This is a genomic window from Streptomyces sp. NPDC003038 (assembly GCF_040611115.1).
GTDB lineage: Bacteria > Actinomycetota > Actinomycetes > Streptomycetales > Streptomycetaceae > Streptomyces.
Genome location: NZ_JBEXNN010000037.1, coordinates 1 through 56250, shown reverse-complemented (window position 1 = coordinate 56250; position 56250 = coordinate 1). Strand labels below are relative to the sequence as shown.

Genomic DNA, 56250 nt, shown 5'->3' with positions numbered 1-56250 from the left:
CACACCGAACCCGGAAGGCCCTCACCCGTTCAAGACGCCTCAGCCGAGACCTCCATCACCCGTCCACAACCTCCCGGGGCAATACACCTAGGCCCGGCTGACGTCGTACACGCCGGGCACCTCCCGCATCGCCCGCATCAGCGCGGGCAGCCCCGTCGCGTCGGGCAGCTGCAGCGTGTAGGTGTGCCGGACCCGCTGCTCGACCGGGGGTTCCACGGTCGCGGAGACGACCTCGACCCCCTCCCGGGCGATGGCCTCGGTCAGGTCGGCCAGCAGATGGGGACGGCCGAACGATTCGGCGACCAGTGTGACCCGGCAGTCCGCCGTGGCCCGCCAGTGCACGGCGACGGAGGTACGCCCCACCGCGCGCATCCGGGCCACCGCCTCGCAGTGGACGCGGTGCACGGTGACCGCCCCGCCCCGTACGACGAACCCCGCGACCGCGTCCGGCGGCACGGGCGTGCAGCACCCGGCCAGCCGCACGGTCGCGTTCGGCAGGTCGGCGACCGCGTTGCCCCCGTCGCCCCGGGCCCCGACCACGGACAGCGGCGCCCGGGCGGCGGTGGTGTTGGCCATCGCCCGGTCGGGATGCGACTGGAGCCAGGCGCTGATGGCGATCCGGGCCGCCGGGGTCCGCGCGTGCTCCAGCCACTCGGCTGCGGGCCCCGAGGAGGCGTCGTGCGCGAGCAGCAGCTGCACGGTGTCCCCGTCGGACAGCCGGGAGGCCAGCGAGGTGAGACGGCCGTTGACCCGGGCGCCGATACAGCCGTGGGCCGCCTCGCCGTACTGCGCGTAGGCGGCGTCGATACAGCTGGCCCCGGCCGGGAGGCTGATCGTGCCGGAGGCGCCGCCGTCCTCCCTGAAGACGGTGATCTCGCGGTCCTGCGCCAGCTCCGCGCGCAGGACGCTCCAGAAGGTGTCGGGGTCGGGCGCGGACTGCTGCCAGTCGAGCAGCCGCGACAGCCAGCCGGGCCGCGTCGGGTCGATCCGCTCCTCGTCCGCGTCCCCCGCGGCGGCCTCGGACGTCCCGGTGGCGTACGGGTTGCCGAGCGCGACCACCCCCGCCTCCGCGACCCGGTGCATCTGCCGGGTCCGCACGATGACTTCGGCGACGTACCCCTCGGGCGTGGCGATGGCGGTGTGCAGCGACTGGTAGAGGTTGAACTTCGGGACGGCGATGAAGTCCTTGAACTCCGAGACGACCGGGGTGAAGCAGGTGTGCAGCTCGCCCAGCACTCCGTAGCAGTCGGCGTTCTCCCCGACGAGGACGAGGATGCGGCCGAAGTCGGAGCCGCGCAGCTCGCCGCGCTTGAGGGCGATGCGGTGCACGGAGACGAAGTGCCGCGGCCGGACCTGCACCTCGGCGGCGATGCCGGAGTCGCGCAGGACGGCCCGTACGGAGTCGGCGATGGCCGGCAGCGGGTCGCGTTCCCCCGCGTGGGCGGCGATGAGCGCGCGGGTGCGCTCGTACTCCTCGGGGTGCAGGATCGCGAAGACGAGGTCTTCCAGCTCGGTCTTGAGGGCCTGGACGCCGAGCCGTTCGGCGAGCGGGATGAGGACGTCCCGGGTGACCTTGGCGATGCGGGCCTGTTTCTCGGGACGCATCACGCCGAGGGTGCGCATGTTGTGCAGCCGGTCGGCGAGTTTGATGGACATCACGCGGACGTCGTTGCCCGTGGCGACGAGCATCTTGCGGAAGGTCTCGGGCTCGGCGGCGGCGCCGTAGTCGACCTTCTCCAGCTTGGTCACGCCGTCGACGATGAAGCGGACCTCGTCGCCGAACTCCTCGCGAACCTGATCGAGGGTCACCTCGGTGTCCTCGACGGTGTCGTGGAGGAGCGAGGCCGTCAGGGTCGTGGTCTCGGCGCCGAGTTCGGCGAGGATCAGGGTGACGGCGAGCGGGTGGGTGATGTACGGCTCGCCGCTCTTGCGCGTCTGGCCGCGGTGCGAGGACTCCGCGAGGACGTACGCCCGCCGCAGGATGGACAGATCGGCGTCCGGATGGTGGGCGCGGTGTGCCTCGGCGACGTGGCCGATGGCGTCCGGGAGGCGGTCGCGGGACGTGGGCCCGAGCAGGGCCGCGCGCCCGAGCCTGCGCAGATCGAGCCTGGTCCGTCCCCGTCTGCGGAGCTCAGGGCGCACTTCGGGGTGTGCTTCGGGGTTCGTGGCCTCTGCACTCATGGGCACCTCCGGCGGCTTCGACCGGCGGTGGCGGGCTGGGGTGAGCCCTCAGGGCCGGTGCCTGATGCTACCGACCCCACCACGTGGCGCAGTCCACCTCTCGCTCAGCGTGAAACGGATCACCCATTAGAGGGACGCTTCAGCCGAAGGCCGTTTCGGTGAGCCACGCCGCGTCGAACTCGCCCGTGGCGACGATGACGGCCGGTCCGGTCATGTCGATCTGCCCGTCGGGGTGTTCGGTGACGACCAGCGTCCCGCCGGGGAGGTCGACGGTGTACGTGGCCGGCTCGCCCGTGACGGCAGGGTCCGCGCCGTCGCGGCGGATCGCGGCCACGGCGACGGCGCAGGCGCCGGTGCCGCAGGACCGGGTCTCGCCGGAGCCGCGCTCGTGGACGCGCATGGCGACGTGGCGGGGGCCTCGGTCGACGACGAACTCGACATTGACCCCGGTCGGGTAGGCGGACGCCGGGCTGAAGGGCGGGGCGGTGAACAGATTCCCGGCGTCGTCGAGGCTTTCAACGAACGCCACCGCGTGCGGGTTCCCCATGTTCACGTTCCGCGCGGGCCAGCTGTGGGCACCGACCGTGACGGTGACCTCGCCCTCGGGGAACTCGGCGCGGCCCATCGAGACGGTGACGTCCCCGCGCTTGTCGAGGTGGACCCGCTTGACGCCGCCGCGCGTGGCGATCGCGAGGTCGCCGGGCTCGACGTGTCCGGCGTACTGCAGATAACGCGCGAAGACGCGCACACCGTTGCCGCACATCTCGGCGATCGAACCGTCGCTGTTGCGGTAGTCCATGAACCACTCCGCCTCGTCGGCCAGGTGGGCCGCCTCGGGGTGCGCGGCGGACCGGACGACGTGCAGGACGCCGTCCCCACCGATCCCGGCCCGCCGGTCGCACAGCTTGGCGACGGCGGATGCGGGCAGGTCGACGGCGTTGTCCGGGTCCGGGACGATCACGAAGTCGTTCTCGGTCCCGTGGCCCTTGAGGAAGGGGAGGGTGGTCTGCGTCACCCGTCCATGGTACCGAGCCGCTGGTCAGCGGCTCGGATCGGCCTCGTACGGCGGCGCCTCGGGCGGGACGGTCCGGCTGCGTCCGGGGCGGGGCCTACGGGCGTAGCCGCGCCACGCGGTACACGGCGAGTGTGACGACGGCCAGCGCGATCACGGCGTACAGGGCGGCCAGGCGCCAGTCCGGGCGGCGGCCGCTCCCCCGCGGCGGGAAACCTGGCCACGTGTAGCCCACCCGGCGGGCGGCCATCATCCCCCAGCCTCCTGCGCAGCAGCTGATGAGGAAGCCGAGCATGGCCACCACGGCTCCGCCGTCGCCGAACTCGAAGGCGAGCGGGAAGGCGAACATCAGCGAACCGGCCGCGCCGAGCATGACGATGGGGGCGATCTGCCACAGGCGCAGGCGGCGCTGCGGGCGCAGTTCGACCTCGAACTCGGGTCCGGAGGCGGCTTCGGCCTCCGCGGAGTCCGGTGCGTCCGGGCCGTCGGGGCTCAGCCGTGACGGGTTGGCGGGCAGCCCGAGCCCGTCGGGCCCATCCTGTGCCTCCCGGCCGTCCTGTGCCTCCCGGCCGTCCTGCCTCTCCCGGCCGTGGTGCGCTTCAGGGCTGTGGTGCGTCTCGGGGCCGCGCCGGGCCGCGGGACGGGCATGCCCGTCGGGCCCGTCCACGACAGGCCCGCCGGGACCGCCGATTTGCCCGTCGAGAAGCTTCGGGTCCGCTTCCCGCGGGGAGTCGTCCCGCCCGGTGTCACGAGGGCCGGCCTCCATCGCCACGCGCCCTCCCCACTCGGACTTCGTACGCCGCCGTTCACCGCCGGTGACCGCACCGGCAGGAGTTTGATGATGGCACGCCCCCGACCCCCGGACGGGCGCCCGGGGCGTCCCGATGCCATCACGTGATCAGGCTGTGACCGGTCGTTCGACCAACGACTGTGCGAGTCCCAGGAGTTCCTCCCGGTCGGCGGCGGCCCCGCTGAGCCAGTGCACCCGCGGGTCCCGCCGGAACCAGGAGTCCTGGCGGCGCGCGAACCGCTTGGTCGCCCGGACCGTCTCGGCCCTGGCCTCGTCCTCGGTGCACTCCCCCGCCAGCGCGGCCAGTACCTGCTGGTAGCCGAGCGCCCTGGAGGCCGTGATTCCGTCGCGCAGTCCGCGGGCCTCCAGCGCCCGGACCTCGTCGACCAGTCCGGCTTCCCACATCCGGTCCACGCGCAGCGCGATCCGCTCGTCGAGCTCGGGCCGGCCCACGTCGACGCCGATCTGCACCGTGTCGTAGACCGACTCGTGGCCGGGCAGGTTGGCGGTGAAGGGCCGCCCGGTAATCTCGATGACCTCCAGCGCGCGGACGATGCGGCGGCCGTTGCTGGGCAGGATCGCCTGGGCGGCGGCCGGGTCCGCGGCGGCGAGCCGCGCGTGCATGGCGCCGGGGCCGCGCAGCGTGACCTCTTCCTCCAGCCGGGCGCGGACCTCGGGGTCGGTGCCGGGGAACTCCATGGCGTCCAGGGCTCCACGGACGTACAGCCCGGATCCGCCGACGAGGACCGGCGTACGGCCCTCGGCGAGGAGTCTGTCGATCTCGACGCGTGCCAGGCGCTGGTACTCGGCGACGCTGGCGGTCTCGGTGACGTCCCAGATGTCGAGGAGGTGGTGCTGGACACCGCCGCGTTCCTCGGTCGTCAGCTTGGCGGTGCCGATGTCCATCCCCCGGTACAGCTGCATGGAGTCGGCGTTGACGACTTCGCCGTCGAAACGGCGGGCCAGGGCGACGCCCAGATCGGACTTTCCGGCCGCGGTGGGACCGACGACGGCGATGACCCGCGGGGCGGGGGCTGCTTTCCTCACCGCCTTAGTCTCGCAAACCCCACGGCATGTACCCGATCGAGTTACGTGACGGGGCGGTGGTGCGGTCGTTGCCCTGGCGAGGTTCCGGCCCGGCGCAGGGCCGGCGGTGGCCGGTCCGGCCAAGGCGGAACTTCACTCACACGAGTAACGTTATGGGAGTAGACATGGGCGTTTTTGATCGGTTTTTTCGTCGTAAGGACGAGGCGTCGACCGCGGAGGTCGCAGCCGAGGCACTGACGGCGGAGTCCGGTTCGGCCGAAAAGGCAGAGGCCGAGCCTGTTGTCGCGGAAGCTCCGGCGGCTGAAGCCGTGGAGATTCCCAAGCAGCAGTCGGCCGAGGTGGCCGCGGACAGCGAAGCCGGCGAGGGCGCCCGTACGTAGATTCCGCCAATGGAAGGTGACCCATGGGCCTGCTCGACAATCTGAAGGCCAAGCTCGCGCCGGCGAAGGAGAAGGTCGGCGATCTCGCCCAGCAGCACGAGGGCAGGATCGGCCAGGGTCTGGACAAGGTCGCGAAGGTCGTGGACTCCAAGACCAAGGGCAAGTACAGCGGCCACATCTCGAGCGGCACGGGCAAGGCGAAGGACGCCCTGGGCAAGATCGCGCACAAGGACACTCCCGGCGGTCCGCCGACGACACCGCCGACGACACCGCCGACGACACCGCCGGCGGCAACCTGACGCGGGCCCGGAAGGGGCGCGGGACCAGTTGATCCCGCGCCCCTTCCACGCGTCCTGAGCCGCCTGCGCGGGATCAGGACCAGGCAGCCACGAAATACCCCACGCCGTACGGGGCGTCCTCGTACAGCAGGCGCCCGTCCAGGTCCGCGCCCTCGGCTGCGCCGGCCAGCACCTGCCACGGGGCCCGGCCGGCGGCCTGCAGCTCGTGCGCGAGCTCGGCGTCGAGGGCCGCGAGTGCGGCCACGTCGGCGGCGCCCAGCGCGCGGGCGGCGGCGGCGTCGAAGGCGGCGGCGCGCTCGTCGAGGTATCCGGGCGCCTTGAGGGACCGGCAGGCGCTGCCGTCGCCCATGACGAGCAGGGCGACGCGTGCGGCGCGCGCGGCGAGTTCCCGGCCGGTGTCCAGACACCGCGAGGTGTCCAGCCGCTCATCGGTCCCGAGCCCCTCCACCGGAGCCGCGCCCCACCGTGCGCGCTGGAGCAGCCAGGCGCCCACGGCCAGTGAGGAGGGCAGCGGGCGCGGACCTCCGTCGGGCTTTCCGCCCACCCCTTCCTCCCCCAGCCGTACGTCGGTCTCGACGCCGAATCCGCGGAAGGTGCCGCGGGCGCCCTGCGGGTAGGGCCCGAGGTGGTTCTCGTCGGCGGTCCCGACGACGACCAGGAGGTCGGGCCGGGAGGCGGCGAGCACGGCGAGCGCGTCGGAGCAGGCGGTACGGGCCTGGCCGAGTTCGGCGGCGGCCCCCGCGGCGACCTCCGGCACGAGCAGGGGCGGGGCGGGGCAAACGGCGGCGGCTACGAGCATGATCCGCAGCCTAGCCGCCACCGGCCGCCCCCGAAGGCCCGTGAGCCCCCGGGGCCAGGGGGTAGGACAGCCTGGCAGGACAGCCTGGCAGGACAGACCCCGGAGCGGCGGTCCGGGGCCGTCTGACGCCGTCCTGCGCAGGGGCACGGTCCGGACGGCCGGTACTAGTCGATCGCGCAGCCGGAGGTGGCGGCCGGCAGCGGGGCCGGGACGCCCAGGGTCGGGATGCCGAGCATGACGCCCGCCGGCTGGGCCGGTGCGGCGTTGCGCTTCTCCCAGGCGTCGCCGGCGCGCGTGCGCCGTACGGTCTGGGTCGGCCCCTCGGCCAGCAGGTGGTGCGGGGCCGCATAGGTGATCTCCACGGTGACCACGTCACCCGGCCGGACCTGTGCCTCGGGCTTCGTGAAGTGCACCAGGCGGTTGTCGGGGGCCCGGCCGGAGAGCCGGAGCGTCGCGCCGTCCTTGCGGCCCTCGCCCTCCGCGACCATGACCTCCAGCGTGCGGCCGACCTGCTTCTTGTTCTCCTCCCAGGAGATCTCCTCCTGGAGGGCGACCAGACGCATGTAGCGGTCCTGCACGACCTCCTTGGGGATCTGCCCGTCCATGTCGGCCGCGGGGGTGCCGGGCCGCTTGGAGTACTGGAAGGTGAAGGCGTTCGCGAAGCGGGCCTCGCGCACGGTGTGCATCGTCTGCTGGAAGTCCTCCTCCGTCTCACCGGGGAAGCCCACGATGATGTCGGTGGAGATCGCGGCGTGCGGGATCGCGGCGCGGACCTTCTCGATGATGCCGAGGAACCGCTCCTGCCGGTACGAGCGGCGCATCGCCTTCAGGATCCGGTCCGACCCCGACTGGAGCGGCATGTGCAGCTGCGGCATGACGTTCGGGGTCTCGGCCATCGCCGCGATCACGTCGTCGGTGAAGTCGCGCGGGTGCGGGGAGGTGAAGCGGACCCGCTCCAGGCCCTCGATCTGGCCGCAGGCGCGCAGCAGCTTGCTGAACGCCTCTCGGTCGCCCAGGTCGGAGCCGTACGCGTTCACGTTCTGGCCGAGCAGGGTGATCTCCGAGACGCCCTCGGCGACCAGGGCCTCCACTTCGGCGAGGATGTCGCCGGGGCGGCGGTCCTCCTCCTTGCCGCGCAGCGCGGGCACGATGCAGAAGGTGCAGGTGTTGTTGCAGCCGACCGAGATCGAGACCCAGGCGGCGTACGCGGACTCGCGGCGGGTCGGGAGCGTGGAGGGGAACGCCTCCAGCGACTCGGCGATCTCGACCTGCGCCTCCTCCTGGACGCGGGCGCGCTCCAGCAGCACCGGGAGCTTGCCGATGTTGTGCGTACCGAAGACGACGTCGACCCAGGGGGCCCTCTTGACGATCGTGTCGCGGTCCTTCTGCGCGAGGCAGCCGCCGACGGCGATCTGCATGCCGGGGCGCTTCGTCTTCATCGGAGCCAGTCGGCCGAGGTTGCCGTACAGCTTGTTGTCGGCGTTCTCGCGGACGGCGCAGGTGTTGAAGACGACGACGTCGGCGTCCCCGTCCGAGCCCTCGGGTGCGCGGACGTAGCCCGCGTCCTCCAGCAGACCGGAGAGTCGCTCGGAGTCGTGCACGTTCATCTGGCACCCGTAGGTGCGCACCTCGTATGTTCCCTTAAGGTCCACTGCCGGGCTCCGGTCGCTGCTGCTGGTCATGCGACAAGGGTAGGCGGTACGCGGGATCCCTCCGGTCCCCCGTTCAGCCGGCCCTCTGGCAGGCGGCGGCCGAAGAGGACGAGCAGCAGGTCCTGGGCGCTGCCGTGGACCGGTGTTCCGTCGCCGTGGGACCAGTCGAGGTCGTCGGCGCACAGCCGGATGGAGGTCAGGCCCACACCGAAGAAGCGCAGGCCGCGGGGGTCGACCGCGGCGGCGAGGAGGAGGCGCAGCCGGTCATCGGGGACGCGGCGCGGGTGGCCGGGCGCGACGGGGCGTGAGCGCGCAGGTCAAGCAGCTGGAGCGGGAGCTAGGGCAGCAGTTGCTCGACCGCTCCGGGCGGCGGGTCACGCCGACCGAGGCGGGCGAGGCGGTGCTCTCGTACGCGCGGGCCGCCCTGGCGGCGGTGGAGGGGATCCGGCGGCGGCCGACGAGTTCTCGGGCCTGCCGCGGGGGACCGGACTGCGCGGGGTGCCGGAGCGGGCGTGCGCCGAGGCCGGGCTGAGGGGCCGGGTGGCTCTGGCGTGGCGTGCGGACGGCCGTCGGGCCCGCGGCGCGGAAACTGCTGGGACGGCTGCGCTCGGGCCGTTGAACGGGGCGGGGCGGGGTACGGGCCGGGGCGGTGTACGGGCCGGCCGAACGGGCGCCGGGCGGGGCCTGCGGTCTCCCGGGCGGACCGCGCCGTGACAGGACGGCGGGCGGGTGGCAGGATCGCGGCCATGCCTCCCGTACCGCCCCGGATCAGCAGGCGCCGCGCCCTGCAGGGGCTGGTGGCCGTACTGGCCGTGCTCGGAGTCCTGGTGTGGTGGCTGAAGCCCTTCGGCGAGCGGGAGCTCAAGGGGGAGCTGACCTTCAGTACGGGTGTGCGGACCGGGGTCTACCACCGGTACGGGCAGCTGCTGGAGGGGGCGCTCAAGCGGGACATGCCCGGGGTGAAGGTACGGCTGGAGACCAGCGAGGGCTCGCAGGAGAACCTCGAACGGGTGGCCTCGGGAAAGGCCGACTTCACGATCGCCACGGCGGACGCGGTCGCCAAGTACCGCCTCGACGGGAAGCCCGGCGCGCAGGGGCTGCGCAGCTGTGCTCGGCTGTACGACGACTACGTACAACTGGTGGTGCCGGCCGGGTCCCCGGTGCAGTCGGCGCGCGACCTTCGGGGCAAGCGGGTCGCGGTGGGTCAGGCCGGGTCCGGGGTGCGGCTCGTCTCGGAGCGGCTGCTGACGGCGGCGAAGCTCGACCCGATGCGCGACATCGTCCCCGTGTCCATCGGCATCGACACCATGCCGGCCGAGCTGGAGGCCGGGCGGATCGACGCCTTCTTCTGGTCCGGCGGTCTCCCGACGAACGCGGTGCGCGAGCTGTCGGAGCGGTCCGAGATCCGACTCGTGCAGCTCGGCGACCTGGTGGAGCAGTTGCAGGGAAGCGGGAGCCCGGCACGCTACTACCGGGCGGCGGTGATGCCGCAGGACGCCTACGCGCGGGCGCGCAACACCAGCGCGGTGTCGACGCTGGCCGTCCCGAACCTGCTGGTGACCAAGGAGGGGACGGACCCGGGGCTGACGGAGCAGTTCACGCGGACGGTCATCCTCAGCCGCGACGACATCGGCGGCGAGGTGCACGCGGCGCAGCTGGTCGACCTGCGGACGGCGATCTACACGGACCCGCTGGACCTGCACGAGGGCGCGCGCCGGTATTACCGGTCGGTCAAGCCCTGACGCCCACACCCTGCCGTGCACGCCCCGACGTCACACCCTGACGCGCACGCCCCGATGTCACACCCTGACATCCACACCCTGATGTCACGACTCCGTCGCCACGGCGCCCATCAGGCCTTTACGACGGCAGCAGCATCGTCGCCGCCGCGGCCGCGCCGATCAGGCCCGCGTGGGTGCCGAGGGTCGCCGGCACCACCCGGAGCTCCTTGACGAAGGACAGCGTGGCGTAGGCCGCGAGGTGCCTGCGGATCGGCGTGAAGAGGGTGTCGCCGGAGGCGGCGACGCCACCGCCGATGACCGCGATGTCCGTTTCCACGAGGGTCGCGGTCGCGGCGACGGCCGCGGCCAGCGCACGCCCCGCGCGGTCGAAGGCGCCCAGGGCGATCGGGTCGCCGTCCGCCGCGGCCGCGGCCACGCCCGCCGCCGTGGCGTCCTCACCCGGGGTCCAGCCCTGGGCCAGGGCCCAGCGCGCGATCGCCGTGCCGGAGGCGATCGACTCGACGCAGCCGTGGCCGCCGCACACGCACTTCTCGCCGTCGAAGGCCACGCTGATGTGGCCGATGTGGCCGGCGTTGCCCGTGGGGCCGGGGTGGAGCTGGTTGTTCAGGATGAGGCCCCCGCCGACGCCGGTGGAGACCACCATGCAGAGGGCGTTCGCATGGCCCCGGGCCGCGCCCAGCCAGTGCTCGGCCGCGGTCATCGCCACGCCGTCACCGGCCAGCACCGTCGGGATGTCGGCGCCGCGCGCCGCCAGCTCCGCCGAGACCCGGGCCTGGACCGGGAACTCCCGCCACGCCCCGATGTTGACCGGGCTCACGGTGCCGAGCGAGGCGTCCACCGGGCCGGCGCTGCCGATCCCGCACCGGACCGCCGCCGGCCACAGCGTCGAGCCCGACAGGTCCGCGATGACCTCCGTCACCGCCGCCATGACGGCGTCCGCGTCCGCTCCCCGCGGGGTCGGGCGGCGCGTGGTGGCCGTCATCGTGCCGTCAGCGTGCACCAGGGCGCCGGCGATCTTCGTGCCGCCGATGTCGATCGCCACCGTCAGGCCTGGGGCCGCGGCGCGGGCTCGCGGTGCGGGGAAGGGGGCGGTGGGCGTGATCACGGTGGCGGCTCCAGGGAGGGGTCAGGATTCAGTATGCGCCGGGGGTGGCGCCGTACTCTCGCGAGGCTCCAGCCGGGGCCGCTCGCTCGCGCGGACCCTCGGCGGGCTCCCCGCGAGAACGGCGAGGAGTTCTTCCGCGGCGAGGCGGCCGAAGCCCGCGGTGTCGCGTACGAGGGCCGTGAGGCGGGGGTGGGTGACCCGGCACAGCGCGGAGTCGTCCCAGGCCACGATCGACAGCCGCCCTGGCACCGGAATGCCCAGTTCGGCGGCGACCGCGATACCGGCGACGGCCATCACGTCGTTGTCGTAGACGAGCGCGGTCGGGGGTTCGGGCTCGGCGAGGATCCGGCGGGTGGCCGCCGCGCCCTCGGCGTCGGAGTAGTCGGTGACGGTCGAGCGCACCTGGTCCGGGCCGAGTCCGCGCCGCGCCGCCTCGCTCCGCAGGGACTCGATCCGGCGGGCGGTGTGGGCGAGGCCGGGCAGCCCGGCGATGTGGGCGATACGGCGGTGGCCGAGGGTGTGGAGGTGGTCCAGGACCTGGGCCATGGCTCCGGCGTCGTCGGCCGCCACGGAGGAGAGGGTGGCCGAGGCCCCGTAGGCCGATGAGGGCGCGTCCGACGTACGGGCATCCGACGTACGGGCGTCCGGGATACGGGCATTCACGGCGTGGGCGTCCGGGGCAGGGGAGGCGCAGGGTGCGGCCGCGCCGACCGTCACCGCCGGCAGGCCCAGCTGCCCGAGCAGTGCCGGGCGCGGGTCCCGCGTCCGCGGGTCCACGACCAGGACGCCGTCCACGCGCCGTTCGGCCCACCAGCGGCGGTACACCGCGCATTCCGCGTCGATGTCCTCGACGACCTGGAAGAGCAGGGCGATCCGGGCGGCGGAAAGGACCTCCTGGATACCGGAGACGAGCTGGAGGAAGAAGGACTCCACGCCGAGGGTGTGCGCGGGCCGGGCCAGCACGAGCCCCACCGCGCCGGAGCGTTCGCCGGACAGGGCGCGGGCGGCGCTGTTGGGCTGCCAGCCGAGTTCCTCGGCGACCCGGCGGATCCGGGCGCGCGTGTCCTGGGAGACGCCCGGCCGGTCGTTGAGCGCGAAGGACACGGCGCTCTCCGACACCCCGGCCTGGCGGGCGATGTCCTTGATGGTGGGTCTGCGGGCCATGGCCTGCCTCATCATCCTTCGGGTGCTTCCGCTGCTGCGGGTACGTGGACGGCAATGGCCGGACCGTACGCGATCCTGCCCGGGCAGACCGCCTCGACGGCGGCCCCTCAGTAGCTCCCGGGACCCGTACGAGGCCCCCGCGTGCCGGGGCAACGGTGACCGGCGGGGCGCCTCCCCCACGACCCGGCCGGCACCGCCGGTGCTTCGGGCCGCCGGGTACGGTGCCCACGAGGGTGGCGGCGAGGCCCTGACGAGGTGTTCGCCGGAGTCGGCGGCGGCGGGTGATGCGCGGTGCGCCGGCCCCAAGAGGTCTGCGCAGGGGCTGATGCGGCTCCCGTTCACCCACCCGCTGCGGCATGACCGACTCGGCGGTCAGCCGCGGCGTGGCTTGGGCACAGTCCGCCATGCCGCCGTCGAACGGGCGACGGCGGACTGCACCGGCCCGGCAGGGCGTTCGCGCCGCAGATGCGCCCGGCCACCTTCGTGGCCGTTCCGGACGGTCCCGTGGGGAGGGCCGGAGTGGTGATGGCCACGACCGAAATACCGCTGTCCATTTCCGCCCACTTCCTCGGGTGGAGCCATTGAGCGAGCGCAGCTAAAGCGCATTAGCCCGCCTCAGCTTGAGACTCCGCATCCCTGCTGTCAACGCTACTGAAGCGCATAAGTAGTCCGACCTGTGAAATCGCGAGTTTCACCGCCTCGCATCGGAACATCCGGCAGGGCGGGCCCTGTTGACTTTCCCCTCGGGAACCCGGCAGGTTGTGGGTCATCCGGTGAATTCCTCAGAACTCCAGGATCCCCTTGTGCACGACGAAGCCGCCTCTCGCGCCTCTCGCACCCTCCGCTTCGGCGCCAACTACACGCCGACCCGCGGCTGGTTCCACCACTGGCTGGACTTCGATCTCGACGAGGTCGGAGCCGACCTCGACTCGATCGCCGCGCTCGGCCTGGACCACATCCGCGTCTTCCCGCTGTGGCCGGTGTTCCAGCCGAACCGGACGCTGATCCGGCCGCGCGCCGTCGAGCACCTCGTCGCGCTCGCGGACGCGGCCGCCGAGCGCGGGCTCGACGTCCATGTGGACGGATTGCAGGGGCACTTGTCGAGCTTCGATTTCCTGCCCGCCTGGACCCGCACCTGGCACCGGCGCAACATCTTCAGCGACCCGGAGGTGCTCGCCGCGCAGGAGGAGTACCTGCGCACCCTGGCCGCGGCCCTCGCCGACCGGCCGAACTTCCTCGGCGTGACCGTCGGCAACGAGATCAACCAGTTCTCCGGCGCCCCGCACCCCGACCCCGACCGGATCACCCGGGACCAGGCCGCCCGCTGGCTCGAGCGGATGCTCGCCGCCTGCGAGAAGGGGGCGCCGGGCCGGTTCCACCTCCACGCCGAGTACGACGCCGCCTGGTACCAGGACGGCCATCCGTTCACCGCGGCCCAGGCGGCCCGGCTGGGCGCGGCCACCGCCGTGCACTCGTGGGTGTTCAACGGGACCGCCCAGCGCCACGGCCCGACCGGCACGGCGACCGAGCACCACGCCGCGTACCTGATCGAGCTCTCCAAGGCCTGGGCCCGCGACCCGCACCGCCCCGTGTGGCTCCAGGAGGTCGGCGCGCCGACGCCGCTGATCCGGCCGGAGCAGGCGGCGCGGTTCACCGAAGCCACCGTCGCGAACGCCCTGGACTGCCCGGACCTGTGGGGCGTGACCTGGTGGTGCTCGCACGACGTGTCCCGGGAGCTCGCGGACTTCCCGGAGCTGGAGTACGGCCTCGGGCTGCTCACCACCGAGCGCCGGACCAAGCCTGTCGGAGCCGCCCTCGCCCGGATCACGGCGCAGTGGCGGGGCCGCGCGCACCGCCCGGCCGTACGGTCCACCGCGCTGGCCGTCGACGTCGGCGGGGCGCAGGCGGCGCCGCGCCGCTCGGTGTGCGCGCCCGGCGGCGCGTTCTTCGAGGCCTGGGCGGCACTCACCGCCGAGGGCGTCCGGCCGGCCGTGGTCCTCGCCGAGCGGGCCGAGGACCCCGCGCACCTTTCCGCCCGCGGCATCACCGAGGTGCTGCGCGTCCCCGAGGTCACCTGACGACCCCTGCCCGAGGAGCCCCCGCATGTCCGAGACCGACAACGGCGTCGACCCTCGTACCACCGCCCGCGCTTCCACGGGCCCGGCTGCCCGGCGCCCGTCCCGGCGCGGGGTGCTCGCCGCCGGGACGGGGGCGGGAGCCGCCGCCCTGCTGGGCGCGCCGGGCGCGGGCGCGAGCGCCTCCGCCGCCGGGGTACGGCCGCCGGCCGGCTTGACGACCCCGGCCGACCTGGCCCCGTACGCCTCCTACTGGTTCCCGGACTCGCTTCCCGAGGGCGTCCCCGGCCCGGGGATCACCTGGCGCTCCCTCAAGCAGTGGACCCCCGAGACGGATCCCGACCTCGCCCACAACACCGCGAGCGTGCCGCTCGCGCAGCGGTTCACCCCGGTCCCGCCGCATCCCGGTGCCCGCGCCGGCCAGGCCCGGATCGCCTCCCTCGTCTCCTTCGGGCCCACCGCCGGGAATCCGGCCCAGGGTTCCCCGACCGCCGACTACTACGCCCTCACGCACTGGGCTTACCTCGACGAGCTGGTCTTCTGGGGCGGCTCGTCCGGGGAGGGGATCGTGCTCGCCCCGAACGCGCCCGTGGTCGACGCCGCCCACCGCAACGGCGTCCGGGTGATGGGCAATGTGTTCCTGCCGCCCGTCCCGTACGGCGGTGATCTCCAGTGGACGCGGGACCTGGTCCAGCGCGATTCCCTCGGCCGCTTCCCGATCGCCGAGCAGCTGGTGCGGGTGGCGTCGGCGTACGGCTTCGACGGCTGGTTCGTCAACGCCGAGACGGAGGGCGGCGACAGCGGGCTCGCCGCGCGGATGCGGGACTTCCTGCGGGCCCTGCGGGCGGCGGGCGAGCCGGAGGGGCTGCGGATCACCTGGTACGACGCCATGAACACCACCGGCCGGGTCGGCTGGCAGGGCGCCCTCAACGAGCTCAACCAGGAGTTCTTCGAGGACCGGGCGGGCACGGTCGCGGACACGCTGTTCGTGGACTTTCGCTGGACCCCGCAGAAGCTGGAATCCTCCGGCGCCCTCGCGGACCGGCTCGGGCGCAGCCGCCACGAGCTGTGGGCGGGCGTGGACGTGGAGTCCCGCGGGTGGGACAGCCCTGGGCGTTGGGACGCGATCATCCCGCGCGACCGCGACCACATCGTGAGCTACGGCTTCTACCGGCCCGAGTGGACCCGCAACCACCTCACCGACCGCTCCCCCGGCGCTTTCCACCGCGCCGACGACCGGTTCTGGACGGGCGAGTCCCTGGATCCGGCCCGCCCCGTGCCCGAGGGCGCCTGGCGGGCCCCCGCCACGGCCGTCGCCGACCGCTCTACGGTCGCCGCCCTGCCGTTCGCCTGCGCCTTCAACACCGGGCACGGAGAGCGCTGGTACGAGGAGGGGCGGGTCGCCTCCGACGCCCCCTGGAACCACCTCGGCCTGCAGGACCGGCTCCCGGGCCGCCGCTGGGTCGTGGAGACCACCGGTGAACGGCCCGCCGTCACCCTGGACTTCGCGAGAGCCTGGCGCGGCGGATCCAGCCTGCTCGTCGCGGGCCGGCTGAGCGCCCCGGCCGCCGTCGGGCTGCACTCCACCCGGCTGCCGCTGGGCCGCTCCACCGTCCTGGAGCTGGTCCACGCCACGGAGTCGGGCCCGGTCTCGGTGGAGGCCGGCGTGGCCACCCGCGAGCCGGTGGCTGCGGGCGAATCCGTCCCGTACACCTGGCTGCCCGCCGAAAGCCCCGACGCCGGGCAGAGCTGGCGCACGACCCGGGTCGCGCTCGCGTCCCTGGCGGGCAGGACGGCGTACGGACTGGCTGTACGGATCACCGCGCGCGGGAAGCGACCGGTGGTGTGGCGGCTCGGCGCTCTGTCGGTACGCGACGCCGCCCACCAGCGGCGCCCGGCCCCGCCCACCGCGCTCACCGTGGATGCCTCGGCCCAGCGGGACGGCCGGGTCCGGCTCCGCCTGTCGTGGCGCCGGGCGCCCGGGCCGGTCCGCCACTACGAGCTGTCCCGGGTCCTGCCCGACGGCTCCCGCCGCTTCCTCGGCGGCACCTGCGGCACCGCCCTCTACGTCCCGGACGTGCCCCGCGCCGGCCGGGAGCGGGCGGCCGTATTCGAGGTCCGGGCCGTCGACGAGCTGTACGCGGTGTCGGCCGCGGTGCGCACCGCCCTGCCCTGGTAGGCGCGCGCGGCGACGGTCAGGAGGAGGTGTGGGGGGCGGTGCGCGGGACGGCCACCGTGACCCGCAGCCCGTGCGGCGGGTTCGTCTCGTACGAGAGGGACCCGCCGCCCGCGGTGAGCAGGGCGCGGGAGATCGACAGGCCGAGTCCGGAGCCCTTGACGTTCTGGTGGCGGCCGCTGCGCCAGAACCGGTCCCCGACGCGCAGCAGCTCCTCCTCGGTGAGGCCGGGTCCGCGGTCGGCGACGACGACGAGCACGGAGCGCCCCTCGGAGGAGACCGACACCTCCACCTCCTCACCGGCGGGGGTGAACTTGAGGGCGTTGTCGATGACGGCGTCGAGCGCGCTGGAGAGTGCGATGGGGTCGGCCCAGCCCGTGACGGCGGTCCGGCCCGTCTCGGTGAGCCGTACGCCCTTCTCCTGCGCGTACGGACGCCAGGCGGCCACCCGCTCGGCGGCCAGCGCCCCGACGTCGGTGAGACTGATCTCGGCGGAGGCGTGCTCGGCCAGCGCCAGGTCCAGCAGGTCGTCCAGGACCTGCGTCAGGCGCTTGCCCTCGGTACGCACGGAAGCGATCTCCTCGTTCCCCTCGGGCAGTTCGAGGGCGAGCAGTTCGATCCGCAGGAGCAGCGCGGCGAGCGGGTTGCGCAGTTGGTGGGAGGCGTCGGCGACGAACGCCCGCTGCTGCTCCAGCACCTCTTCGACGTTGTCGGCCATCTCGTTGAACGAGCGGGCCAGGCGTTGGAGTTCCGGGGGTCCGCCCGCGGCGGCGACGCGGGAGTTCATCCGCCCGGTGGCGATGCCGTGGGCCGCCGCGTCCAGCGTCCGCACGGGCTTGAGCACCCAGCTGGTCAGCCGCAGGGCCGCGCCGGAGGCCAGCAGCATGGCGGCGCCGAGCCCGCCCACGATGATCAGCCAGCCCCTGAGAATGCGGCCCCGCATCTGATCGGTGGGCGATTCGGTCGCGACGACGGCGACGACGTCCCCGTCGAGGACGACCGGGGAGGCGACGAGGAGCGTGCCGTCGCTCTGCCAGGGCCACACCTGGGCGGGGTCGTGGCTGCGCCGCCCGGCGAGCGCCTCCTCGAAGGCGCGGCGGTCCTCGCCCGCCTCCGGGAGCTGCCACCAGCCGGGGGCCCGCTCCATGGCGTTGTCGTCGCGGTAGAAGATGCCGACGCGGATGCCGTACAGCTCCTGGTAGCGGGCCAGTTCGAGCCGGAGGGTCTCGCGTCGTTCGTCGGCGCCGGTGGATCCGGAGCCCTCGGCGTCGATGACGAACTGGGCGAGGGCGGCGAAGCGGGCGCTGTCGTCGATCCGGTCGACCACCACGTGCTGCTGCTGCCCGGCGGCCAGGCTCACGGCGAGCGGGAAGCCGAGGGCGAGCAGCACGCCCGCCATCAGGACGACGAGCAGCGGGAGCAGCCGGGCGCGCACGACAGCGGCCCGCTAGGGGGCGGCCGGGGTGACGAGCCGGTAGCCCACCCCGCGGACCGTCTCGATGAGCGCGGGCAGGCCCAGCTTGGAGCGCAGCGAGGCGACGTGGACCTCCAGGGTCCGCCCGGTCCCCTCCCAGCTGGTGCGCCAGACCTCGCTGATGATCTGCTCGCGGCGGAAGACGACGCCGGGCCGCTGCGCGAGCAGGGCCAGCAGGTCGAATTCCTTCCGGGTGAGGGGCACGTCGGCGCCGTCGACGCTGACCCGGCGGGTGGGCAGCTCGATGCTGACCGGCCCGAGGCGGACCACGGCGGGCGCACCGGTCCCGTTGGCGGCGGCCTCCTCGGAGGCGCCGGTGCGGCGGGCGACGGCGTGGATGCGGGCGAGGAGTTCGCCGGTGTCGTAGGGCTTGACGACATAGTCGTCGGCGCCCATGTTCAGGCCGTGGATCCGGGACCGTACGTCGGCCCGCGCTGTCACCATGATGACGGGCGTGGCGGTGCGTTTGCGGATCTTGCCGCACACCTCGTAGCCGTCCTGGTCGGGCAGGCCGAGGTCGAGCAGGATCACCCCGTAGGGAGAGACGTGGGGCTGGGCGCCGGCGGGCAGCAGTGCTTGCAGGGCCTCTTCGCCGTTGCGTGCGTGGGTCACCTGGAAGCCGTGCCGGGCGAGGATCGCGGACAGGGCGGCGGCGACGTGGTCGTCGTCCTCGACGAGCAGCAGCCTCATGGCGCCGTCCCCCTTTCCTCTTCGTCCGCTTCGGTTTCCGTACAGATGATGACCACCCTGCATCCACGCCGATGCGGAGTCCCACGTCAAGGGGGTTCCGGTCCGGCGCGCCTTCCGTTATGCACCCGGTACGAGCACACAGGCACCACGGCCGGTCCGTGCACTGAGCGTATCCGGGCGAGGCCGGATCGTTATGCTCAATTCTCCCTCAGATGTGGTGACGATGTGCGCACTACGTCACTACTGTCCTCCCAACCGAGGAGGACGGAGCAAGAAGCCGATGAGCGGAGTATCAGTGACCAAGGACGTGCAGGACGCGGCCGGTGCCGCGGACGACCTGGTCGTACTGAGCAACGTCAACAAGCACTTCGGCGCGCTGCACGTGCTTCAGGACATCGATCTGAGCATCGCCCGCGGTGAGGTCGTCGTCGTGATCGGTCCTTCGGGATCGGGCAAGTCCACGCTGTGCCGGACCATCAACCGCCTGGAGACGATCGACTCGGGCACCATCACGCTCGACGGGAAGCCGCTGCCGGCCGAGGGCAAGGAGCTGGCCAGGCTGCGCGCCGACGTCGGCATGGTCTTCCAGTCGTTCAACCTCTTCGCGCACAAGACGGTGCTCCAGAACGTCATGCTGGGCCAGCTCAAGGTCCGCAAGATGGACCAGGCCGCCGCCCTGGAGAAGGCGAAGTCGCTGCTGGACCGGGTGGGGGTCGGCTCGCAGGCCGACAAGTACCCGGCGCAGCTCTCCGGCGGCCAGCAGCAGCGTGTGGCGATCGCCCGCGCGCTGGCCATGGACCCGAAGGTGATGCTGTTCGACGAGCCGACCTCGGCGCTCGACCCGGAGATGATCAATGAGGTGCTGGAGGTCATGCAGCAGCTCGCCCGGGAGGGGATGACGATGGTGGTCGTCACGCACGAGATGGGCTTCGCCCGCTCCGCGGCCAACCGGGTCGTCTTCATGGCCGACGGCAAGATCGTCGAAGAGGCCGTGCCGGAGCAGTTCTTCAGCAACCCGCGCAGTGACCGCGCCAAGGACTTCCTGTCGAAGATCCTGCACCACTGACGCTTCGGTCTGGTAGGCATCCGGTGGCGGATACCTGCCGGAACCGGCTCCGTCGGCGGTGCGCTCGTCGCACTCGTCGCTCGTCGTTCAAAACCGTCTCATCCGAGGGAAGTTCACCATGAAGGTTTTCAAGGCCGGTGCGGCCGCGGCCGTCGCCGTCACCCTTGCCCTGACCGCGACCGCCTGTGGCGGCGGCAGCGACAAGGGCGGTGAAGCCGGCGGCAACGACAAGCTCGTCATCGGCATCAAGTTCGACCAGCCGGGTCTGGGCCTGAAGAGCCCCGACGGCAAGGTCTCGGGCTTCGACGTCGACGTCGCCACGTACGTGGCGAAGGAGCTCGGCTACCAGCCGGACCAGATCGAGTGGAAGCAGGCGGTCAGCTCCGAGCGCGAGAATCTGATCTCGAACGGCGACGTCAAGCTGGTCGTCGCGAGCTACACGATCAACGACAAGCGCAAGGAGAAGGTCGACTTCGCCGGCCCGTACTTCCTGGCCCACCAGGACTTGCTGGTCCGCGCCGACGACACCTCGATCACCAAGCCCGAGGACCTGAACAAGAAGAAGCTCTGCTCGGTCGCCGGCTCCACATCCGCGCAGAACATCAAGCAGAAGCTGGCCCCCGACGCCGACCTCCAGCAGGCTCAGGGCTACTCCGAGTGCCTCACCGGCCTGGAGAACAAGGCCCTGGACGCGCTGACCACGGACAACTCGATCCTGGCCGGCTACGCCGCGCAGGAGAAGAACAAGGGCAAGTTCAAGCTGGTCGGCCTGAGCATGAGCAACGAGCCCTACGGCATCGGTCTGAAGAAGGGCGACAAGGAGCTCCAGACCAAGGTCAACGCCGCGCTCAAGAAGATGGTCGCGGACGGCGCCTGGGAGGCCGCCGTGCAGAAGAACTTCGGCCCGGCCGACTACAAGAGCGAGCCTGCTCCGCAGATCACCGAAGGCAGCTGATTCATCGGTGAGGGACGTCGCCGCCCGCCTGCCACGGGCGGCGGCGCACCTCACCGGCCATCCTGGGGAGAGCGCAGGGCATCGTGTTCGATTTTCTTAATTCCGGGCAGTACGACCTGCTCGGAGCCTTCTGGGTGACGGTTCAGCTCACCCTGTACTCGGCGGTCGGATCCCTGATCTGGGGAACCGTCCTGGCCGGGATGCGGGTCAGCCCGGTCCCGCTCCTGCGCGGTTTCGGCACCACCTACGTCAACGTGGTGCGCAACACCCCGCTGACCGTGCTGATCATCGCCTGCTCGCTGGGTCTGAGCCAGACGCTCGGCATCACGCTGGGCGGCGGCACCTTCAAGGAGACCGGTTTCCGGCTCGCGGTCCTCGGACTGATCGCCTACACCGGCACCTTCGTCTGCGAGGCGCTGCGCTCGGGCATCAACACCGTGCCCGTGGGGCAGGCAGAAGCGGCCCGCGCGCTGGGGCTGAGCTTCTTCCAGGTACTCACCCTGATCGTGCTCCCACAGGCCTTCCGGGCGGTCGTCGCGCCGCTCACCAACGTACTGATCGCACTCACCAAGAACACCACGGTGGCGGCGGCCATCGGCGTGGCCGAAGCGGCCCTGCTGATGAAGGAAATGGTCGAGAACGAGGCGGACGCGCTCTTCGCGGTCTTCGGCGTCTTCGCCCTCGGCTTCTGTCTGCTGACCCTGCCCACCGGCCTGCTGCTGGGCTGGGTGGCCAAGCGAGTGGCGGTGAAGCGATGACCTCCGTGCTGTACGACGCCCCGGGCCCCAAGGCCAAGGCGCGCAACTGGATCTACAGCGGGGGCTTCCTCGTCCTGTTCGGCCTCGCCCTGTGGTGGGTGCTGTCCGTCATGGCGGAGAAGAACCAGCTCGACGCCGACAAGTGGACCCCCTTCGTCACCGACGGCCAGATCTGGACGACCTTCCTGATCCCCGGCCTCCTGGAGACCCTCAAGGCCGGCGCGATCGCCATGGTGATCGCGATCCCGCTCGGCGCCCTGTTCGGCATCGGCCGGCTCTCCGACCACGCCTGGGTGCGGGTCCCGGTCGGCGCTGTGGTCGAGTTCTTCCGCGCCATCCCGGTGCTGATGCTGATGCTGTTCGGCTCAGCGTTCTACGTGCAGTTCACCGGCGTCTCCTCCGACATCCGGCCCCTGTACGCGGTGATCACCGGCCTGGTGCTCTACAACGCCGCCGTCATCGCCGAGATCGTCCGGGCGGGCGTGCTGTCCCTGCCCTCGGGCCAGACGGACGCGGCCAAGGCGATCGGCATGCGCAAGGGCCAGACCATGATGTACGTGCTGATCCCGCAGGCCGTCACGGCCATGCTGCCGGCCCTGGTCAGCCAGCTCGTGGTGATCCTCAAGGACACGGCGCTGGGCGGCGCGGTGCTCGGCCTCGCCGAACTGATGTCGATGAACCGGCAGATCTCGGCCAACTACAGCAACACCATCGCGACCCTCGTCGTGATCGCGCTGCTCTTCATCGCGGTGAACTTCGCCCTCACCAGCTTCGCCTCGTGGCTCGAGGGCCGGCTGCGCGCGTCGACGAAGAGCAGCGGCGCGGTGGTCGTCGTCGCCGAGATGGAGGACGTGGCCGGCGCCACGGCGAACCCGCCCGGCGGTCCTGACAAGCATTGACAGTGGCCTGACGTACGGTCAGTCATAGCGCGTAACCCGTGTGGTGCGGCGGAACTCTTCCGCCGCACCACACGGCGTTGTCCGGACCGGCGTCACTTGACGCAGGCACCTCCAGTGGGTTGCATACGTTCTGTGATCACATACCGGACATCGGGAGCCGCATCATGGACCCGGTGATCGTCGTCGGCGCGGGCCCCGTCGGACTGTCCCTGTCCCTCGCGCTGGCCGGCCAGGGCGTGCCCTCCCTCGTGCTCGACGAAGGGCCCGGCAAGGAGGAACCCCGGCCCGCCCGTACGGTCGTCCTGCACGCCGACACCGCGGCCATGGTGCACCGGCTGGGGTGTACGACGCTGCGCGACGAGGGCGCGTACTTCGCCGCCTGGCGCACCATGCGGCGACGGCAGCCCACCCAGCGGATCACCTTCGAGGACCACCCCGCCCCCCTGCACCTGCCGCAGCACGCCCTGACCCGCGGCCTGCGCGAAGCGGCCACCACGCACCCGCTGGTCCAGCTGATCACCGACAGCCGCCTGGACGCCGTCGAGCAGGACGGCCACGGAGTCACCGCCCACACCCGGGGTGCCGAGACCACGTGGTGGCGCGGAAGCCACCTGGTCGGCTGTGACGGCGCCCGCTCCACCGTGCGCAAACTGCTCGGCATCCGCTTCCCCGGCCGCACCGCCGTGGAACGGCACGCCGTGGCCGCGCTGCGCACCGAACTCCCCTGGCCCGGCGAGGCCTTGCTGCACCGCAGCCGGACGGACGGACTCTCCGAGGTCACCGCGCGCCCGCTGCCCGACGGGGTGTGGGGGCTGGACTGGCTGCTGCCGCCGCGCGGGGACCTGGTGACCCCCGACATGATGGTGACCCTCATCCGGGACAGCCTCGCGATGTGGTGCGGGGGCACGACGCCCCCGTACGACCTCCTCGACACCGGCGTCCACACCCTGCACCACCGCCTCGCCCGCCGCTGGCGCGACGGCCGCGCCTTCCTCGCCGGGGACGCCGCCCACCTGCTGGGCGCGGTCGGCACCCAGGGAGTGGAGGAGGGGCTCCGGGACGCCGAGAACCTGGCGTGGAAGCTGTCCCTCGCCTGGCACCAGGGGGCCTCCGAGGCCCTGCTCGACAGCTACGAGAGCGAGCGGCGCACCGCCGTCGCGGCCCGGCTGCGCGCGGCCGACCAGGCCGTGCCCGTGCTGCGCGGCGGGGGCGGGATCCGCGGCTACCTGCCCGGAGCCGGCCGCAGCGGTGAACTCCTGCTCACCGACGGTCACCTGGGGCGGGGACCGCTGGGCGCGGAGCCGACGTACGCCCCGCCGGTGGCCGTACGGGAGGTCCCGACGGCCACGGAGCCGGGCGGTCCGGTGGCGAACGTACCGGTGACCGCGCCCGACGGGTCGACCGTCCCCCTGCGCGACCTGCTGGGGCGCGGCCGGCTGCTGGTGGTCCTGGTCGCTCCCGGCACCGGGGTCTGGGACCGGCGCCACTGGCTCGGCGCCGGGCTGATGCCCCGCCTCGCGGCGGCCGTGAGCGCCCTGCCGGTGCGCACGGATCTCGTGGTCGCGGACGGCTACCCGGGGGCGCCGGCGCACACCGTCCTCCTCGTCCGGCCCGACGGGCACCTCGCGGCGACGTTCGCGGGGGTCCGCCCGGCGGAGCTGTACGAGGCTGCGGACTCGGTCCGCGCGGGCGCGCCGGAGCCGTTCGCGCCGCCGGCCGCCAGGCCCGGAGCGCAGCCCGGAGCGCCGTCCGCCGCGCAGCCCGGGGCGAAACCGTCCACGACACCTACCGCCGTGGTCGATTGACCCCCTCCGCCCGGTCGTGGTTCACTCCGCGCATGACCGGCAACGACGTACGCCTGTGGCGGAGGGTCCATATGGACCTGCTCCGCTACGCGGGCTGCGTGTGTCGCTCTTCCTGCTGATTCGCCTTTCCCCCCGCGCGCCCCGTGCCCTCACCTGCCTGCGCGCGCTTCCGCGAACCCCAGGAACGGTCCTCTCCCATGTCCGCATCCCCGCGCGCCCGTACCTCTGCTGCCGCCGCTCCCCCTGCCCCTGCCGCCGGCGCTGTGGTGGCCGGTGGGCCCAAAGCCGCCGAACTGCTCGACTTCGCCCTCCGGACGGCGGCCGACCCCGACGTCGTCGGCTCGCTGCCGCTCGACCCGCAGGGCCGCACCTGGATCCGGCTGGACGGCCCGGCCGGCGGCGAGGCCTGGCTGATCGGCTGGCCGCCGGGAACCGGCACCGGCTGGCACGACCACGCCGAGTCGCGGGGCGCGTTCGCCACCGCCCGGGGCCGGCTCACCGAGCACTCGCTGTCCGTACGCCTGCCCTCGGAGGGCTGGCAGTCGCTGCGCCTCGCCCCGGCCGTGGACCGCAGGCGCAGCCTGCGTGCGGGCACCGGGCGGGCCTTCGGGCGGCACCATGTGCACGAGGTCGTCAACGAGTCCCCGGTCGCGCACGCGATCTCGGTGCACGCGTACTACCCGCCGCTGCCGCTGATCCGCCGCTACAGCCGCAGCGGTCCCGTGCTCACCCTGGAACACGTCGAGCGTCCGGCGGACTGGCAGTGAGCGCCCGGATCGGCATCGACCAACTGTTGGAGCGGGTCCGCGCGACCTACACCCGCGTCACGCCGCAGGAGGCCTACGCCGCCTCCTCCCACCACGGCGCGCTTCTCGTGGACATCCGCTACCAGGCCCTGCGTGAGCGCGACGGCCTGATCCCGGGCGCGCTGGTGATCGAACGCAACGAACTGGAGTGGCGCATGGACCCCGGGGGAAGTCACCGTGCGCCGGAGGCGACGAGCCACGACCTCCAGGTGGTGGTGATCTGCAACGAGGGCTACGCCTCCACCCTGGCCGCGGCCTCGCTGCACGCCCTGGGCCTTCGCCGGGCGACGGACCTGACCGGCGGCTTCCAGGCCTGGAAGTCGGCGGGCCTGCCCGTTTCCTGAGGGACTGTGTCCGTCGAGGCGGGGGGTGGCCGCGCTCAGGCCGCCCCAGGGTGCGGCCGCCGGCCCCGGGGAGACGGCCGCGGAACGGCGGCCGTCACTCCCCCAGGTACCCCGGAACGCCTGTCCCCTACTGGTCCTCGCCCTCGTACTGGTCCTCGCCCTCGTGCGCGGCCTCCGCCTCCAGCGCGCGGCGGACCACCCTCAGGGCCATGCCCTCCGGGTACCCCTTGCGGGCGAGCATCCCGGCGAGGCGCCGGATCCGCTTGTCCCGGTCCAGGCCCCGGGTGGCGCGGAGCTTGCGCTCCACGAGTTCCCGGGCGGTCTGCTCCTCCTGTTCGGAGTCCAGCAGTTCCAGGGCCTCTTCCACGAGGGTGGCGTGCACCCCCTTGGTCCGCAGCTCCTGCGCGAGCGCCCGGCGGGCCAGGCCCCGGCCGCGGTGCCGGGACTCGACCCAGGCTCCGGCGAAGGCGGCGTCGTCGATCAGGCCCACTTCCTCGTACCGGGAGAGGACCTGCTGCGACACCTCCTCGGGGATGCCCCGCTTGTCCAGGGCGTCCGCGAGCTGGCGACGGGTGCGAGGGCTCCCGGTGAGCAGGCGCAGGCAGATCGCCCGCGCCTGCTCCTCGGGGCTCTGGGGCGGCAGCTCCTGACGGCCTTCGCGACCGCCTCGCTTCTCACCGCCGCCCCTTTCCTGCTCCCGCACGGGTCAGCTCTTGGCCACGGCGGCCTTGGCCGTCGTCTTGGCCTTCGGTGCCGGGGCGGGTACGGCCGCGGCGTCGGCGGGCGCACCCGCCGCGTCGGTGGTGGCCTCTGCGGTGGCGGCGTCCTTGCGGACCCCCACGCCCAGCTTCTCCTTGATCTTCCGCTCGATCTCGTCGGACAGGGCGGGGTTGTCGCAGAGGAACTTCCGCGCGTTCTCCTTGCCCTGGCCGAGCTGGTCGCCCTCGTACGTGTACCAGGCGCCGGCCTTGCGCACGAAGCCGTGCTCGACGCCCATGTCGATCAGGCCGCCCTCACGGCTGATGCCGTGGCCGTAGAGGATGTCGAACTCGGCCTGCTTGAAGGGCGGCGCGACCTTGTTCTTGACCACCTTGACGCGGGTGCGGTTGCCGACCGCGTCCGTGCCGTCCTTGAGGGTCTCGATGCGGCGGATGTCGAGGCGTACGGAGGCGTAGAACTTCAGCGCGCGGCCACCGGTGGTGGTCTCCGGCGAGCCGAACATCACACCGATCTTCTCGCGGAGCTGGTTGATGAAGATCGCGGTGGTCTTGGACTGGCTGAGCGCACCGGTGATCTTCCGGAGCGCCTGGCTCATCAGGCGGGCCTGGAGACCCACGTGGGAGTCGCCCATCTCGCCCTCGATCTCCGCACGCGGCACCAGGGCCGCCACGGAGTCGATGACGATCAGGTCGAGGGCACCGGAGCGGACGAGCATGTCCACGATCTCCAGCGCCTGTTCGCCGGTGTCCGGCTGGGACAGGATGAGGTTGTCGGTGTCGACGCCGAGGGCCTTCGCGTACTCGGGGTCGAGCGCGTGCTCGGCGTCCACGAAGGCAACGGTGCCGCCGGCCTTCTGCGCATTGGCCACGGCGTGGAGGGTCAGGGTCGTCTTACCGGAGGATTCCGGCCCGTACACCTCGATCACACGGCCGCGGGGCAGCCCGCCGACACCGAGGGCGATGTCCAGTGCGGTCGACCCGGTGGGGATGACCTCGATGGGGTCGTTCGGCTTGTCGCCGAGGCGCATGACCGCACCCTTGCCGAATTGCCGTTCAATCTGTGCGAGCGCGGCGTCGAGAGCCTTCTCGCGGTCGGTGCCTGCCATGGGTTCCACCCGGTTTGCTTGAGTCGATCGCTTCACGCCATTGACGCTAATGCCTGCCACTGACAATGCGCCCCACGACCGGTTCGGCTGTGGATAACTCATCAGAATGGATGTTCGATTTTCCTGTCAAGCGCACCACGCCCCACCCCCCGGGCAAGGCGAGTGACAACCCAGGGTTGACACTCTTCCGACTGTCAACCTACGGTTGCATTCATGACGAACCCTTCAGTGGAACCCGTTCGCATGACCAACCCGGTACGCCTCGACGACCTCATCGAGGCCATCAAGAAGGTCCACCCCGACACCCTGGAGCAGCTCAGCGGCGCCGTCGTCGCCGCCGAACACCTCGGTGACGTGGCGGACCACCTCATCGGCCACTTCGTCGACCAGGCCCGTCGTTCCGGCGCCTCCTGGACCGACATCGGCCGGAGCATGGGCGTCACCCGGCAGGCCGCCCAGAAGCGCTTCGTCCCCAAGGCCGACAAGGCCGGCGACAAGGGCGACGGCGCCCTCGACCCCAGCCAGGGCTTCGGCCGGTTCACCCCCCGCGCCCGCAACGTCGTCATGGCCGCGCAGAACGAGGCCCGCGCGGCCGGCGGCACCGAGATCCGCACCGAGCACCTCGCGCTGGGCCTGCTGGCCGAGCCCGAGGGCTTCGCGGCGCTCGCCCTGCGCGCCCAGGGGGTCTCCGCGGAAGGCGTACGCGCCGCCGCCCTCGCGGCCCTGCCCCCGGCGCAGGCCCACGTCCCCGACCTCATCCCCTTCGACGCCTCCGCGAAGAAGGCCCTGGAGCTCACCTTCCGCGAGGCCCTGCGCCTTGGCCACGACTACGTCGGCACCGAGCACGTCCTGCTCGCGCTCCTGGAGCTGGAGAACGGCGAGGGGCTGCTCAGCGGCCTCGGCGTGGAGAAGGCCGGCGTCGAGGCCACCGTCAGCGAAGCCTTGGCATCCGTACTCGGCGTCGCCACGGACGACGGCCGGCCGTAGAAGCGTGCGCGTCCTCCGTCAGCTCGTACCGCTTCACGTACGCGCCGAGGAACGCCTGCAGCGTGGCGACGGCCGGAATCGCGATGAGCGCCCCGACCGCGCCCAGCAGGGCGGTACCCGCGACGACCGAGCCGAAGGCCACCGCCGGATGGATGTCCACGGTCTTCGAGGTCAGCTTGGGCTGGAGGACGTAGTTCTCGAACTGCTGGTAGACCACGACGAATCCCAGTACGTACAGCGCGTACCAGGGGTTGATCGTGAAGGCGATCAGCATCGGCAGCGCGCCCGCGAGGTAGGTGCCGATGGTGGGGATGAACTGGGAGACGAGCCCCACCCACACCGCCAGCGCCGGCGCGTACGGCACGCCGAGGACGGCCAGCAGGATGTAGTGGGCGGCGCCGGAGATCAGCGCCATCAGCCCGCGCGAGTAGAGGTAGCCGCCCGTCTTGACGACGGCGATCTCCCAGGCGCGCAGCACCTCGGACTGCTTCGCGGGCGGCAGTACGGAGCACAGCGCGCGCCGCAGCCGCGGCCCGTCGGCGGCGAAGTAGAAGGAGAACAGCGCGATCGTCAGCAGCTTGAACAGTCCGCCGAGCACGGTGGCGGACACGTCGAGCACGCCCGTCGCGCTGTTCTGTACATAGCTCTGCAGCCAGTCGGAGTGCAGCAGGCTGTCCTGGATCTGCAACCGGGACAGGTCGGTGTTGAAGGTGCGGTTGATGGAGACGATCACCGAGTCGAGGTAGCGCGGGAAACTTCCCACCATGTCGACGATCTGCCCGGCGAGCATCGAGCCGAGCAGGACGACGAAGCCGACGCTCGTGGCGAACACCAAGAGGAACATCAGGAAGGTGGCGAGTCCGCGGCGCATGCCGCGGGCCGCCATCCGGGAGACGGCCGGTTCGATCGCGAGCGCGAGGAAGAACGCGATCAGGATGTTGACCAACAGCCCGATCAGCTGGTGGAAGGCCCAGCTGCCGAGCTGGAAGCAGGCGACGAGGGCCAGTACGAGGACCACCGCACGCGGCAGCCAGCGCGGCATCCGCGCATCGTCCCCCGCCGGGGCGGCGGCGCGGTCGGCGGGTGGGCCGTCCGCGGGCGGTTCGGCGGGTGCGGACGGTGCGGGTTCGGGCCGGTCGGTCGTCTCATCAGTGGCTGCCACGCTGACAAGTCTGGCCCACCGGCCGCCGGTACGGCGAAGCAGCGGCCCGCGGACGCAGCCTCAGCGGAGCGAGGCCGGCACGTCCATGGCGGAACACACCGCGCGCCACACGTCCTTGGCCTCCCAGCCCGCTTCCAGCGCCTGGTGGACGGTCCGCCCGCCCAGGTCCGTCATGACGTGGTCCCGCGCGAAGGAGTCCGCGTAGGCCGCACCGAAGTACTCGGCCATCCGCTCCCAGAAAATCGTCAACCGCATGCCTCCAGTATCCCGCCCCGGAGAGTGCGCTCCTCCAACGCCGGCCGCGGGTGCTACCCGCCCAGGGCTCGTACGCCCGCGGTGACCACCACCGCCGCGGCGACGACCACCAGGAACGGGGCGCGCAGCAGCAGCGCCAGCCCGGCGGCGGCGAGCCCGGCGGCGCGGGCGTCCAGTACCAGCTCGGGCCCGGTGCTGAAGGTCTGCTGCGCGGTGAGCGCGGCGAGCAGCGCGACGGGCAGCAGGGCGGAAAGCTTGCACACCACCGGTCGCTCCAGCGCGCCGGCGGGGACGAGCAGCCCGGCGAGCTTGACGGCGTAGCAGCCGGCGACGGTGAGCCCGATCGCGATCCAGACGTTCACGAGCGGCGTCCCTTCATCCACAGCACGGCGGGCGCGGCGAGCGCGGCGATCAGTACGGGCACTCCGGCGGGCAGCACGGGCAGGAAGCCGAGTCCGAGGACGAGCGCGAGGGCGGCGACCGCCCGCTCGGTGGAGGTCTTCAGCATCGGCGCGAGCAGGGCCAGGAACACGGCGGGCCCGGCGGCGTCCAGGCCCCACGCCGCGGTGTCGCCGATGGCCTCGGCGCCGAGGGCGCCCAGCAGGGTGGTGAGGTTCCACAGCACGTAGAGGCTGAGTCCGGTGACGGCGAAGCCGAGCCGGGCCGCCTTGCGGTCGGGCTGGGCCAGCGCCACGGCGGTCGTCTCGTCGATCACCCAGTGCGCGGCGAAGGGCCGCACCGCGCGCGGCAGCGCGAGCAGCTGGGACAGCCGCAACCCGTAGAAGGCGTTGCGGGTGCCGAGGAAGAAGGCGCCGGCGGCGGCCGTGAAGGGGTTCCCGCCCGCCGCGAGTGCTCCGACCAGGGCGAACTGCGAGGCTCCGGTGAAGACGAGCAGGCTCAGTACGCAGGCCTGCGCCACGCTGATGCCGGAGCCGGCCGCCGTCACCCCGAACGCGAACCCGGACAGCCCGACGGCCACCCCGACCCCGAGCGCGTCCCGCACCACGGCGGCGCGCGGCCGCGCGGCCGGGGTCTGCCGTATGCCGGGTTCTCGTTTCCCTGACGCCGTCACCATCTGTTCTCCCACCCGCCGAAGCTAGGCGGGGCGGGTGGGAGCCGTCTTGTACGTTCTTGCGCGCCCGCGGTCGTCGGGTGGTGCCGGAGGCGTGTCCGTTGCCCGACCGGCGGTCCGTCCGCGCCGGTACGCGCCCGGCGGCACCCCCACGATCCGTGTGAAGTGCCGGTTCAGGTGGGGCTGATCGGTGAAGCCGACGGCGAGGGCCGCCTCCGCCGGCGGGGTGCCCGCGTCCAGCAGGCGGCGCGCCCGCCGGACGCGGGCGTCGGTCAGCCAGGTGTGCGGCGGCATCCCGTACCGCTCGCGAAACGCCCGCAGCAGGGCGAACGGGCTCGTCCCCAGTCCCGCGGCCAGCTGCTCCAGCGACGGCGGGTCGGCCATCCGTTCCTCCAGGACGGCCCGGGCCGCCGCCGCGTCGGCGGCGGCCGCGCCGCGCACCGTACGGGTGGGCAGGGGCCCGGCGTGCCGCTCCAGCATCCGCGCCACCGCACCCCGCAGGAGCGTGTCGGCGGCCAGCGCGTTCCCGGCCTCGGCGGCCCGGTGCACCTCGGTGATCACGTGCGAGGCCTGCGGGTCGGCGACCATGTCGGCGGTGAAGCCGGGGGTTCCGCGCAGCGTGCCGATCTCGGCGGCGACCTCGGTGATCAGCTCCCGTGAGGGATAGAGGGTGGCGTACGCCCAGCCTTCCGGAACTCCGGCGCGGGCGGTGTGCGCGACCTCGGGGTTGATCAGGATGACGCTCCCCGGTCCGGCCCGTACCGTCCCGCCCGGCAGTCCGACCTCCTCGACGCCGCCCGTGACGGCGGCGATGACGTACCCGTCGTGCGCGTGGCGCGGAAAGGTGTGGCGTACGTAGTGGGCGCGCAGCAGGTCCAGCCCGGGCAGTTCCGCGTACCGCCAGTGCCGCGCCCACTCCCGACCGCGCCCGCCGTCCGTCCCCATCCCCCCATTCTGCGCCCCGCCGGACTGGGGTGTTCTCGCAGGTCCGGCCCGTTGTCAGTGCCGGGGTGCACGATGGGGGCATGGCCGGCTCCGCGCTCGAATCGTTCTCCCCCGCGACCCGCTCCTGGTTCACGGGGGCCTTCCGTACGCCCACCTCCGCGCAGGAGGGCGCCTGGGAAGCAATCGGCGAGGGCTCCGACGTGCTCGTGGTGGCGCCCACCGGCTCCGGCAAGACCCTGGCCGCCTTCCTCGCCGCCCTCGACCGGCTGGCGTCGACCCCGCCGCCGGCGGAGCCGAAGAAGCGCTGCCGCGTGCTGTACGTGTCCCCCCTGAAGGCCCTCGCCGTCGACGTGGAGCGCAATCTGCGCAGCCCGCTGACCGGGATCCGGCAGGAGTCCGTCCGCCTCGGGCTGACCGAACCGGAGATCCGGGTCGGGATCCGCTCCGGAGACACCCCGCCCGCCGAGCGGCGCTCGCTCGCCAACCGTCCGCCGGACATCCTCATCACGACCCCCGAATCACTGTTCCTGATGCTGACCTCGGCGGCGCGGGACGCCCTCGCCGGGGTCGAGACGGTGATCTTGGACGAGGTGCACGCGGTCGCCGGGACCAAGCGCGGCGCCCACCTCGCGCTCTCCCTGGAGCGGCTCGACGAGCTGCTGCCGCGCCCGGCGCGCCGGATCGGGCTGTCGGCGACGGTCCGGCCGGTGGACGAGGTGGCCCGGTACCTCGCGCCGCGCGGCAAGGTGACGATCGTCCAGCCGCCGTCGGACAAGGAGTTCGACCTGTCGGTGGTCGTCCCGGTGCAGGACATGGGCGAGTTGGGCGGCTCCCCGGCCACCGAGGGCCGCGAGGGCGGCGACAAGCCGTCGATCTGGCCCCATGTGGAGGAGCGCATCGCGGATCTGGTGCAGGCGCACCGCTCCACGATCGTGTTCGCCAACTCCCGGCGCCTCGCCGAGCGGCTGTGCAACCGGCTCAATGAGATCGCGTACGAGCGCGCCATGGGCGAGAAGCTGCCGGAGGGATCGCCGCCGGCCGAGATCATGGCCCAGTCGGGCGCCGCGCAGGGCGCACCGCCCCTGCTGGCGCGCGCGCACCACGGCTCGGTGTCCAAGGAACAGCGGGCGCTGGTGGAGGAGGACCTGAAGGCGGGCCGGCTGCCCGCCGTGGTCGCCACCTCCAGCCTGGAACTGGGCATCGACATGGGCGCGGTGGACCTGGTGGTGCAGGTGGAGTCCCCGCCCTCGGTGGCCTCCGGGCTCCAGCGGGTGGGCCGGGCCGGGCACCAGGTGGGCGCGGTCTCCACGGGCGTGGTCTTCCCCAAGTACCGCGGTGACCTGGTGCAGGCGGCCGTGGTCACCGAGCGGATGCGGACCGGGTCAATCGAGTCGTTGCGCATCCCGTCGAATCCGCTGGACGTACTGGCGCAGCAGCTGGTCGCGATGGTCTCGATGGACACCTGGCAGCTGGACGACCTGCTGGCCCTGGTGCGGCGGGCGGCGTCCTTCGCGGCGCTGCCGGAGTCCGCGTTCACGGCGGTGCTGGACATGCTGGCGGGCCGCTATCCGTCGGACGCGTTCGCCGAGCTCAGACCGCGTGTCGTCTGGGACCGCGTCGCGGGCACCATCACGGGCCGGCCGGGTGCCCAGCGCCTCGCGGTCACCTCCGGCGGCACCATCCCGGACCGCGGCCTCTTCGGCGTCTTCCTCGCCGGCTCGGACCCGAAGAAGGGCGGCGGCCGCGTCGGCGAGCTCGATGAGGAGATGGTCTACGAATCCCGGGTCGGGGACGTCTTCACCCTCGGCACCAGCTCCTGGCGGATCGTGGACATCACCCGCGACCGCGTCCTGGTCACCCCCGCCCCCGGGGTGCCGGGGCGGCTGCCGTTCTGGAAGGGCGACCAGCTGGGCCGTCCGCTCGAACTGGGCCGCGCCGTCGGCGCGTTCCTCCGCGAGCTGGGCGGCCTCACCGAGGAGGACGCGCGGCTGCGGCTCCTCGCCGCCGGCCTGGACGCGTGGGCCTCGGACAATGTCCTGGCGTACCTCGCGGAGCAGCGGGAGGCCTGCGGCCACGTGCCGGACGACCGGACCATCGTCGTCGAGCGGTTCCGCGACGAGCTCGGCGACTGGCGGGTCGTCGTCCATTCCCCCTTCGGCGCCCAGGTGCACGCCCCGTGGGCCCTCGCCCTCGGAGCCCGCCTCGCCGAGCGGTACGGGATGGACGCGCAGGTGATGCACGCCGACGACGGCATCGTGCTGCGCCTCCCGGACGCCGACCTGCTGAGCATGGACCTGCTCGACCACGCCGCGCCCCGCCAAGACGTCGCGGGGGCGCCGGCGTTCGAGTTCGACGACGAGCAGGCACCCCTGGGCGCGGCCGATGTCGCCTTCGACCACGGCGACATCAGCCAGATCGTCACCGACCAGATCGGCGGCTCGGCCCTCTTCGCCTCCCGGTTCCGCGAGTGCGCGGCCCGCGCCCTGCTGCTGCCGCGCCGCAATCCGGGCAAGCGCACCCCCCTGTGGCAGCAGCGCCAGCGCGCCTCCCAACTCCTCCAGGTGGCTTCGGAGTTCGGTTCCTTCCCGATCGTGCTGGAAGCCGTACGGGAGTGCCTCCAGGACGTCTTCGACGTCCCCGGCCTGACCGAGCTCATGGGCGACATCGAGGCGCGCCGCGTCCGCCTCGTCGAGGTCACCACCCCCGAGCCCTCCCCCTTCGCCCGTTCCCTCCTCTTCGGGTATGTCGCCCAGTTCCTCTACGAGGGCGACTCGCCCCTTGCCGAGCGGAGGGCGGCGGCGCTCTCGCTGGACTCCCGCCTGCTCGCGGAGCTGCTCGGTCAGGCGGAGCTGCGCGAGCTGCTGGACGCGGAGGTACTGGAGGAGCTGGAGCGGGAGCTCCAGTGGCTGACCGAGGACCGCCGGGCCAAGGACACCGAGTCCGCGGCCGACCTGCTGCGCCTGCTGGGCCCGCTGACGGAGGCCCAGCTGGCCGAGCGGGGGGCGGACCCCTCATGGGCGCACGAACTGTCCGCGGCCCGCCGCGCCATCCGGGTCCGGATCGGCGGCGAGGATCACTGGGCGGCGATCGAGGACGCGGGCCGGCTGCGGGACGCGCTGGGCACCGCGCTGCCGGTCGGAGTCCCGGAGGCGTTCACCGAGCCGGTCAAGGACCCGCTGGGCGACCTCCTGGCCCGGTACGCGCGCACGCACGGGCCGTTCACCACGACCGCCGTCGCCGCCCGCTTCGGCCTGGGGACGGCCGTCACCGAGGGCGCCCTGCACCGGCTCGCGGCGGCCGGGCGGGTGGTCCAGGGCGAGTTCCATCCCGCGGGCATCGGCCAGGAGTGGTGTGACGCGGCGGTGCTGCGCAGACTCCGCCGCCGTTCGCTGGCCGCGCTGCGCCAGGAACTGGAACCAGTCCCCCCGGCTTCGCTGGCCACCTTCCTCCCGCAGTGGCAGCACATGGGCGGAGCGCTGCGCGGCATCGACGGCCTGGCCCGCGCGGTCGAGCAGCTCCAAGGCGCCCCGGTCCCGGCTTCGGCGCTGGAGCGCCTGATCCTCCCCTCGCGGGTGGCCGGCTACTCGCCGGGCATGCTGGACGAACTGACGACGACCGGTGAGGTGGTCTGGGCGGGCGCCGGAGCCCTGCCGGGCAAGGACGGCTGGATCTCCCTCTACCTGGCGGACGCCGCCCCGCTGCTCCTGCCCCCGGTACACCCCCTGGAGCTCACCCCCCTCCACCAGGCGCTGCTGGACGCCCTGTCGGGTGGCTACGGCCTGTTCTTCCGCCAGCTCACCCAGTCGGTGCGCGAGCGGTGGCCTGAGGCCACGGACATGGAGCTGTCGGAGGCGGTGTGGGACCTGGCGTGGTCGGGCCGCCTCACGAACGACACCCTCGCCCCGCTGCGGTCCCTGCTGGGCTCGGGCCGCACGGCGGGGGCGACGGCCCACCGGGCGAGGCGTACCGTCCCCCGCGGCCGGTACGGCACGCTGAGCTCCACCGTGTCCCGCACCGGCCCGCCCACGGTCTCCGGTCGTTGGTCACTCCTGCCGGCCCAGGCCCCCGACCCCACCCACCGGGCCCACGCCCTGGCCCGCACCCTGCTGGACCGGCACGGGGTGGTCACCCGGGGCGCGGTCGCGGCGGAGGGGGTGGAGGGCGGTTTCAGCGCGGTCTACCGCGTCCTGTCGGCCTTCGAGGACAGCGGGCAGGCCCGCCGGGGCTATGTGGTCGAGGGGCTGGGCGCGGCCCAGTTCGCGATGGACGGCGCGGTGGACCGGCTCCGGGCGGCGGAGCGGACCCCGCCCCCGCTGGCGGCGGTGGTCCTGGCCGCGGCCGACCCGGCGAACGCGTACGGTGCCGCTCTGCCGTGGCCGGATCCCCCGGCCGGGGCCACCCACAAGCCCGGCCGCAAGGCGGGCTCCCTGGTGGTCTTGGTTGACGGCGAGCTCACTCTGTACCTGGAGCGCGGCGGCAAAACCCTCCTGGCCTGGCCCCCGCCGGAAGACCCTCGCCTCACGGCAGCCACGGCAGCCCTGGCGGCGGCCTCCCGCGCGGGCACACTCCCCTCCCTCACGGTGGAACGGATCAACGCCGCCGCGGCCCTCACCTCCCCCCTCGGCCCGTCCCTCGAATCGGCAGGCTTCCACGCCACCCCCCGCGGCCTCCGCCTCCGCCCGTAGCCCGGCCCGTCCGCGCCCGGCCGCCCGAAGACGCCTGCTCCCCCCCCCCGGCCACGGGGGCCCGGTGCCCCCGTACCACCGCCCCTGCCGGACGGGACTCCCCCGCACCCACGCCCGCCCGACCCGACGCCCGCTCCGAACGCACCCGCCCTATCCCACCCCAACCGATCCCCCCAACCAACACCCGCCTCCCGCCCCACCGCCGCCGCCGAACCAGCACCGCCACCCACCGGCACCCGCCCCGCCCCCACCTCAGCTTCACCACCGCCCACCCCGCACCGCTCCCGCCCGCACCCCGCAGCACCCCGAACCGCTCCCACCCGGCACCCCACCCGGCACCCCACCCCAGCTTCACCACCCCGCACCGCACCCGCCCCACCACCGCCGGCGCCCAAGCCCCCCACGGCCCCCACCACCGCCGGGGGCCGCCCCCCGCCCCCCACCCAGCCCCGCCAGGGCCACCTCCCAGCGGCCCTGGCGGGAGCTTGAGGCGCGGGGTCTGGGGCGCAGCCCCAGGAGGGGTGCAGGTTCAGTGCGAAGCCCGCACCCCTCGGCGGGGCCGGGGCCGCGGGCCCCGGTTTCGGGAAGGGGCAGGGTGGGGGACGGCCCCGCGCAGCGGCCCCCCAGGCCCCCGCGGGAGCGACAATGGCGGTATGCCCGAAGGAGACAGCGTCTGGCGAGCCGCAGCCCGCCTCCACACCGCCCTCGCCGGCAAGCCCCTCATCCGCAGCGACCTCCGCGTCCCCCGCTTCGCCACCGCCGATCTCACCGGCCGCACCACCCTCGACGTCACTCCCCGCGGCAAGCACCTCCTCGCCCGCTTCGAGGGCGGCCTCACCCTGCACAGCCACCTCCGCATGGACGGCGCCTGGCGCGTCTTCGCAGCCGGCCAGAGGTGGCACGGCGGCCCCACCCACGAGATCCGGGTCATCCTGGGCACCGCAGAGCACACGGCCGTCGGCTATCGCCTCCCCGTCCTGGAGCTGCTCCGCACCGCCGACGAGGAGCGGGTCGTGGGCCACCTCGGCCCCGACCTCCTCGGCCCGGACTGGGATCCCGACGTCGCTGCCGCCAACCTCCTCGCCGCCCCGAACCGCCCCCTCGGCGAGGCCCTGCTCGACCAGCGCAACCTCGCCGGGATCGGCAATATCTACAAGGCCGAGCTCTGCTTCCTCGCCCAGGTCACCCCGTGGACCCCGGTCGGCGCGCTCCCGGAGGCGACCCTCCCCCGCCTGGCCGCCGCCGCCCACCGCCTCCTGGCCGCGAACATCGGCGGCCCCATCGGCGGCACCGCCGCCACCGCCGGCGCCCGCGACATCACCCGCGACATCGAGCGCCGCAACACCACCGGCATCCGCCGCCCCGGCCGGAACCTCTTCGTCTACGGCCGCGCCCACCGCCCCTGTCTGCGCTGCGGCACTCCCGTCCGCGAGGCCCCCCAGGACGACCGCCCCACCTACTGGTGCCCGCGCTGCCAGACGGGCCCTACCCCCTGACAGGCACGGCGCAGCGCAGCGCGGCGCGGAGGCCCCACCAATTGACGCCCCGTCAGATTCAGTCGTACCGTCCCCGCATGCCCACCCCCACAGCCTCGTACGACCTCACCGGCCGCACCGCCCTGGTCACCGGCGCCGCGAGCGGCATAGGCCGCGCCACCGCCCTGCTCCTCGCCGAGGCGGGCGCTGCCGTGCACTGCGCGGACCGCGACGAACAAGGCCTCGCCGAGACGGCGGCGCTCGTCACCCAGGCCGGTGGCGCCGCCACCGTCCACCCCCTCGACGTCACCGACCGAGCCGCTCTGCGGGCCGCCGTCCAAGCCGCCGGCCCCCTCAACGTCACCGCCGCCATCGCCGGGATCATGCACACCGGCAGCGTGCTGGAGACCACCGACGAGGACCTCGACCGAGTCCTGGACATCAACTTCAAGGGCGTCCTGCGCACCTGCCAGGAAGCCGCCATCTCCATGATCTCGGCCGGCCGCCCCGGTTCGATCATCACGATGGCCTCCGGCGCCGTGGACGCCGCCCAGCCGGGCCTGCTCTGCTACAGCGCCGCCAAGGCCGCCGTCGTCCAGCTGACCAAGACCCTCGCCACCGAGGCGGGCCCGCACGGCATCCGCGTCAACGCCGTCGCGCCCGGCTGGATCCGGACGCCGATGACCGGCCGCCACGGCGTCGGGGCCCAGGAGCGGACGGAGGCGATGATGGCGCGCATGGCCCCCTTGCGCCGGGTCGGCGAGCCCGAGGACATCGCCCAGGCCGTGCTCTACCTGGCTTCGGACGCCTCGTCCTTCATGACGGGCCAGATTCTTCGCCCGAACGGCGGAGTGGCGATGCCCTGGTAGCCGCCTCAGCCCCCCTGGCCGCGCGGGCGCCGGCGCCGGCCGCGGACCGCCGCGCCCTGCGCACGGGGCCCGGCACGCAGTGCACCGGCAGCAGCCCCAGCCCCCATCCGCCCGCGGCCACAGCGCCCTCCACGGGTCCGGACTCCGCCGGCGCCAGCGCCAGCCGCAGCACGGCCCACCACCACAGCACCCCCACCGCCACGGCAAGGGGTATCAGTAACCGCCGCACGGCTATCTCCCAGGAGGCCGGGACACGGACCGCCCCATCTTCCCGCACCCCTCCCACCCCCGCACCCAGAACGGCCCACCACGAGCCCGCGCAGGAGCCGACGTACGAGAGCCCCCGGCCCAGCACCGGCGCCGCATACGGCACGGAGCCCCGGCCAGTGCTTCACGCACCACCCGGGGCTCCGGCCACACTCACAAGCTCACACGCACAAGCTCACGCACTCATGCTCACGGACTCACTCACGCGGCTACGACATTCACCGCTTCCGCAGGCGCCTTGATGGTCACCCGCTCCGGTCCACCCGCGACCGAAGCCATGGAGACCGAATTGAGCATCGGGCGGACCGGCGCAGGCACCGGTTCCCCGGCCGCGGCCGACTGTGCCAGCTCGGCCAGCGACAGTTCGTCACTGACTTCGCGCATCAGCTCGGACATCCGTACGTCCAACGCGTCGCAGATCGCGGAGAGCAGTTCGGAGGATGCCTCCTTCTGCCCCCGCTCCACCTCGGAGAGATAGCCGAGCGAAACTCGGGCCGACGAGGAGACTTCGCGCAGAGTACGGCCCTGGCGCTGGCGCTGCCGACGCAGCACGTCACCCAGCAGGCGACGGAGCAGAATCATCGGTGGCTCCCTCCTCTGACCGTGTAGCCGCATCCTTCACGCCCCACCGTACCGCCTCGCGCCGCGGCCGTGCGGGGAGCGATGTCGTGTTCACTCAGGGCTGCAAACATCAAATCCCCCCGTTCTGTTCCGTATCCTGCCTCCGCGCATTCTCGCGGAGTTGGCTTGAGAGGAGTTGGAGCACTATCCGTGCACTCTCCCTACGGATTTCCGCACGGGAGCCGTTCAACCTCAGCCGGGCCGTTTTCCTGCCCCCGGGACCGGCCACGGCAATGAAAACCGTGCCCACCGGCTGCCCGTCCTGCGGATCCGGACCGGCCACTCCGGTGGTCGCGATCCCCCAGGAAGCGTCCATCACGCGCCGCACACCGACCGCCATCTGGTCCGCGACCTGCGCGTTCACCGCGCCTTCGGCCGCCAGCAGGCCCGCGTCCACCCCGAGCACCCGGTGCTTGAGCTCCGTCGCGTACGCCGTGACCGAGCCGCGGAAGGACCGGGAGGCGCCGGGAACGGCCGTGAGCTCGGCCGCGACCATGCCGCCGGTCAGCGATTCGGCGACGGCGAGGGTCTGGTCACGCTCCGCGAGCAGGCGCAGCACGTCCCCGGCCGCCGTGGCCACCCCGGTCACGCCTTCGGCACCCGCGGCACCTTGTGCCGCACCGCCGGCCTCCGGAGAATCCCCCACCGCGTATGTCACCTCGCGGTCCGCTCCTCGGCGATTCCCTGGCGGCGCAGCACGACCGCCTGCCGGATGTAGTCCAAACCGGTGATCACGGTCAGCACGACGGCGATCGCCATCACCCAGAAGCGCAAGGTCGCCAGCGGTCCGGTCAGCGCCAGCACGTACATGCCCACGGCCGTGCCCTGGGCCAGGGTCTTCAGCTTGCCGCCGCGGCTGGCCGGAATCACGCCGTAGCGGATCACCCAGAAGCGCAGCAGCGTGATCCCGAGCTCCCGGCCGAGGATCACTCCGGTCACCCACCAGGGCAGGTCTCCGAGCCAGGAGAGGCAGATCAGCGCCGAGCCCATGATCGCCTTGTCGGCGATCGGGTCGGCGATCTTGCCGAAGTCGGTGACCAGGTTGTACGTCCGGGCCAGATGCCCGTCGAAGATGTCCGTGATCATGGCCACGGCGAACGCGGCCCAGGCCCAGGCCCGCCAGGCGGGGTCGTACCCGCCCTCGGCCAGCAGCAGGAGGACGAATCCCGGCACGAGCACGAGCCGGATCATCGTCAGGATGTTGGCGATGTTCCACAGGCTGGCCTGATTGACCGCCGCGGCTCCCAGCTTCGCGCCGGGCGCGGGCCGGCGGCCGGTCCCACCCGCCGCGGATGCCGGGACTCCGCTCATCCGGCCGCCTCCTCAAGATCCATGCCCAGGGGCTCGGCCACCAGGTCCACACCCAGGGTGCCGACCACCTTTGCCGTGACGATACGCCCGGGGACCAGGCCGGTGCTGTCCGTGAAGACGACCTGGCCGTCGGTCTCGGGCGCCTGGTGCGCGGCGCGCCCGTAGGCGCCGGCCTCGTCCTCGTCCCCGCCGACCGCTTCCACGGTCTCGACGAGTACTTCCAGGGTCTCCCCGATCCGCTCCTCCGCGCGCTGCGAGGTGAGCTCCTCGGCGAGCCGCTGCATGTGCGCGAGCCGCTCGGCGATGGTGTCCGCGTCCAGCTTGTTCTCGTAGGTGACGGCCTCGGTGCCGTCCTCGTCGGAGTAGCCGAAGACACCGATGGCGTCGAGGCGCGCGTGGGTGAGGAAACGCTCCAGCTCGGCGAAGTCCGACTCCTTCTCGCCGGGGAAGCCGACGATGAAGTTGGACCGTACGCCGGCCTGCGGGGCCTTGGTGCGGATGGTGTCCAGCAGTTCCAGGAACCGGTCGGTGTCACCGAAGCGGCGCATGGCGCGCAGCACATCGGGGGCCGAGTGCTGGAAGGACAGGTCGAAGTACGGGACGACCTTGGGGGTCGAGGTGAGTACGTCGATCAGCCCGGGCCGCATCTCGGCGGGCTGGAGGTAGCTGACGCGGACGCGCTCGATGCCGTCCACCTCGGCGAGCTCGGGCAGCAGGGTCTCCAGCAGCCGGATGTCGCCGAGGTCCTTGCCGTACGAGGTGTTGTTCTCGGAGACCAGCATGATCTCCTTGACGCCCTGCTCGGCGAGCCAGCGGGTCTCGCCCAGCACGTCGCTGGGGCGGCGGGAGACGAAGGAGCCGCGGAAGGACGGGATGGCGCAGAAGGAGCAGCGCCGGTCACAGCCGGAGGCCAGCTTGACCGAGGCGACGGGGCTCTTGTCCAGGCGGCGGCGCAGCGGGGCGCGCGGCCCCGAGGCGGGCGCGAGCCCATCGGGAAGGTCGGCGGGCGCTTCGGCGACCTCCGGCAGCCCACCGGAGGAGGGCTGGGCGTGGCCGGGAAGTGCGACCCCGGCGCCCTGGCGCGCCGCCGGGCTGACCGGCAGCAGCTTGCGCCGGTCGCGCGGGGTGTGGGAGGCGTGGACGCCGCCGCTCAGGATGGTCTGGAGGCGGTCGGAGATGTCGGCGTAGTCGTCGAAGCCGAGCACACCGTCGGCTTCGGGCAGCGCTTCGGCGAGCTCCTTGCCGTAGCGCTCGGCCATACAGCCGACCGCGACGACGGCCTGGGTCCTGCCGCCCCCCTCACGAGCCGCGGTCTTGAGATCGTTGGCTTCCAGGAGGGCGTCCACGGAGTCTTTTTTGGCGGCTTCGACGAAGCCGCAGGTGTTGACGACGGCTACGTCCGCATCGGCGGCGTCCTCGACGAGCTCCCAGCCATCCGCCGCCAAGCGGCCTGCGAGCTCCTCCGAGTCCACCTCGTTACGGGCGCAGCCAAGAGTGACAAGGGCGACGGTACGGCGTTCGGGCATGGGCTCAAGACTACTTCGTCCCGGCGCCGGCCCCCGCCCCCGTTCCCCGCTACGGGCCCGCACAGCGAGATCCCCGGGGTGCGACGCGGCACCCCGGGGATCCGGAATCACGTGTTCAGCCCTGGGGCCGCCCTGGATCAGCCCGCCTGGGGCTGGTCCTGGAGCGGGTCCTCCTTGGTGTATGTGAGGCGTTCCACCTGTCCCGGCTGGAAGTCGTCCTTGATCTCCTTGCCGTTCACGAAGAGCTTCACGGCGCCGGCGTCGCCGAGCACGAGGTCGACGGACTCCTTGTCCGTGAAGGTCTTGGACTCACCCTGGCTGAGGGTGCCGTCGAAGAGCAGCCGGCCGCTGTGGTCCTTCGCGGAGATCCAGCTCTCGCCGGTGTCGGCCGTCAGGACGACCGTGACGAGGTCCTTGGGCGCGGCGGCGATGGCACTGTCCGAAGGTTCCGGCTTGGGCGCCTTGGGGGTCTGCTGGGGTTGGGCGACGGCCGGATTCCCGCCGCTCTGCTTGGGTGCGGGCTTGGGCGAGGCGGAACCTTGCGCCACCGGCCGCTTGGCATTCTCGTCGCCGCCGCCGAAGGCGGTGAAGCCCACGAAGCCGATGACGGCGACGATGGCGGCGACCATGGCGGCGGTCCAGTTGGGCCGCTGCCGCTCGGGGCGGATGCGCTCTGCTTCGAACATCGGCGCGGCGGGTGTGGGTGCCGGCCGGCCGCCGTGGGCCGCGTCGTAGCTCTCGACCAGGGGGACCGGATCGAGGTGGACGGCGCGGGCGAGCGTACGGATGTGACCGCGGGCGTAGACGTCGCCGCCGCACCGCGTGAAGTCGTCCTCCTCGATCGCGTGCACGATCGGAATGCGCACGCGGGTGGTGGAACTGACCTCGTCGACGGTGAGCCCGGCGGCGATCCGGGCCTTCTTGAGGGCCGTCCCGATGGACGGTCCTTCGACGGGACGTTCGACGATGAGGTCCTCGGACCGGTCGTCGGTCGAAGGCCGCTCTTCTTCGGGGGAGTTGGCGTTGCCGATGGACACGAGGGCGCCTTTCGAGCGTGTAGCCACCTGCTGGATGTCCAGTCTAGGGGGGTGACGAAAGGGTGGAGCAACCGGAGGGTGCACTTCCTACGCCATCCGAATGGCGACGGGAGGTCCGGACCGGTGTGGCGGCCCCGCGCCGTGCGCGCTGCCGCCACCTCCCTCAACTGGACGCACGCCCAAGGGAAACGGTTGCCCGCCCCATCGGGTCGGCGGAACTCGCCTTACGGGTGAGCCTCCCCCCGGATGACGGCGAGCACCGTGTCCAGCTCGTCCGCCTTCAGCAGGACGTCCCGCGCCTTGGAACCCTCACTCGGGCCGACGATTCCCCGGGATTCCATCAGGTCCATGAGCCGGCCGGCCTTGGCGAAGCCCACCCGCAGCTTGCGCTGGAGCATCGAGGTGGAGCCGAACTGTGTGGAGACCACCAGCTCCGCTGCCTGGCACAGCAGGTCCAGGTCGTCGCCGATGTCCTCGTCGATCTCCTTCTTCTGCTTCTGCCCGACGGTGACGTCCTCGCGGAAGACGGGCGCCATCTGGTCCTTGCAGTGCTGGACGATTCCGGCGATCTCGTCCTCGGTGACGAAGGCGCCCTGGAGGCGGACCGGCTTGTTCGCCCCCATGGGCAGGAAGAGTCCGTCTCCCTTGCCGATGAGCTTCTCGGCACCCGGCTGGTCGAGGATGACCCGGCTGTCGGCGAGCGAGGAGGTGGCGAAGGCGAGCCGCGAAGGCACGTTCGCCTTGATCAGGCCGGTGACCACGTCCACCGAGGGCCGCTGGGTGGCGAGCACCAGGTGGATGCCGGCCGCGCGGGCCAGCTGGGTGATGCGGACGATCGAGTCCTCGACGTCGCGCGGCGCCACCATCATCAGGTCGGCCAGCTCGTCGACGATCACCAGCAGGTACGGGTACGGGCTGAGCTCCCGCTCGCTGCCCGGCGGGAGTTTGATCTTGCCGTCCCGGATGGCCTGGTTGAAGTCGTCGATGTGCCGGTAGCCGAAGGCGGCCAGGTCGTCGTAGCGCAGGTCCATCTCGCGCACGACCCACTGGAGGGCCTCGGCGGCCCGCTTGGGGTTGGTGATGATCGGCGTGATCAGGTGCGGGATGCCCTCGTACGCCGTCAGCTCGACCCGCTTGGGGTCGACCAGCACCATCCGCACGTCCTCGGGGGTGGCCCTGACCATCACCGAGGTGATCAGGCAGTTGATGCAGGAGGACTTGCCGGAGCCGGTCGCGCCGGCCACCAGCACGTGGGGCATCTTGGCGAGGTTGGCCATGACGTAGCCGCCCTCGACGTCCTTGCCGAGCGCGACCAGCATCGGATGGTCGTCCTCGGCCGCGTCCGCCAGACGCAGTACGTCGCCAAGGTTGACCATCTCGCGGTCGGTGTTCGGGATCTCGATGCCGACCGCCGACTTGCCCGGGATCGGGCTGATGATCCGGACGTCCGGCGAGGCGACCGCGTAGGCGATGTTCTTCGCCAGGGCCGTGATCCGCTCGACCTTCACCGCCGCGCCGAGCGTCACCTCGTAACGGGTGACCGTCGGGCCCCGGGTGAAGCCGGTGACCGTCGCGTCGACCTTGAACTCCGTGAAGACGTTCGTCAGCGAGGCGACCACCGCGTCGTTGGCGGCGCTGCGCGTCTTGCCGGGGCCGCCGCGCTCCAGCAGGTCCAGCGAGGGCAGGGCGTACGTGATGTCCCCGCGCAGCTGGAGCTGCTCCGCGCGGGGCGGCAGGGGCTGGGCCGGCGGCGGGGTCTTCGTCAGGTCCGGCACCGACAGCGTCCCGGACGCCGCGGAGGTGGTCGCGTGCGGCTTCTCGGCGGGCGGTGCGGGAGCCGTGGGCGGGACGGAAGCCGTGGGCGGTACGGGTCGCTCCTCGCGGGCGGGCGGCACGGGAGCGGTGGCCTGTGCGCCCTCCCGCCCGACGCCGATCCCCTGGGTGAGGTCGGCGACGAGCGGGGAGGGGGGCAGCCCGCCGTACACCACGCCGTCCAGCGCGGCGGCGGCCGCCGCGGCCACGTCGACGGCGTCCATCTCCCGGTCCATGGCCGGGCGGTCCGCGGCCGGCCGGGCCGAAGTGCGCCGCGGCCTGCGCCGCCGGGCGAGCGCCTCCTCCTCGACGGCGTCGGCCGGGTCGTCGGGGCCGGTGCCCGCGCCCGTGCGGCCCCGCCACCGCTCCGGGTCGTGCCGGGCGCCGGCGCCGGCCGCGCCCTCGTACGCGTCATAGCCGTCGGCATCCTCGTTCGGTGCGATGATCCCGAGCCTGATGCCGAGCCGCCGCAGCCGCTGCGGGATCGCGTTGACGGGCGTCGCGGTGACCACGAGCAGCCCGAAGACGGTGAGCAGCAGCAGCATGGGCACGGCCAGCGGCGCGCCCATGGTGAAGATCAGCGGCTTCGAGGCGCCCCAGCCGATGAGCCCGCCCGCGTTCTGCATCGCGGTGGTGCCCTCGTCCCGGCCGGGCGCTCCGCAGCCGATGTGGACCAGGCCGAGGACGCCGATGACGAGTGCGGAGAGCCCGATGCCGATCCGGCCGTTGGCGTCGGTCTGCTCGGGGTGGCGGATGAAACGAACCGCCATGACCCCGAGCAGGATCGGCACGAGCAGATCCAGTCGGCCGAAGGCACCGGTGATCAGCATGGTGACCAGGTCCCCGACGGGACCGCTCGGATTCGACCAGGTTCCGGCGGCGACGATCAGCGCGAGGGCGAGCAGCAGCAGCGCGACGCCGTCCTTGCGGTGGGCGGGGTCGAGGTTCCTGGCTCCGCGGCCCACTCCCCGGAAGACCGCGCCGATGGCGTGCGCGCAGCCGAGCCACAGGGCGCGCACCAGCCGCACCACACCCCCGGTCGGGGAGGGGGCGGGCTTGGCCGCGACTTTCTTGACCGGGGCACGCTTGGCGGCCGCCGCCTTCTTCGCGGGCGGCTTGCGCGCCGGAGCCGCCTTCTTCGCCGGCGCCGTAGTACGGCCGGTGCGGCCCTTCGCGGTGCCCGCGGTGCTCGGGGAACCCTTACCGGACGTACGTGAGGCCATGGGCCCGAGATTACCGGTGCGCACGCCGGTGGACACGCGTGCCCACCCCTTCACCCGTTCGTGTCGCCCGCTCTGTCGGCACTTTGACGCGCCGCCAGACCTGACGCGCTCGCAGGCGCCCACGGCCGGGGCCCCGTCCGCGGACGGGGCCCCGCCTTCAGTTCTGCGCGGGCAGCATCGTCGCTCCGCCGCCGGCCCCGGGCTCCAGCGCGTCGAGTGCCCGGCGCAGTCCGGTGAGCTTTCGCTCCAGATGGGCCGCGGTCGCCACGACGGCGGGATCGGCGGCTTCCTCGCCGAGCTGCTTCGTCAGCGCCTCGGCCTGCTCCTCGACCGCCGCGAGCCGCGCGGAGAGCTCGGCCAGCAGTCCGGCCGTCTCCTTGCTGCCGTCCACGCCGTTCGAGCCGCCGCCCTCCAGCTGGAGCCGCAGCAGCGCCGCCTGCTCCCGGAGCTGGCAGTTCTTCGTGTACAGCTCCACGAAGACCGAGACCTTGGCCCGCAGGACCCACGGGTCGAAGGGCTTGGAGATGTAGTCGACCGCACCGGCCGCGTAGCCGCGGAAGGTGTGGTGCGGACCGTGGTTGATCGCGGTGAGGAAGATGATCGGGATGTCCCGGGTCCGTTCCCGCCGCTTGATGTGCGCGGCCGTCTCGAATCCGTCCATTCCCGGCATCTGCACATCCAGCAGGATGACCGCGAAATCGTCCGTCAGCAGCGCCTTGAGCGCTTCCTCCCCCGACGACGCCCGGACCAGTGTCTGATCGAGCGCGGAGAGGATGGCCTCCAGCGCCAGCAGATTCTCCGGCCGGTCGTCGACCAGGAGGATCTTGGCCTTCTGCACCATGCCCTGTCCTCCTCGCCCCGGCATGGGGCCTCCCCGGCTCCTGGCTCCGGCTTGTGCGCCGGGCCCCGCCCCAGAGGACGGCATCCTTGCGCCGTCCGTCCTTGTGCCGGTCATCGTAGCCCCAGTCCCGAGATCGCCACACCCTGTCACCAAGATGTCACTGTGCACGAAGCAGAAACGTGGCGGGAGAGCAGAAGGTTCCCGGTGTACCGCTCTCCCGCACCGCGGCCGCCACACTGCGTCAGCAATGGGTACCGGTACGTCCGCCAGCCGATCACTTCCCTCGCATCCACTGCTCCATCACCGACAGCAGATAGTCGGGGTCGACCGGCTTGGTGACGTAGTCGGAAGCACCGGAGTCGATGGCCTTCTCCCGGTCCCCCTTCATCGCCTTCGCCGTGAGCGCGATGATCGGCAGCCCCGCGAACTGCGGCATCCGCCGGATCGCCGAGGTCGTCGCGTACCCGTCCATCTCGGGCATCATGATGTCCATCAGGACGACCGTCACGTCGTCGTGCTGCTCCAGGACCTCGATGCCCTCCCGCCCGTTCTCCGCGTACAGCACGGCCAGTCCGTGCTGCTCCAGCACGCTGGTCAGCGCGAAGACGTTGCGGACGTCGTCGTCCACGATGAGGACCTTCTCACCGTGGAAGTCGTACGTCCGGGGCACCACCGGAAGTGCCTCCTCCGGGTTTCCCCACGCGTCCTCGGCCCCCTGGACGTTCGGCTGCCCGGGCACCGCCGTACGCGGTTCCCGGTCGCTCAGCGCCTTGCGCCGCCGCCGGAACAGCGCCGCACCGCCCTGCCCCTGCCCGGCCGGCTCGGCGGCGGGCAGCGCGGCCCGCGCCGGCTGTGCCTGCACCGGCTTCGCCGCCGGTACGGGCGCCGCCGACGAGGGCCGCGCCGCCTCGGCCGGCCTGCGGTACAAGTCGCTCCGGGCGCTGCCGGGCGCGGGGGGCGCGTACCCCTGCGGCGGCAGCTCGCTCGGGTGCAGCGGCAGGTAGAGCGTGAAGGTGGACCCGCGGCCGGGCTCGCTGGCCGCGTGGATCTCGCCGCCCAGCAGCCGGGCGATCTCCCGGCTGATGGACAGGCCCAGACCCGTGCCGCCGTACTTGCGGCTCGTCGTCCCGTCGGCCTGCTTGAACGCCTCGAAGATCACCAGCATCTTGCTCGCCGCGATCCCGATCCCGGTGTCGGTCACCGAGAAGGCGATCAGGTCCCCGTCCGCCTCCCGCAGCGAGCCGGCTTCCAGCAGCTGCTCCCGGATGGCCTGCGGCACATCCGCCCCGGCCGGCCGGATCACCAGCTCCACCGCACCGTTGTCGGTGAACTTCACCGCGTTCGACAGCAGGTTGCGCAGCACCTGGAGCAGCCGCTGCTCGTCGGTGTGCAGGGTGGCGGGCAGCTCCGGGGAGACCCGGACCGAGAAGTCCAGGCCCTTCTCCGCCGTCAGCGGCCGGAAGGTGGCCTCCACGTAGTCGACGAGCTGGACCAGCGCGATCCGGGTCGGCGAGACGTCCATCTTCCCTGCCTCGACCTTCGACAGGTCGAGGATGTCGTTGATCAGCTGGAGCAGGTCCGAACCCGCTCCGTGGATGGTCTCGGCGAACTCCACCTGCTTCGGCGAGAGGTTCTCCTCCGCGTTGTCCGCGAGCAGCTTGGCCAGGATGAGCAGCGAGTTGAGCGGGGTCCGCAGCTCGTGCGACATGTTCGCCAGGAATTCGGACTTGTAGCGCATCGAGACCGCGAGCTGCTCGGCCCGCTCCTCCAGGACCTGCCGGGCCTCCTCGATCTCGGTGTTCTTCACCTCGATGTCCCGGTTCTGCTGGGCCAGCAGCTCGGCCTTCTCCTCCAGTTCCGCGTTCGCCGCCTGGAGGGCCTTCTGCCGGTTCTCCAGCTCGTCGGAGCGCTCGCGCAGCTGCTCGGTCATCTCCTGCGACTGCTTGAGCAGCATCTCCGTCTTGGAGTTGACGCTGATGGTGTTGACGCTCGTACCGATCATCTCGGCGATCTGGCTGAGGAAGTCCTTCTGGATCTGCGTGAAGGGCGTGAAGGAGGCCAGCTCGATGACGCCGAGCACCTTCCCCTCGAAGAGCACCGGCAGCACGATCACATGCGCCGGCGGGGCCTCACCGAGACCGGAGGAGATCTTCAGGTAGCCGGGCGGGGTGTTCTCGACGAGGATGGTCCGCTTCTCCTCGGCGACGGTCCCGATCAGTCCCTCCCCCGGCCGGAAGGAGGTGGGCATCTGACCGCCCCCGTACGCGTAACTGCCGCGCATCCGCAGCTCGTACGAGCCGTCCGCGCCGCCCTCCGTCCCGATCTCGGTGGTACCGCCGGTCGGCAGCGCCAGGAAGAAGGCGCCGTGCTGCGCGGAGACCACCGGGGTCAGCTCGCTCATGATCAGCGAGGCCACGTCGTCCAGCTCGCGGCGGCCCTGCATCAGGGCGGAGATCCGCGCGAGGTTGCCCTTGAGCCAGTCCTGCTCCTTGTTGGCCAAGGTCGTGTCGCGCAGGTTGACGATCATCGTGTTGATGTTGTCCTGGAGGACCTGGATCTCGCCCGCCGCGTCCACGTCGACCTTCAGACTCAGGTCGCCGCGGGTCACCGCGGTGGCCACGGCCGCGATCGCGCGCACCTGCCGGGTGAGGTTGCCGGCCATCTCGTTCACGGACTCGGTGAGGTCCCGCCAGGTGCCGTCGACGTCCCGGACACGGGCCTGGCCGCCCAGGATGCCCTCCGTACCCACCTCGCGGGCGACCCGGGTCACCTGGTCGGCGAAGGAGGACAGCTGGTCCACCATCGTGTTGATCGTGGTCTTGAGCTCCAGGATCTCGCCGCGCGCGTCGATGTCGATCTTCTTGGTCATGTCGCCCTTGGCGATGGCGGTCGTGACCATGGCGATCTGCCGCACCTGACCGGTGAGGTTGGAGGCCATGAAGTTCACCGAGTCGGTGAGGTCCTTCCACGTCCCCGAGACACCCGGCACGTGCGCCTGACCGCCGAGGCGGCCCTCCGTACCCACCTCACGGGCCACTCGCGTGACCTCGTCGGCGAAGGACGACAGGGTCTTCACCATCGTGTTGACGGTGTCGGCGAGCTGCGCGACCTCGCCGCGCGCCTCGACCGTGACCTTCTTCGTCAGGTCGCCGTTGGCGACCGCCGCCGAGACCTGCGCGATCCCGCGCACCTGGGCCGTCAGATTGCCGGCCATGGTGTTGACGTTGTCGCTGAGGTCCTTCCAGATGCCGGTCACCCCTCGCACCCGGGCCTGGCCGCCGAGAATGCCCTCGGTGCCCACCTCGCGGGCGACCCGGGTCACCTGCTCGGCGAACGAGGAGAGCTGGTCCACCATCGTGTTGACGGTGGTGACGAGTTCGAGGATCTCGCCCTTGGCATCGACGGTGATCTTCTTGGAAAGATCGCCCATCGCGACCGCGGTCGTCACCTCGGCGATGTTGCGCACCTGCGACGTCAGGTTGTTCGCCATGAAGTTGACGGACTGGGTGAGGTCCTTCCAGGTGCCGGAGACACCCTTCACCTCCGCCTGTCCGCCGAGAATGCCCTCCGTACCCACCTCACGTGCGACGCGGGTCACCTGCTCCGCGAAGTTCGACAGCTGGTCGACCATCGTGTTGAGGGTGTTCTTCAGCTCCAGGATCTCGCCCCGGGCGTCCACGTCGATCTTCTGCGAGAGATCACCACGCGCCACCGCCGTCGCGACCTGCGCGATGTTGCGGACCTGCGAGGTGAGGTTCCCGGCCATGCCGTTCACGGAATCCGTGAGGTCACGCCATACGCCGGCCACCCCGGGCACCTGCGCCTGGCCGCCGAGCCGGCCCTCCGTACCCACGTCCCGGGCCACCCGCGTCACCTGCTCGGCGAAGGCCGAGAGCTGGTCGACCATCGTGTTGATGGTGTTCTTCAGCTCCAGGATCTCGCCCCGGGCGTCCACGTCGATCTTCTGCGAGAGATCACCACGCGCCACCGCCGTGGTCACCTGGGCGATCTGCCGCACCTGAGAGGTCAGGTTCCCGGCCATGAAGTTGACGGAGTCGGTGAGCTCCTTCCACGTGCCGGACACCCCCTCCACCCGGGCCTGGCCGCCGAGCCGGCCCTCCGTGCCCACGTCCCGGGCCATCCGCGTGACCTGGTCGGCGAAGGAGGACAGCTGGTCCACCATCGTGTTCACGGTGTTCTTCAGCTGGAGCATCTCGCCGGAGACGTCCACCGTGACCTTCTGCGACAGGTCGCCGTTCGCGACGGCCGTCGTCACCTGCGCGATGTTGCGCACCTGCCCGGTGAGGTTGCGGAAGGCGGTGTTCACCGAATCGGTGAGGTCCTTCCAGGTACCGGCTGCCCCCGGCACCTGCGCCTGACCGCCCAGCTCACCCTCGACGCCGACCTCGCGGGCCACCCGCGTCACCTCGGCACCGAAGGACTGGAGCTGGTCCACCATCGTGTTGACGGTGTTCTTCAGCTCCAGCATCTCGCCGGCCACGTCGACGGTGACCTTCTGCGACAGGTCGCCGTTCGCGACGGCCGTCGTCACCTGCGCGATGTCCCGCACCTGCGTGGTGAGATTGCGGAAGACCGTGTTCACCGAATCGGTGAGGTCCTTCCACGTCCCCGCGGCCCCCGGCACCTGCGCCTGACCGCCGAGGAGGCCCTTCGCGCCGACCTCGCTGGCCACGCGGGTGACCTCGTCCGCGAAGGTCCGCAGCGTCTCGGTCATCTGGTTGATCGTTTCGGCCAGCTGCGCCACCTCGCCGCGCGCGCTGACCCGGACCTTCTGCGACAGGTCTCCGTTGGCCACCGCCGTCGTGACCTGCGCGATTCCGCGCACCTGGGCCGTCAGGTTGCCCGCCATGGTGTTGACGGAGTCGGTCAGGTCCTTCCACACACCCGCGACCCCGGGCACCTTCGCCTGGCCGCCCAGCTCGCCCTCCGTACCCACCTCGCGGGCGACTCGCGTCACCTCGGAGGAGAAGGACGACAGCTGGTCCACCATCGTGTTGACGGTGTTCTTCAGCTGGAGCATCTCACCGGCCACGTGGACCGTGACCTTGCGCGACAGATCGCCCTTGGCCACCGCCGTCGTGACGAGTGCGATATCTCGCACCTGAGCGGTGAGCCGGTACGCCATGGTGTTGACCGAGTCGGTCAGATCCTTCCAAGAACCCGACATCCCGCGTACCTGGGCCTGGCCGCCGAGCTTGCCCTCGGTACCCACCTCGAGCGCCACCCGCGTCACCTCGTCGGTGAACGCGGACAGCTGGTCGACCAGATTGTTGACCGTACGCCCGACCTTGAGGAACTCCCCGCGCAGCGGATGCCCGGCCCCGTCGGCCGTCTGCGTCCGCAGGTCCATCCGCTGGTCCAGGTCACCCTCGGCCACCGCGGACAGCACCCGGCCGACCTCGGACACCGGCCGGGCCAGATCGTCCACCAACTGGTTCGAGGCATCGATCGCGGCCGCCCAGGAGCCCTCACAGGCACCCGTTTCCAGCCGTTCGCTGAGCTTCCCCTCACGGCCCACCATCCGCCGGACCCGGGACAGTTCCCCGGTCAGGTGCAGGTTGCGGTCGGCGACCTCGTTGTAGACGGCGGCGATCTCCGCCATCACGCCCTCGCCGGACACCGTCAGCCGCTTGCGGAAATTCCCGTCCCGCATCGACACCAGGGCCGTGAGCAGCCGGTTCAGGGCAGCGGTATCGACCTCCGTCGTACCGCCCCGCCGGGACCGCCCCCCCTTGGGGCGCGTTCCCGTACGCCGCACCGCTGCGCCAGACTCCACCGTGTCCCTCCCGAAAGGGTCGACCGCATTTCCACCGGACACCTGACTCTCACAAGCCGGCTCTACAAGCCTGCCCAGTGTTTCACCCTGGCCGAACCAGGCCATAACACTTCGGCACCATCGCACACCGGCCGTACCCTGCGGGTGGAATCCCCCACGAGGGCACCATGCCGACCGCGAAGGTAAGTAACCTGGCACTCGATGTCCAACCGCGTCGCAAGGAGACTCGTGATCACGGCACGGGCGGCTGCCAGTTTCGACCCCCTCGGGCGTTCGGTCGCCGCCGCTCGCGCGTTCGTCCGCGATACCCTGCACGGCTGGGGGTTCGCGGACATCGTCGACGACGCGGTGGTCCTCACCAGTGAGCTCGTCACCAACGCCGTGGTCCACGCCGGAACCCGGGCCGAGGTCCTGTGCCTGCGCGCCGCCGGCGGCGTACGGGTCGAGGTCGCCGACCGGTATCCGGAGCGCGAGCTGCCGCTCCAGCACCCCGGCGAGCGCCCGTACGCGGACCCCGACCGCGAGAACGGCCGCGGGCTGATGCTCTGCGCCGCCCTCGCCACCCGCTGGGGCGTCGAGTACACCGCCACCCACAAGCACGTGTGGTTCCGCCTGGACCTCCCGGACCGGCCGGTCGGTACCCGCTCGGCAGGCCCCGTCGTCCCCGACCAGCTGCTCCCCCTCGCCGACAGCCGGGTCCGCGTCGCCGTCCTCCAGATCGACTCCGCCGACTCCATCGCCGCGTGGAACGAGGACGCCGAGCACATCTTCGGCTACCCCTCCGAGAAGACCGTCGGCCGCCCGCTCGCCGAGCTCGCCGCCTGGCCGCAGACCCCCGGCACCGGCACCGGCATCGCCGAGGCCCTGCGCCTGTCCCGCTGGGAGGGGAGCTACGGCATCCGCGGCGCCGACGGCCGCGTCATCCCCGTCTACGCCTCCCACCTGCGGGTCCGCGACGCCCACGGCGAGCCGTCCATCGTCTGCCTCCTCGTCCACGACGACGAGCGCGCCCTGCTCCAGACCCCCGTACGCGTCCCCGCCTCCGACAGCGGCCATCTCACCGAGCCCCGTCCCGCGGACCCCTTCGAGGTCTTCATCGGCTCCCCCGCCCCCGACGACCTCGACGGCCTCCTCCAGCGGATCGTCGAACGGGCCCGCGACCTCCTCGACGCCGACGCCGCCTTCCTGCTGCTGGCCACCGACGACGAGACCGAGCTGGAGGTCCGCGCCACCACCGGGCTGCCCTCCACCCGCCAGCGCTTCGCCCGCGTCCCCGTCGAGGCCGGCACCAACCGGTACGGATCCGCCCGCATGCCCGCCGTCCACGACGACCTCGCCGCCGTCCCCGGAGCCGTCCCGCTCCTGGAAGCCACCGGCATGCGCTCCGTGGTCACCGTCCCCCTCAAGGTCGAAGGCCGGCTCACCGGCTCCCTCGGGGTCGCCGCTGAGGTCCCCGGCCGCTATTCCAACGAAGAGGCCCTGCGTCTCCAGTTCGCCGCCGACCGCATCGCCCTCGCCGTCGAATCCGCCCGGCTCGGCGAGCTGGAACGCCTGCGCCGCGGCTCCCTCTCCTTCCTCGTCGAGGCCTCGGACCTGCTGGCCGGTACCCTCGACCGGGACCAGACCCTGGCCCTCATGGCCCAGATGACCGTCCCCACCCTCGCCACCTGGTGCGCCGTCTACACCATCGCCGACCAGACCTCCGACCCGTACCTCTCCTACGTCCTGCACGAGGACGAGGAGCGCATCGACGGCCTGAAGGACCTGCTCTCCCGGGTCAGCCCGCCCGAACCGGTCCGCGAGGCCGGCGCCCGCCCCTGGCCGGAGACCGCCCTCGCGGTCGGCGGCGAGACCGTCGTACTGCCGCTGCTCGCCCGCAACCGCGTGATCGGCCTGCTCACCCTCGGCAAGCCGAGCGAGGAGCACTTCCGCCAGGAGATCCTCGAACTCGCCGAGGACCTCTCCCGCCGAGCCGCCCTCGCCCTGGACAACGCCCGCCTCTACTCCGAGCGCACCGCCATCAGCCGCTCCCTCCAGCGCAGCCTCCTGCCTCCCGGCTCCCCCGCCATCCCCGGCATGGAGGTCGAGGTCATCTACCGGGCGGCCGGCGAGGGCAACGAGGTGGGCGGCGACTTCTACGACGTCTTCCCGATCCGGGAAGGCGTGTACGGCTTCGCCATCGGCGACGTCTGCGGTACGGGACCGGAGGCGGCCGCGGTCACCGGCCTCGCCCGGCACGCCCTGCGCCTCCTGGCCCGGGAAGGCCTCGGCGGCCCGGCGGTCCTGGAACGGCTCAACGCGGCCATCCTCGACGAGGGCGCCCGCAGCCGCTTCCTGACCCTCCTCTACGGCGAGCTCCACCCGCAGCCCGAGGGCGGCGCCCTGATGAAGGTCGTCTGCGCCGGTCACCCGCTCCCTCTGCGCCTGCGCCCGAACGGCGAGGTCACCTCGGCCGCGGACCCGCAGCCCCTGCTGGGCGTGATGGAGGACCTCGAACTCTACGAGCAGAACCTCACCCTGGAGCCGGGCGATGTCCTGCTCTGCGTCACGGACGGCGTGACCGAGCGCCGCGAGGGCACCCGCATGCTCGGCGACGACGGCCTCGCCGAGGTCCTGACCACCTGCACGGGTCTCACCGCCGGCGCGGTCGCCTCCCGCGTCCTGCGCGCGGTGGAGCGCTTCGCCGCCGAACCCGCCTCGGACGACATGGCCATCCTCGCCTTCCGCGTACCGCACCAGCGCGAGGGAGAGTGACGGGGGCCGCTGTGCGGCGCGCGTGAGCCCGATCCGGAGCACGTCCCGCACGTAGTTCTCCAGGAAGCCGGGAGCCACGCCTCTTCCGCCATGTCGCCGAACACCTTCACGAACCGCTCGTCCGGCCCCTCGGTGAGCGAGACGATCCGCCAGGTGTTGGTGGGCCACTCGTCCGTGCCGGCGACGCCGTGCTGCACAACGCAAAAAAGCCCCCGCCATATGGCGGGGGCTTTCTTTGTTGGAGCCCTTTAACGGAATCGAACCGTTGACCTTCTCCTTACCATGGAGACGCTCTACCGACTGAGCTAAAAGGGCGGGTTGTTCGGCGGCGTCCTACTCTCCCACAGGGTCCCCCCTGCAGTACCATCGGCGCTGAAAGGCTTAGCTTCCGGGTTCGGAATGTAACCGGGCGTTTCCCTAACGCTATGACCACCGAAACACTATGAAGATATCAACCGGAAGATGAACACGGTCGTTACTTCAGAACTAACACAGTGGACGCGAGCAACTGAGGACAAGCCCTCGGCCTATTAGTACCAGTCAGCTCCACCCGTTACCGGGCTTCCA

General features: G+C 72.3%; 45 protein-coding genes, 1 tRNA gene, 1 rRNA gene and 1 pseudogene. 20 read left to right on the top strand and 28 right to left on the bottom strand.

Going from position 1 to position 56250, the window contains the following annotated elements; translation table 11 throughout:
* Positions 1 to 87: 87 nt before the first annotated feature.
* From ABZX75_RS30020 to miaA, 4 genes are all read right to left on the bottom strand, one after another.
* Positions 88 to 2181, bottom strand: a complete 2094-nt coding sequence (locus ABZX75_RS30020) for an HD domain-containing protein (RefSeq protein WP_355416008.1) — start codon at positions 2179 to 2181, stop codon at positions 88 to 90.
* Positions 2182 to 2320: 139 nt separating this feature from the next.
* Complete coding sequence (gene dapF, locus ABZX75_RS30015; RefSeq protein ID WP_355416006.1) at positions 2321 to 3196, bottom strand: diaminopimelate epimerase; 876 nt, start codon at positions 3194 to 3196, stop codon at positions 2321 to 2323.
* Positions 3197 to 3290: 94 nt separating this feature from the next.
* A complete protein-coding gene (locus ABZX75_RS30010) occupies positions 3291 to 3959 on the bottom strand; it encodes a hypothetical protein (RefSeq protein WP_355416020.1) in 669 nt (222 codons plus the stop codon).
* A gap of 132 nt (positions 3960 to 4091) precedes the next feature.
* Positions 4092 to 5030, bottom strand: a complete 939-nt coding sequence (gene miaA / locus ABZX75_RS30005; protein WP_355416004.1) for a tRNA (adenosine(37)-N6)-dimethylallyltransferase MiaA — start codon at positions 5028 to 5030, stop codon at positions 4092 to 4094.
* A 164-nt stretch (positions 5031 to 5194) separates the two neighbouring features.
* Between miaA and ABZX75_RS30000 the strand changes: the two genes are divergently transcribed.
* Together ABZX75_RS30000 and ABZX75_RS29995 are read left to right on the top strand one after the other, a co-directional pair.
* Entirely contained in the window at positions 5195 to 5410 is a 216-nt protein-coding gene (locus ABZX75_RS30000) for a gliding motility protein (protein WP_355416002.1), read from the top strand.
* Positions 5411 to 5433: 23 nt separating this feature from the next.
* Positions 5434 to 5709 carry an antitoxin gene (locus ABZX75_RS29995; protein ID WP_355416000.1) on the top strand — a complete coding sequence of 92 codons (276 nt, stop codon included), beginning with the start codon at positions 5434 to 5436 and terminating at the stop codon, positions 5707 to 5709.
* Between the two features lie 73 nt (positions 5710 to 5782).
* Here the strand turns inward: ABZX75_RS29995 and ABZX75_RS29990 are convergent, their stop codons facing one another.
* A complete protein-coding gene (locus tag ABZX75_RS29990; protein ID WP_355415998.1) occupies positions 5783 to 6508 on the bottom strand; it encodes a hypothetical protein in 726 nt (241 codons plus the stop codon).
* 164 nt (positions 6509 to 6672) lie between these two features.
* On the bottom strand, positions 6673 to 8190 hold the full coding sequence (gene miaB / locus ABZX75_RS29985; RefSeq protein WP_355415996.1) for a tRNA (N6-isopentenyl adenosine(37)-C2)-methylthiotransferase MiaB: 1518 nt from the start codon (positions 8188 to 8190) through the stop codon (positions 6673 to 6675).
* Between the two features lie 125 nt (positions 8191 to 8315).
* On the opposite strand from miaB, the gene ABZX75_RS29980 reads away from it, so the two are divergent.
* The 3 genes and pseudogenes from ABZX75_RS29980 to ABZX75_RS29970 all read left to right on the top strand — a co-directional run bounded on the left by ABZX75_RS29980 (position 8316) and on the right by ABZX75_RS29970 (position 9902).
* Positions 8316 to 8468, top strand: a complete 153-nt coding sequence (locus tag ABZX75_RS29980; RefSeq protein WP_355416021.1) for a hypothetical protein — start codon at positions 8316 to 8318, stop codon at positions 8466 to 8468.
* Positions 8453 to 8611: pseudogene (locus tag ABZX75_RS29975) on the top strand (LysR family transcriptional regulator); the annotation flags it as partial. The gene ABZX75_RS29980 and the pseudogene ABZX75_RS29975, both read left to right, overlap by 16 nt.
* A gap of 295 nt (positions 8612 to 8906) precedes the next feature.
* The gene (locus tag ABZX75_RS29970) at positions 8907 to 9902 is read left to right on the top strand and encodes a TAXI family TRAP transporter solute-binding subunit (RefSeq protein ID WP_355415994.1); all 996 of its coding nucleotides are present in this window, start codon (positions 8907 to 8909) and stop codon (positions 9900 to 9902) included.
* Between the two features lie 118 nt (positions 9903 to 10020).
* Here ABZX75_RS29970 and ABZX75_RS29965 read toward each other — a convergent pair whose 3' ends face one another.
* The gene (locus tag ABZX75_RS29965; protein ID WP_355416018.1) at positions 10021 to 10950 is read right to left on the bottom strand and encodes an ROK family protein; all 930 of its coding nucleotides are present in this window, start codon (positions 10948 to 10950) and stop codon (positions 10021 to 10023) included.
* 78 nt (positions 10951 to 11028) lie between these two features.
* Complete coding sequence (locus ABZX75_RS29960) at positions 11029 to 12171, bottom strand: LacI family DNA-binding transcriptional regulator (RefSeq protein ID WP_355415992.1); 1143 nt, start codon at positions 12169 to 12171, stop codon at positions 11029 to 11031.
* A gap of 803 nt (positions 12172 to 12974) precedes the next feature.
* On the opposite strand from ABZX75_RS29960, the gene ABZX75_RS29955 reads away from it, so the two are divergent.
* Together ABZX75_RS29955 and ABZX75_RS29950 are read left to right on the top strand one after the other, a co-directional pair.
* On the top strand, positions 12975 to 14249 hold the full coding sequence (locus ABZX75_RS29955) for a glycosyl hydrolase (protein WP_355415990.1): 1275 nt from the start codon (positions 12975 to 12977) through the stop codon (positions 14247 to 14249).
* Between the two features lie 25 nt (positions 14250 to 14274).
* Positions 14275 to 16425, top strand: a complete 2151-nt coding sequence (locus ABZX75_RS29950; protein WP_355415988.1) for an endo-beta-N-acetylglucosaminidase — start codon at positions 14275 to 14277, stop codon at positions 16423 to 16425.
* A gap of 16 nt (positions 16426 to 16441) precedes the next feature.
* Here the strand turns inward: ABZX75_RS29950 and ABZX75_RS29945 are convergent, their stop codons facing one another.
* Entirely contained in the window at positions 16442 to 17857 is a 1416-nt protein-coding gene (locus ABZX75_RS29945; RefSeq protein ID WP_355415986.1) for a HAMP domain-containing sensor histidine kinase, read from the bottom strand.
* Between the two features lie 12 nt (positions 17858 to 17869).
* Entirely contained in the window at positions 17870 to 18586 is a 717-nt protein-coding gene (locus ABZX75_RS29940) for a response regulator transcription factor (RefSeq protein ID WP_355415984.1), read from the bottom strand.
* Positions 18587 to 18866: 280 nt separating this feature from the next.
* Here ABZX75_RS29940 and ABZX75_RS29935 point away from each other — a divergent pair, with 280 nt between their 5' ends.
* The 8 genes from ABZX75_RS29935 (at position 18867) to ABZX75_RS29900 (ending at position 25219) form a co-directional block, all read left to right on the top strand.
* Positions 18867 to 19652: an amino acid ABC transporter ATP-binding protein gene (locus tag ABZX75_RS29935; protein WP_355415982.1), complete on the top strand. Its 786-nt coding sequence runs from the start codon at positions 18867 to 18869 to the stop codon at positions 19650 to 19652.
* Positions 19653 to 19770: 118 nt separating this feature from the next.
* Positions 19771 to 20607, top strand: coding sequence for a glutamate ABC transporter substrate-binding protein (locus ABZX75_RS29930; protein WP_355415980.1), 837 nt, complete (start codon positions 19771 to 19773; stop codon positions 20605 to 20607).
* Between the two features lie 83 nt (positions 20608 to 20690).
* Positions 20691 to 21365, top strand: a complete 675-nt coding sequence (locus ABZX75_RS29925) for an amino acid ABC transporter permease (RefSeq protein ID WP_355415978.1) — start codon at positions 20691 to 20693, stop codon at positions 21363 to 21365.
* Positions 21362 to 22264, top strand: coding sequence for an amino acid ABC transporter permease (locus ABZX75_RS29920; RefSeq protein ID WP_355415976.1), 903 nt, complete (start codon positions 21362 to 21364; stop codon positions 22262 to 22264). The genes ABZX75_RS29925 and ABZX75_RS29920 overlap by 4 nt, the downstream gene beginning before the upstream one ends.
* 164 nt (positions 22265 to 22428) lie before the next feature.
* Complete coding sequence (locus ABZX75_RS29915) at positions 22429 to 24069, top strand: FAD-dependent monooxygenase (protein WP_355415974.1); 1641 nt, start codon at positions 22429 to 22431, stop codon at positions 24067 to 24069.
* 32 nt (positions 24070 to 24101) lie between these two features.
* Positions 24102 to 24188 (top strand): putative leader peptide, encoded by an 87-nt coding sequence (locus tag ABZX75_RS29910; protein WP_355416016.1) that lies wholly within the window; start codon positions 24102 to 24104, stop codon positions 24186 to 24188.
* Positions 24189 to 24266: 78 nt separating this feature from the next.
* Positions 24267 to 24836, top strand: coding sequence for a cysteine dioxygenase (locus tag ABZX75_RS29905; RefSeq protein ID WP_355415972.1), 570 nt, complete (start codon positions 24267 to 24269; stop codon positions 24834 to 24836).
* On the top strand, positions 24833 to 25219 hold the full coding sequence (locus tag ABZX75_RS29900) for a rhodanese-like domain-containing protein (protein WP_355415970.1): 387 nt from the start codon (positions 24833 to 24835) through the stop codon (positions 25217 to 25219). The genes ABZX75_RS29905 and ABZX75_RS29900 overlap by 4 nt, the downstream gene beginning before the upstream one ends.
* A gap of 127 nt (positions 25220 to 25346) precedes the next feature.
* Here ABZX75_RS29900 and recX read toward each other — a convergent pair whose 3' ends face one another.
* Both recX and recA read right to left on the bottom strand, forming a co-directional pair.
* Positions 25347 to 25922 (bottom strand): recombination regulator RecX, encoded by a 576-nt coding sequence (gene recX / locus ABZX75_RS29895; RefSeq protein ID WP_355415968.1) that lies wholly within the window; start codon positions 25920 to 25922, stop codon positions 25347 to 25349.
* 3 nt (positions 25923 to 25925) lie between these two features.
* Positions 25926 to 27044, bottom strand: a complete 1119-nt coding sequence (recA, locus tag ABZX75_RS29890; protein WP_355415966.1) for a recombinase RecA — start codon at positions 27042 to 27044, stop codon at positions 25926 to 25928.
* A 213-nt stretch (positions 27045 to 27257) separates the two neighbouring features.
* Between recA and ABZX75_RS29885 the strand changes: the two genes are divergently transcribed.
* Complete coding sequence (locus tag ABZX75_RS29885) at positions 27258 to 28031, top strand: Clp protease N-terminal domain-containing protein (protein WP_355415965.1); 774 nt, start codon at positions 27258 to 27260, stop codon at positions 28029 to 28031.
* Here ABZX75_RS29885 and ABZX75_RS29880 read toward each other — a convergent pair.
* The 5 genes from ABZX75_RS29880 to ABZX75_RS29860 form a co-directional block, all read right to left on the bottom strand.
* Entirely contained in the window at positions 27976 to 29073 is a 1098-nt protein-coding gene (locus tag ABZX75_RS29880) for an AI-2E family transporter (protein WP_355416014.1), read from the bottom strand. The two genes, ABZX75_RS29885 and ABZX75_RS29880, sit on opposite strands and share 56 nt — an antisense overlap.
* Positions 29074 to 29253: 180 nt before the next feature.
* Complete coding sequence (locus ABZX75_RS29875) at positions 29254 to 29448, bottom strand: DUF3046 domain-containing protein (RefSeq protein ID WP_355415963.1); 195 nt, start codon at positions 29446 to 29448, stop codon at positions 29254 to 29256.
* A gap of 53 nt (positions 29449 to 29501) precedes the next feature.
* On the bottom strand, positions 29502 to 29810 hold the full coding sequence (locus tag ABZX75_RS29870) for an AzlD domain-containing protein (protein ID WP_355415961.1): 309 nt from the start codon (positions 29808 to 29810) through the stop codon (positions 29502 to 29504).
* Positions 29807 to 30523 (bottom strand): AzlC family ABC transporter permease, encoded by a 717-nt coding sequence (locus ABZX75_RS29865; RefSeq protein ID WP_355416012.1) that lies wholly within the window; start codon positions 30521 to 30523, stop codon positions 29807 to 29809. Before ABZX75_RS29865 ends, ABZX75_RS29870 begins: the two co-directional genes overlap by 4 nt.
* A 21-nt stretch (positions 30524 to 30544) precedes the next feature.
* On the bottom strand, positions 30545 to 31465 hold the full coding sequence (locus ABZX75_RS29860; RefSeq protein WP_355415959.1) for an AraC family transcriptional regulator: 921 nt from the start codon (positions 31463 to 31465) through the stop codon (positions 30545 to 30547).
* Between the two features lie 80 nt (positions 31466 to 31545).
* On the opposite strand from ABZX75_RS29860, the gene ABZX75_RS29855 reads away from it, so the two are divergent.
* The 3 genes from ABZX75_RS29855 to ABZX75_RS29845 all read left to right on the top strand — a co-directional run bounded on the left by ABZX75_RS29855 (position 31546) and on the right by ABZX75_RS29845 (position 38494).
* On the top strand, positions 31546 to 36150 hold the full coding sequence (locus ABZX75_RS29855) for a DEAD/DEAH box helicase (RefSeq protein ID WP_355415957.1): 4605 nt from the start codon (positions 31546 to 31548) through the stop codon (positions 36148 to 36150).
* Positions 36151 to 36803: 653 nt separating this feature from the next.
* Positions 36804 to 37646 carry a DNA-formamidopyrimidine glycosylase family protein gene (locus ABZX75_RS29850; protein ID WP_355415955.1) on the top strand — a complete coding sequence of 281 codons (843 nt, stop codon included), beginning with the start codon at positions 36804 to 36806 and terminating at the stop codon, positions 37644 to 37646.
* Between the two features lie 77 nt (positions 37647 to 37723).
* Positions 37724 to 38494: an SDR family NAD(P)-dependent oxidoreductase gene (locus tag ABZX75_RS29845; RefSeq protein WP_355415953.1), complete on the top strand. Its 771-nt coding sequence runs from the start codon at positions 37724 to 37726 to the stop codon at positions 38492 to 38494.
* On the opposite strand, the gene ABZX75_RS29840 is transcribed toward ABZX75_RS29845, so the two are convergent.
* The 9 genes from ABZX75_RS29840 to ABZX75_RS29800 form a co-directional block, all read right to left on the bottom strand.
* Positions 38442 to 38729, bottom strand: coding sequence for a hypothetical protein (locus ABZX75_RS29840; RefSeq protein WP_355416010.1), 288 nt, complete (start codon positions 38727 to 38729; stop codon positions 38442 to 38444). The genes ABZX75_RS29845 and ABZX75_RS29840 overlap by 53 nt on opposite strands.
* Before the next feature lie 233 nt (positions 38730 to 38962).
* Positions 38963 to 39343: a helix-turn-helix transcriptional regulator gene (locus ABZX75_RS29835; protein ID WP_355415951.1), complete on the bottom strand. Its 381-nt coding sequence runs from the start codon at positions 39341 to 39343 to the stop codon at positions 38963 to 38965.
* A gap of 109 nt (positions 39344 to 39452) precedes the next feature.
* Entirely contained in the window at positions 39453 to 39962 is a 510-nt protein-coding gene (locus tag ABZX75_RS29830; RefSeq protein WP_355415949.1) for a CinA family protein, read from the bottom strand.
* A 74-nt stretch (positions 39963 to 40036) separates the two neighbouring features.
* The gene (gene pgsA, locus ABZX75_RS29825) at positions 40037 to 40693 is read right to left on the bottom strand and encodes a CDP-diacylglycerol--glycerol-3-phosphate 3-phosphatidyltransferase (protein WP_355415947.1); all 657 of its coding nucleotides are present in this window, start codon (positions 40691 to 40693) and stop codon (positions 40037 to 40039) included.
* Entirely contained in the window at positions 40690 to 42219 is a 1530-nt protein-coding gene (gene rimO / locus ABZX75_RS29820; RefSeq protein WP_355415945.1) for a 30S ribosomal protein S12 methylthiotransferase RimO, read from the bottom strand. Before rimO ends, pgsA begins: the two co-directional genes overlap by 4 nt.
* Before the next feature lie 137 nt (positions 42220 to 42356).
* Positions 42357 to 43256, bottom strand: a complete 900-nt coding sequence (locus ABZX75_RS29815; protein ID WP_355415943.1) for a RodZ domain-containing protein — start codon at positions 43254 to 43256, stop codon at positions 42357 to 42359.
* Positions 43257 to 43480: 224 nt separating this feature from the next.
* Entirely contained in the window at positions 43481 to 46291 is a 2811-nt protein-coding gene (locus ABZX75_RS29810) for a DNA translocase FtsK (RefSeq protein WP_355415941.1), read from the bottom strand.
* Positions 46292 to 46448: 157 nt separating this feature from the next.
* A complete protein-coding gene (locus ABZX75_RS29805) occupies positions 46449 to 47132 on the bottom strand; it encodes a response regulator (protein WP_355415939.1) in 684 nt (227 codons plus the stop codon).
* 274 nt (positions 47133 to 47406) lie between these two features.
* Positions 47407 to 52929, bottom strand: coding sequence for a HAMP domain-containing protein (locus ABZX75_RS29800; RefSeq protein ID WP_355415937.1), 5523 nt, complete (start codon positions 52927 to 52929; stop codon positions 47407 to 47409).
* Positions 52930 to 53157: 228 nt separating this feature from the next.
* Between ABZX75_RS29800 and ABZX75_RS29795 the strand changes: the two genes are divergently transcribed.
* Positions 53158 to 55683 (top strand): SpoIIE family protein phosphatase, encoded by a 2526-nt coding sequence (locus ABZX75_RS29795; RefSeq protein WP_355415935.1) that lies wholly within the window; start codon positions 53158 to 53160, stop codon positions 55681 to 55683.
* Positions 55684 to 55922: 239 nt separating this feature from the next.
* On the opposite strand, the gene ABZX75_RS29790 is transcribed toward ABZX75_RS29795, so the two are convergent.
* A tRNA-Thr gene (locus tag ABZX75_RS29790) sits at positions 55923 to 55998 on the bottom strand.
* A 5-nt stretch (positions 55999 to 56003) separates the two neighbouring features.
* Positions 56004 to 56120, bottom strand: a 5S ribosomal RNA gene (gene rrf / locus ABZX75_RS29785).
* Between the last annotated feature and the right edge of the window lie 130 nt (positions 56121 to 56250).

Excerpts from the sequence above, each read along its gene's own strand:
- ABZX75_RS29970 (WP_355415994.1), top strand. The coding sequence starts at position 8,907 with ATGCCTCCCGTACCGCCCCGGATCAGCAGGCGCCGCGCCCTGCAGGGG.
- ABZX75_RS29910 (WP_355416016.1), top strand. The coding sequence starts at position 24,102 with ATGACCGGCAACGACGTACGCCTGTGGCGGAGGGTCCATATGGACCTG.
- ABZX75_RS30010 (WP_355416020.1), bottom strand. The coding sequence starts at position 3,959 with ATGGAGGCCGGCCCTCGTGACACCGGGCGGGACGACTCCCCGCGGGAA.
- ABZX75_RS29880 (WP_355416014.1), bottom strand. The coding sequence starts at position 29,073 with ATGCCGCGCTGGCTGCCGCGTGCGGTGGTCCTCGTACTGGCCCTCGTC.
- ABZX75_RS29875 (WP_355415963.1), bottom strand. The coding sequence starts at position 29,448 with ATGCGGTTGACGATTTTCTGGGAGCGGATGGCCGAGTACTTCGGTGCG.
- ABZX75_RS29805 (WP_355415939.1), bottom strand. The coding sequence starts at position 47,132 with ATGGTGCAGAAGGCCAAGATCCTCCTGGTCGACGACCGGCCGGAGAAT.
- ABZX75_RS30020 (WP_355416008.1), bottom strand. The coding sequence starts at position 2,181 with ATGAGTGCAGAGGCCACGAACCCCGAAGCACACCCCGAAGTGCGCCCT.
- rimO (WP_355415945.1), bottom strand. The coding sequence starts at position 42,219 with ATGCCCGAACGCCGTACCGTCGCCCTTGTCACTCTTGGCTGCGCCCGT.
- ABZX75_RS29835 (WP_355415951.1), bottom strand. The coding sequence starts at position 39,343 with ATGATTCTGCTCCGTCGCCTGCTGGGTGACGTGCTGCGTCGGCAGCGC.
- ABZX75_RS29860 (WP_355415959.1), bottom strand. The coding sequence starts at position 31,465 with ATGGGGACGGACGGCGGGCGCGGTCGGGAGTGGGCGCGGCACTGGCGG.
- ABZX75_RS29905 (WP_355415972.1), top strand. The coding sequence starts at position 24,267 with ATGTCCGCATCCCCGCGCGCCCGTACCTCTGCTGCCGCCGCTCCCCCT.
- ABZX75_RS29920 (WP_355415976.1), top strand. The coding sequence starts at position 21,362 with ATGACCTCCGTGCTGTACGACGCCCCGGGCCCCAAGGCCAAGGCGCGC.
- ABZX75_RS29850 (WP_355415955.1), top strand. The coding sequence starts at position 36,804 with ATGCCCGAAGGAGACAGCGTCTGGCGAGCCGCAGCCCGCCTCCACACC.
- ABZX75_RS30000 (WP_355416002.1), top strand. The coding sequence starts at position 5,195 with ATGGGCGTTTTTGATCGGTTTTTTCGTCGTAAGGACGAGGCGTCGACC.
- ABZX75_RS29960 (WP_355415992.1), bottom strand. The coding sequence starts at position 12,171 with ATGGCCCGCAGACCCACCATCAAGGACATCGCCCGCCAGGCCGGGGTG.
- ABZX75_RS29845 (WP_355415953.1), top strand. The coding sequence starts at position 37,724 with ATGCCCACCCCCACAGCCTCGTACGACCTCACCGGCCGCACCGCCCTG.
- ABZX75_RS29935 (WP_355415982.1), top strand. The coding sequence starts at position 18,867 with ATGAGCGGAGTATCAGTGACCAAGGACGTGCAGGACGCGGCCGGTGCC.
- miaB (WP_355415996.1), bottom strand. The coding sequence starts at position 8,190 with ATGACCAGCAGCAGCGACCGGAGCCCGGCAGTGGACCTTAAGGGAACA.
- ABZX75_RS29990 (WP_355415998.1), bottom strand. The coding sequence starts at position 6,508 with ATGCTCGTAGCCGCCGCCGTTTGCCCCGCCCCGCCCCTGCTCGTGCCG.
- ABZX75_RS29865 (WP_355416012.1), bottom strand. The coding sequence starts at position 30,523 with ATGGTGACGGCGTCAGGGAAACGAGAACCCGGCATACGGCAGACCCCG.
- ABZX75_RS29885 (WP_355415965.1), top strand. The coding sequence starts at position 27,258 with ATGACGAACCCTTCAGTGGAACCCGTTCGCATGACCAACCCGGTACGC.
- ABZX75_RS29915 (WP_355415974.1), top strand. The coding sequence starts at position 22,429 with ATGGACCCGGTGATCGTCGTCGGCGCGGGCCCCGTCGGACTGTCCCTG.
- ABZX75_RS29940 (WP_355415984.1), bottom strand. The coding sequence starts at position 18,586 with ATGAGGCTGCTGCTCGTCGAGGACGACGACCACGTCGCCGCCGCCCTG.
- ABZX75_RS29810 (WP_355415941.1), bottom strand. The coding sequence starts at position 46,291 with ATGGCCTCACGTACGTCCGGTAAGGGTTCCCCGAGCACCGCGGGCACC.
- ABZX75_RS29930 (WP_355415980.1), top strand. The coding sequence starts at position 19,771 with ATGAAGGTTTTCAAGGCCGGTGCGGCCGCGGCCGTCGCCGTCACCCTT.
- recA (WP_355415966.1), bottom strand. The coding sequence starts at position 27,044 with ATGGCAGGCACCGACCGCGAGAAGGCTCTCGACGCCGCGCTCGCACAG.
- ABZX75_RS29995 (WP_355416000.1), top strand. The coding sequence starts at position 5,434 with ATGGGCCTGCTCGACAATCTGAAGGCCAAGCTCGCGCCGGCGAAGGAG.
- ABZX75_RS29855 (WP_355415957.1), top strand. The coding sequence starts at position 31,546 with ATGGCCGGCTCCGCGCTCGAATCGTTCTCCCCCGCGACCCGCTCCTGG.
- pgsA (WP_355415947.1), bottom strand. The coding sequence starts at position 40,693 with ATGAGCGGAGTCCCGGCATCCGCGGCGGGTGGGACCGGCCGCCGGCCC.
- ABZX75_RS29950 (WP_355415988.1), top strand. The coding sequence starts at position 14,275 with ATGTCCGAGACCGACAACGGCGTCGACCCTCGTACCACCGCCCGCGCT.